This window comes from Novosphingobium sp. 1529 (assembly GCF_040544855.1).
GTDB lineage: Bacteria > Pseudomonadota > Alphaproteobacteria > Sphingomonadales > Sphingomonadaceae > Novosphingobium > Novosphingobium capsulatum.
Genome location: NZ_JBEPKW010000002.1, coordinates 112,150 through 169,493, shown reverse-complemented (window position 1 = coordinate 169,493; position 57,344 = coordinate 112,150). Strand labels below are relative to the sequence as shown.

General features: G+C 65.7%; 49 protein-coding genes (2 of these 49 only partly in view). 25 read left to right on the top strand and 24 right to left on the bottom strand.

All coding sequences use genetic code 11. The annotated features are described in order from the left end of the window. Together ABIC78_RS06115 and ABIC78_RS06110 are read left to right on the top strand one after the other, a co-directional pair. Window positions 1-334: the 3' end of an SDR family NAD(P)-dependent oxidoreductase gene (locus ABIC78_RS06115; protein ID WP_107716038.1), read on the top strand. It extends 398 nt beyond the left edge of the window; only the last 334 of its 732 coding nucleotides appear in the window; the start codon falls outside the window, past its left edge; it ends in the stop codon at window positions 332-334. Window positions 335-481: 147 nt separating this feature from the next. After that, window positions 482-832 (top strand): PilZ domain-containing protein, encoded by a 351-nt coding sequence (locus ABIC78_RS06110; protein WP_022675272.1) that lies wholly within the window; start codon window positions 482-484, stop codon window positions 830-832. A gap of 34 nt (window positions 833-866) precedes the next feature. Here the strand turns inward: ABIC78_RS06110 and ABIC78_RS06105 are convergent, their stop codons facing one another. Continuing rightward, the gene (locus tag ABIC78_RS06105; protein ID WP_354488314.1) at window positions 867-2,234 is read right to left on the bottom strand and encodes a cryptochrome/photolyase family protein; all 1,368 of its coding nucleotides are present in this window, start codon (window positions 2,232-2,234) and stop codon (window positions 867-869) included. Between the two features lie 108 nt (window positions 2,235-2,342). Here ABIC78_RS06105 and ABIC78_RS06100 point away from each other — a divergent pair, with 108 nt between their 5' ends. Both ABIC78_RS06100 and ABIC78_RS06095 read left to right on the top strand, forming a co-directional pair. Then, a complete protein-coding gene (locus ABIC78_RS06100; protein ID WP_354488313.1) occupies window positions 2,343-3,308 on the top strand; it encodes an alpha/beta hydrolase in 966 nt (321 codons plus the stop codon). 17 nt (window positions 3,309-3,325) lie between these two features. Continuing rightward, on the top strand, window positions 3,326-3,814 hold the full coding sequence (locus ABIC78_RS06095) for an RNA pyrophosphohydrolase (RefSeq protein WP_022675269.1): 489 nt from the start codon (window positions 3,326-3,328) through the stop codon (window positions 3,812-3,814). A gap of 133 nt (window positions 3,815-3,947) precedes the next feature. On the opposite strand, the gene ABIC78_RS06090 is transcribed toward ABIC78_RS06095, so the two are convergent. The 4 genes from ABIC78_RS06090 to ABIC78_RS06075 form a co-directional block, all read right to left on the bottom strand. Next, the gene (locus tag ABIC78_RS06090) at window positions 3,948-4,454 is read right to left on the bottom strand and encodes a hypothetical protein (RefSeq protein ID WP_179562977.1); all 507 of its coding nucleotides are present in this window, start codon (window positions 4,452-4,454) and stop codon (window positions 3,948-3,950) included. Window positions 4,455-4,519: 65 nt separating this feature from the next. Then, window positions 4,520-5,701 (bottom strand): RsmB/NOP family class I SAM-dependent RNA methyltransferase, encoded by a 1,182-nt coding sequence (locus tag ABIC78_RS06085; protein ID WP_354488312.1) that lies wholly within the window; start codon window positions 5,699-5,701, stop codon window positions 4,520-4,522. After that, window positions 5,698-7,155 (bottom strand): IMP dehydrogenase, encoded by a 1,458-nt coding sequence (guaB, locus tag ABIC78_RS06080; protein ID WP_028657618.1) that lies wholly within the window; start codon window positions 7,153-7,155, stop codon window positions 5,698-5,700. Before guaB ends, ABIC78_RS06085 begins: the two co-directional genes overlap by 4 nt. A 66-nt stretch (window positions 7,156-7,221) precedes the next feature. Beyond that, a complete protein-coding gene (locus tag ABIC78_RS06075; RefSeq protein ID WP_309804343.1) occupies window positions 7,222-8,802 on the bottom strand; it encodes a M28 family metallopeptidase in 1,581 nt (526 codons plus the stop codon). A gap of 220 nt (window positions 8,803-9,022) precedes the next feature. Between ABIC78_RS06075 and ypfJ the strand changes: the two genes are divergently transcribed. Together ypfJ and ABIC78_RS06065 are read left to right on the top strand one after the other, a co-directional pair. Then, window positions 9,023-9,931 carry a KPN_02809 family neutral zinc metallopeptidase gene (gene ypfJ / locus ABIC78_RS06070; RefSeq protein WP_309804342.1) on the top strand — a complete coding sequence of 303 codons (909 nt, stop codon included), beginning with the start codon at window positions 9,023-9,025 and terminating at the stop codon, window positions 9,929-9,931. Window positions 9,932-9,999: 68 nt separating this feature from the next. Beyond that, complete coding sequence (locus ABIC78_RS06065; RefSeq protein ID WP_309804341.1) at window positions 10,000-10,605, top strand: hypothetical protein; 606 nt, start codon at window positions 10,000-10,002, stop codon at window positions 10,603-10,605. Window positions 10,606-10,668: 63 nt separating this feature from the next. Here ABIC78_RS06065 and ABIC78_RS06060 read toward each other — a convergent pair whose 3' ends face one another. The 4 genes from ABIC78_RS06060 to sdhC all read right to left on the bottom strand — a co-directional run bounded on the left by ABIC78_RS06060 (window position 10,669) and on the right by sdhC (window position 15,598). Continuing rightward, window positions 10,669-12,780, bottom strand: coding sequence for a calcium-binding protein (locus ABIC78_RS06060; RefSeq protein WP_354488309.1), 2,112 nt, complete (start codon window positions 12,778-12,780; stop codon window positions 10,669-10,671). 163 nt (window positions 12,781-12,943) lie between these two features. After that, window positions 12,944-14,749 (bottom strand): succinate dehydrogenase flavoprotein subunit, encoded by a 1,806-nt coding sequence (sdhA, locus tag ABIC78_RS06055; RefSeq protein WP_022675381.1) that lies wholly within the window; start codon window positions 14,747-14,749, stop codon window positions 12,944-12,946. A gap of 3 nt (window positions 14,750-14,752) precedes the next feature. Beyond that, complete coding sequence (gene sdhD / locus ABIC78_RS06050; RefSeq protein ID WP_022675380.1) at window positions 14,753-15,136, bottom strand: succinate dehydrogenase, hydrophobic membrane anchor protein; 384 nt, start codon at window positions 15,134-15,136, stop codon at window positions 14,753-14,755. Window positions 15,137-15,172: 36 nt separating this feature from the next. Beyond that, complete coding sequence (sdhC, locus tag ABIC78_RS06045; RefSeq protein ID WP_022675379.1) at window positions 15,173-15,598, bottom strand: succinate dehydrogenase, cytochrome b556 subunit; 426 nt, start codon at window positions 15,596-15,598, stop codon at window positions 15,173-15,175. Window positions 15,599-15,732: 134 nt separating this feature from the next. On the opposite strand from sdhC, the gene bla reads away from it, so the two are divergent. Next, a complete protein-coding gene (bla, locus tag ABIC78_RS06040; protein WP_354488306.1) occupies window positions 15,733-16,671 on the top strand; it encodes a subclass B3 metallo-beta-lactamase in 939 nt (312 codons plus the stop codon). Next, window positions 16,668-17,624 carry a 50S ribosomal protein L11 methyltransferase gene (locus tag ABIC78_RS06035; protein WP_354488304.1) on the top strand — a complete coding sequence of 319 codons (957 nt, stop codon included), beginning with the start codon at window positions 16,668-16,670 and terminating at the stop codon, window positions 17,622-17,624. Before bla ends, ABIC78_RS06035 begins: the two co-directional genes overlap by 4 nt. Before the next feature lie 126 nt (window positions 17,625-17,750). On the opposite strand, the gene ABIC78_RS06030 is transcribed toward ABIC78_RS06035, so the two are convergent. From ABIC78_RS06030 to recN, 3 genes are all read right to left on the bottom strand, one after another. Then, window positions 17,751-18,377: a LysE family translocator gene (locus ABIC78_RS06030; protein ID WP_171796092.1), complete on the bottom strand. Its 627-nt coding sequence runs from the start codon at window positions 18,375-18,377 to the stop codon at window positions 17,751-17,753. Window positions 18,378-18,383: 6 nt separating this feature from the next. Then, on the bottom strand, window positions 18,384-20,477 hold the full coding sequence (ligA, locus tag ABIC78_RS06025; protein WP_354488301.1) for an NAD-dependent DNA ligase LigA: 2,094 nt from the start codon (window positions 20,475-20,477) through the stop codon (window positions 18,384-18,386). Between the two features lie 134 nt (window positions 20,478-20,611). Then, on the bottom strand, window positions 20,612-22,276 hold the full coding sequence (recN, locus tag ABIC78_RS06020; protein WP_354488299.1) for a DNA repair protein RecN: 1,665 nt from the start codon (window positions 22,274-22,276) through the stop codon (window positions 20,612-20,614). 148 nt (window positions 22,277-22,424) lie between these two features. Here recN and ABIC78_RS06015 point away from each other — a divergent pair, with 148 nt between their 5' ends. The 8 genes from ABIC78_RS06015 (at window position 22,425) to ABIC78_RS05980 (ending at window position 29,576) form a co-directional block, all read left to right on the top strand. Next, on the top strand, window positions 22,425-23,330 hold the full coding sequence (locus ABIC78_RS06015) for a UDP-2,3-diacylglucosamine diphosphatase (RefSeq protein ID WP_354488297.1): 906 nt from the start codon (window positions 22,425-22,427) through the stop codon (window positions 23,328-23,330). Then, entirely contained in the window at window positions 23,330-24,388 is a 1,059-nt protein-coding gene (locus ABIC78_RS06010) for a glycosyltransferase family 4 protein (protein ID WP_354488295.1), read from the top strand. The genes ABIC78_RS06015 and ABIC78_RS06010 overlap by 1 nt, the downstream gene beginning before the upstream one ends. Window positions 24,389-24,486: 98 nt before the next feature. Then, window positions 24,487-25,971, top strand: a complete 1,485-nt coding sequence (gene amyA, locus ABIC78_RS06005) for an alpha-amylase (protein ID WP_354488293.1) — start codon at window positions 24,487-24,489, stop codon at window positions 25,969-25,971. A gap of 135 nt (window positions 25,972-26,106) precedes the next feature. Further along, window positions 26,107-26,403 carry a hypothetical protein gene (locus ABIC78_RS06000; protein ID WP_054131054.1) on the top strand — a complete coding sequence of 99 codons (297 nt, stop codon included), beginning with the start codon at window positions 26,107-26,109 and terminating at the stop codon, window positions 26,401-26,403. 179 nt (window positions 26,404-26,582) lie between these two features. Then, the gene (locus ABIC78_RS05995) at window positions 26,583-27,314 is read left to right on the top strand and encodes a TonB family protein (protein WP_354488291.1); all 732 of its coding nucleotides are present in this window, start codon (window positions 26,583-26,585) and stop codon (window positions 27,312-27,314) included. 453 nt (window positions 27,315-27,767) lie between these two features. Then, a complete protein-coding gene (locus tag ABIC78_RS05990) occupies window positions 27,768-28,682 on the top strand; it encodes a hypothetical protein (RefSeq protein ID WP_354488289.1) in 915 nt (304 codons plus the stop codon). Further along, window positions 28,675-29,007 (top strand): STAS-like domain-containing protein, encoded by a 333-nt coding sequence (locus ABIC78_RS05985; RefSeq protein ID WP_354488287.1) that lies wholly within the window; start codon window positions 28,675-28,677, stop codon window positions 29,005-29,007. Before ABIC78_RS05990 ends, ABIC78_RS05985 begins: the two co-directional genes overlap by 8 nt. 2 nt (window positions 29,008-29,009) lie before the next feature. Continuing rightward, entirely contained in the window at window positions 29,010-29,576 is a 567-nt protein-coding gene (locus ABIC78_RS05980) for a hypothetical protein (RefSeq protein WP_354488286.1), read from the top strand. Between the two features lie 281 nt (window positions 29,577-29,857). Here ABIC78_RS05980 and ABIC78_RS05975 read toward each other — a convergent pair whose 3' ends face one another. The 4 genes from ABIC78_RS05975 to ABIC78_RS05960 form a co-directional block, all read right to left on the bottom strand. Further along, on the bottom strand, window positions 29,858-30,667 hold the full coding sequence (locus ABIC78_RS05975) for an outer membrane protein assembly factor BamD (protein ID WP_022677032.1): 810 nt from the start codon (window positions 30,665-30,667) through the stop codon (window positions 29,858-29,860). Between the two features lie 202 nt (window positions 30,668-30,869). After that, entirely contained in the window at window positions 30,870-31,310 is a 441-nt protein-coding gene (locus ABIC78_RS05970) for an RrF2 family transcriptional regulator (protein WP_022677031.1), read from the bottom strand. Window positions 31,311-31,412: 102 nt separating this feature from the next. Beyond that, on the bottom strand, window positions 31,413-32,954 hold the full coding sequence (locus ABIC78_RS05965; RefSeq protein ID WP_354488283.1) for a carboxylesterase/lipase family protein: 1,542 nt from the start codon (window positions 32,952-32,954) through the stop codon (window positions 31,413-31,415). A 5-nt stretch (window positions 32,955-32,959) separates the two neighbouring features. Continuing rightward, window positions 32,960-35,200 carry a beta-glucosidase family protein gene (locus tag ABIC78_RS05960; protein WP_502915643.1) on the bottom strand — a complete coding sequence of 747 codons (2,241 nt, stop codon included), beginning with the start codon at window positions 35,198-35,200 and terminating at the stop codon, window positions 32,960-32,962. A 131-nt stretch (window positions 35,201-35,331) separates the two neighbouring features. Between ABIC78_RS05960 and ABIC78_RS05955 the strand changes: the two genes are divergently transcribed. Beyond that, window positions 35,332-36,444 (top strand): LacI family DNA-binding transcriptional regulator, encoded by a 1,113-nt coding sequence (locus ABIC78_RS05955; RefSeq protein WP_054131051.1) that lies wholly within the window; start codon window positions 35,332-35,334, stop codon window positions 36,442-36,444. Window positions 36,445-36,466: 22 nt separating this feature from the next. Here the strand turns inward: ABIC78_RS05955 and ABIC78_RS05950 are convergent, their stop codons facing one another. From ABIC78_RS05950 to ABIC78_RS05940, 3 genes are all read right to left on the bottom strand, one after another. Further along, window positions 36,467-39,940, bottom strand: a complete 3,474-nt coding sequence (locus tag ABIC78_RS05950; RefSeq protein ID WP_354488278.1) for a glycosyl hydrolase — start codon at window positions 39,938-39,940, stop codon at window positions 36,467-36,469. Window positions 39,941-40,057: 117 nt separating this feature from the next. After that, window positions 40,058-41,350: an L-rhamnose catabolism isomerase gene (gene rhaI, locus ABIC78_RS05945; RefSeq protein ID WP_354488276.1), complete on the bottom strand. Its 1,293-nt coding sequence runs from the start codon at window positions 41,348-41,350 to the stop codon at window positions 40,058-40,060. A gap of 22 nt (window positions 41,351-41,372) precedes the next feature. After that, window positions 41,373-43,568 (bottom strand): bifunctional rhamnulose-1-phosphate aldolase/short-chain dehydrogenase, encoded by a 2,196-nt coding sequence (locus ABIC78_RS05940; RefSeq protein ID WP_354488274.1) that lies wholly within the window; start codon window positions 43,566-43,568, stop codon window positions 41,373-41,375. Window positions 43,569-43,694: 126 nt separating this feature from the next. Here ABIC78_RS05940 and ABIC78_RS05935 point away from each other — a divergent pair, with 126 nt between their 5' ends. The 3 genes from ABIC78_RS05935 (at window position 43,695) to ABIC78_RS05925 (ending at window position 47,100) form a co-directional block, all read left to right on the top strand. Beyond that, window positions 43,695-45,122: an FGGY-family carbohydrate kinase gene (locus tag ABIC78_RS05935; RefSeq protein ID WP_354488272.1), complete on the top strand. Its 1,428-nt coding sequence runs from the start codon at window positions 43,695-43,697 to the stop codon at window positions 45,120-45,122. Between the two features lie 35 nt (window positions 45,123-45,157). Continuing rightward, window positions 45,158-46,222, top strand: a complete 1,065-nt coding sequence (gene rhaT / locus ABIC78_RS05930) for an L-rhamnose/proton symporter RhaT (protein ID WP_054131048.1) — start codon at window positions 45,158-45,160, stop codon at window positions 46,220-46,222. 89 nt (window positions 46,223-46,311) lie between these two features. Next, the gene (locus ABIC78_RS05925; RefSeq protein WP_354488270.1) at window positions 46,312-47,100 is read left to right on the top strand and encodes a DeoR/GlpR family DNA-binding transcription regulator; all 789 of its coding nucleotides are present in this window, start codon (window positions 46,312-46,314) and stop codon (window positions 47,098-47,100) included. Between the two features lie 7 nt (window positions 47,101-47,107). Here the strand turns inward: ABIC78_RS05925 and ABIC78_RS05920 are convergent, their stop codons facing one another. The 5 genes from ABIC78_RS05920 to ahpC form a co-directional block, all read right to left on the bottom strand. After that, window positions 47,108-47,509 (bottom strand): c-type cytochrome, encoded by a 402-nt coding sequence (locus ABIC78_RS05920; RefSeq protein WP_022677023.1) that lies wholly within the window; start codon window positions 47,507-47,509, stop codon window positions 47,108-47,110. A 101-nt stretch (window positions 47,510-47,610) separates the two neighbouring features. Beyond that, the gene (locus tag ABIC78_RS05915) at window positions 47,611-48,093 is read right to left on the bottom strand and encodes a MarR family winged helix-turn-helix transcriptional regulator (RefSeq protein ID WP_022677022.1); all 483 of its coding nucleotides are present in this window, start codon (window positions 48,091-48,093) and stop codon (window positions 47,611-47,613) included. A 118-nt stretch (window positions 48,094-48,211) separates the two neighbouring features. After that, window positions 48,212-49,684, bottom strand: coding sequence for a helicase HerA domain-containing protein (locus tag ABIC78_RS05910; protein WP_168351156.1), 1,473 nt, complete (start codon window positions 49,682-49,684; stop codon window positions 48,212-48,214). Window positions 49,685-49,861: 177 nt separating this feature from the next. Next, window positions 49,862-51,418 (bottom strand): alkyl hydroperoxide reductase subunit F, encoded by a 1,557-nt coding sequence (gene ahpF / locus ABIC78_RS05905; RefSeq protein WP_354488267.1) that lies wholly within the window; start codon window positions 51,416-51,418, stop codon window positions 49,862-49,864. A 199-nt stretch (window positions 51,419-51,617) separates the two neighbouring features. After that, the gene (gene ahpC / locus ABIC78_RS05900) at window positions 51,618-52,181 is read right to left on the bottom strand and encodes an alkyl hydroperoxide reductase subunit C (protein ID WP_062782590.1); all 564 of its coding nucleotides are present in this window, start codon (window positions 52,179-52,181) and stop codon (window positions 51,618-51,620) included. A 493-nt stretch (window positions 52,182-52,674) separates the two neighbouring features. Between ahpC and ABIC78_RS05895 the strand changes: the two genes are divergently transcribed. The 5 genes from ABIC78_RS05895 to ABIC78_RS05875 form a co-directional block, all read left to right on the top strand. Continuing rightward, window positions 52,675-53,832 carry an HlyD family secretion protein gene (locus ABIC78_RS05895; RefSeq protein WP_084390734.1) on the top strand — a complete coding sequence of 386 codons (1,158 nt, stop codon included), beginning with the start codon at window positions 52,675-52,677 and terminating at the stop codon, window positions 53,830-53,832. Then, window positions 53,832-55,439: an MDR family MFS transporter gene (locus ABIC78_RS05890; RefSeq protein WP_022677017.1), complete on the top strand. Its 1,608-nt coding sequence runs from the start codon at window positions 53,832-53,834 to the stop codon at window positions 55,437-55,439. Before ABIC78_RS05895 ends, ABIC78_RS05890 begins: the two co-directional genes overlap by 1 nt. A 20-nt stretch (window positions 55,440-55,459) precedes the next feature. Continuing rightward, window positions 55,460-56,899 (top strand): efflux transporter outer membrane subunit, encoded by a 1,440-nt coding sequence (locus tag ABIC78_RS05885; RefSeq protein ID WP_354488263.1) that lies wholly within the window; start codon window positions 55,460-55,462, stop codon window positions 56,897-56,899. A gap of 113 nt (window positions 56,900-57,012) precedes the next feature. After that, entirely contained in the window at window positions 57,013-57,282 is a 270-nt protein-coding gene (locus ABIC78_RS05880; RefSeq protein ID WP_062782587.1) for a hypothetical protein, read from the top strand. Then, window positions 57,236-57,344: the 5' end (the start) of a TetR/AcrR family transcriptional regulator gene (locus tag ABIC78_RS05875; protein WP_231627559.1), read on the top strand. The gene runs 611 nt beyond the window's last position; 109 of the gene's 720 nt are visible here — the first part of the coding sequence; it begins with the start codon at window positions 57,236-57,238; the stop codon falls past the right edge of the window. Before ABIC78_RS05880 ends, ABIC78_RS05875 begins: the two co-directional genes overlap by 47 nt.

Below are 57,344 nucleotides of genomic sequence, written 5' to 3'. Positions count from 1 at the left end.
TCCCCTGCTCAAGGGCAGCCAGGATGCGCGCGTGATCGGCCTGACCAGCAGCGTCGGCGCTGCGCCGCGCGCCTATTGGGGTGCCTATGGCGCGACCAAGGCGGCGTTCGACAATCTCCTGGCCAGCTATGCCCAGGAAGTGGCCGCGATCTCGGGCATTCGCGTGGCCATCGTCGATCCGGGTGCCACGCGCACCAAGATGCGCGCCAAGGCCTATCCCGGCGAAAATCCGGCCAGCGTCAAGCCGCCCGAAACGGTGGCTGCGCGCATCGTCGCCCTGGCCAGCGCCGATTTCACCAGCCCGCACCGCGAGCGGGTGGACGAACCCGCCTGAGCTTTCCGCGCGGTTACATGTCACAATCGCATGAAATCTTAGGGTGTCATTGCGCCTGTTAACCTGCTGGTAACGCACTTTCCTCATGCTTCCACAACGGCCGCGTGCTGCGCGGCCTGGAACCACGGCTTCAGCAGGTCAGGGCCAATGCCGACAATCAATTGGCAGCAGGATTACGAAGCAGCCGCCAGCGACGATCGCTGCGCCCCGCGCTCGCGCATGGTCATTCCGGCCAAGTTGCGCCGCAACGGGGCCCGCGCAGCGCAAACCCTGGTGCTTGATCTCTCACTGGCCGGCTTTTCGGCGCTCGCTTCGGTGCGGCTGGCCCAGGGCAGCAAGGTTTACCTCACGCTGCCCGGCCTGGAACCGCGCGAGGCCGAGGTCGTGTGGTGGCATGCCGGCCTGGTCGGCTGTGCCTTTGCCAACCTTTTGACCCAGCGCGAGCATGACGCGCTGCTGCTGCGCTATGGCGGAGAGGCCGACGGCGACGGGCGCTGAGCCGCCCGCCCCCGCCGCTACCGACAATCTCGTCTCAAGCCTGCGCCTTCATCGCGCCATGCGCGGCCAGAGCCCGCGCCCGCGCCTGACCATGATCGATGATCTTGGCCGGATAGCCGCGCGGCGGACGCTGTGGATCATGAATGTCGGCATCGTCGAGATGGCGCAACTCGGGCACCCATTCGCGAATATAGGCCGCCGCATCGAACTTGGCCGATTGCGATAGCGGCGCCATGATCCGCACGAACATGTTGGCGTCCAGGCCGCTACCTGCCACCCACTGCCAATTGGTGGCATTCGCGCCGTAATCGGCATCGACCAGCGTATCCCAGAACCACTGCTCCCCCGCGCGCCAGTCGATCAGCAAGTGCTTGATCAAGAAACTGGCGGCGATCATCCGCACGCGGTTGTGCATCCAGCCGGTGTGCCACAGTTGCCGCATGCCGGCGTCGACAATGGGATAACCGGTGCGCCCCTGCTGCCAGGCGGCGAGTTCTTCGGGTGCGTCGCGCCACGGCAATGCATCGAATGCCGGGCGGCCATTGCGCGTGGCGTAATCGGGGCATTGCAGGATCAGGTTCTGGGCATAGTCGCGCCAACCCAGTTCGCTCAGGAACACGTCCACGCTACCGCCGGCATCGGCCACGGCGTGCCACACCGTGGCGGGAGACACTTCCCCGAAATGGAGATGGGGCGACAGCATCGAGGTGCCCGAACAAGACGGCAGGTTGCGCTGCTCGTCATAGCGACGGGCCCGGCCGATGAATGCCTCGATACGCTGCGCTGCCCCCGCCTCGCCCGGCGTCCAGGTGTCGCGCATGCCCCCCGCCCAATCCGGGGTTTTCGGCAAGAGTTGCCAGTCGGCCAGCGTATCGCTCGCCGGCCAGAATTCGGGCGCAGGCAGTGTTTCCGGCGCAGGCTGGGGCGGCGGCGGCGGCAACTGCTGCAGGCTGGCCCGCCAGAACGGCGTATAGATCTTGTATGGCTGCCCCGCGCCGGTGGTCACCGTGCCAGGCGGCAGCAGGAAATTGCCATGATGCAGGCGCAAGTCCAGCGCCTTCCCCACCGCGCGCTCTGCCAAGCGCCACCACGGCTCGTAATGGTGCAGTGCATGAACCACGCGCGCGCCGGTCTCGCGGCGAATGGCGGCCAGCGCGGCATCGCACTTGCCGCGGCGCAAGATCAGGCGCGATCCCATGGCCTGCAACTGCGCATCGAGCCGTTCCAGGCTGTGATGCAGCCACCAGCGCGATGCGGCGCCCATACGGCGATGCTTGGGGGTCTCGTCATCCAGCACATAGACTGGGATAACCGGGCTGCCGCTTGCGGCGGCGGCAATAAAGGCGGCCTGGTCATGCAGGCGCAAATCCCGGCGCAGCCAGACAATTGTTGGGCTCGTCATGCCTTGCTATGTGCAGGGTAATGGCCCACTTGGCCATGGTTGGCCGCCTGCCCCTTGGTGCAGGTCTGCGCGCTGGGCGCCTATGGTGCCGCAACTGGAGAATGGGCCTTGGCCGAACCGCTCTTTGTCCGTCCTGATGTGCAGGCGTTCCTCGATTACCTGCGCCAGGCTGCTGCCGCCGGTGCCCCCGCGATGCACCAGATGCCGGTGGACCAGGCCCGCGCCGCCTATGTTGCTATGCAGCAACTGGCCGACCTGCCGCCGCGCAATCTGCCCGTGATCCGCGACCTACGGTGCCCGGGGCCAGCCGGCCAAATTGCCTTGCGCCTGTATGACAGCCGCGAAGCCCGCGCCCCGGGGCCAGTGCTGGTGTTCTATCACGGCGGCGGTTTCGTGCTTGGCGGGTTGGACAGCCATCACAACGTCTGCACCGAGATCGCCGCGCAGATGGACTTGCCGCTGGTCTCGGTCGATTACCGGCTCGCCCCCGAACATCCGTTTCCTGCCGCCACCGACGATGCCGAGGCGGCCACGCGCTGGATCGCGCAATCCCCAGCCGAACTGGGCCTGGATGTCACCGGCCTGGTGCCGATCGGCGATTCGGCCGGCGGCAATCTCGCGATCGTGGTTACCCAGGCGCTGGCTGCCGATCCCGCCGCCGTCCCGGTCATCGCCCAGGTGCCGATCTACCCACTGACCGATGCGGTGGATGGCCACGCCTCTTTCCGCGAATTTGCCGAAGGCTTTCTGCTCGATGCGCAGGTGATGCGCTGGTTTGCCGATGCCTATGCCGCGCCGGCCGACAGCATACGCACCTTTCCGCTCAACGGCGGGCATGACCGCATGCCCCCTACGGTGCTAGTGACCGCAGGCCTCGATCCGATTCGCGATAGCGGGCGGGTCTATGGCGCGGCCCTGGCACGCGCCGGATCGCCCCTCGTGTTCACCGAACGCGCGGGAACGATCCACGGCTTTATCCAGGTGCGCAAGGCCATCCCCAGCGCGCAGGCTGATCTGGAAGCAATTCTGGCGGCGCTGCGCGGTGTGCTAGATGCCGGGCGCCCTATTGTTTGAACGAGGACCACCTATCCATGAGTGCGGACCCCTTTGCCGCTCTTCCCTATCGCCCCTGCGTGGGGCTGATGATCGTCAATCCCCAAGGCCGCGTCTTCGTCGGCAAGCGTATCGACAACAAGGAAGGTGACGCCTGGCAGATGCCACAGGGCGGCATCGACGACGGCGAGGAACTGGTCCCCGCCGCGATGCGCGAACTGCACGAGGAAACCGGCCTGACGAGCGAGCACGTCACCGTGCTGGCGCAGAGCCGCGAAGAGCATTTCTATGATCTTCCGCCCGAATTGCTGGGCAAGCTGTGGCGCGGCCAATATCGCGGCCAGCGCCAGGCATGGCTGCTGCTGCGCTTCAACGGCCAAGACAGCGACGTGGTGCTCGACGCCCACGATCCGGCCGAATTCTGCGAATGGAAGTGGGTCGATCCCGAGCAGCTGCCCGATCTGATCGTGCCGTTCAAGCGGCGCGTCTATCGCCAGGTCGTGGAAGAATTCCGCGCGCTGATCTGAATTTTTTTAACGCCATTTCCACCACCCCCAAACCCCCTCCTCTAAATAGGATGGGGCTTAAGCCTCTGCTCCCCCTCCTCTTCAGAGGAGGGGGTCGGGGGGTAGTGCGAAGCCTAACGCATCCCCCGCAAAATCAATTCGCCTGAACCGGGTCCTTCGCCGCAACCGGCTCAGCTGCCGCCACCTGCGGCTTGGGGCCAGCGGCAAGCGCCTTGCTCACCACGGCCGTTTCCGGGCAGGCCTTGCCGCACAGGCCTTCCAGCCGGGTGAGCGTGGCCTTGGCCTTGTCGATGGCGCCCTTTTCGGCAAGCGCCGCACCCTCGCCCGCAATCGCGGCGAGATTGTTGGGCTCGCGGTCCAGCACGTCGCGGTAATAGTGGATCGCCTTGCCCTGAAGCCCGGCCTGGCGCGAGGCATCGCCCAGCGCGACCAAAATGCTGGCATTGGCCGGATCGATGGTCAGCGCCGATTCCAGGCTGTCGGTCGCGGCGTCGATGTCGCCCTTGGCCATGAGCGTGCGCCCTTCCTGAAACAGCACCTGCGCGCGCGGATCGAGAGGTTCGCTGGTGTGGGCCGAGCCCATGCTGCCGGTCACGGCCACAAGCAGGGACAGCGCAAGGGCCGCTGGCGTGTAACGCATCAAGAACTCCTTCAGCCGGGACTGCTCACCGCGGCGATAGACCACCCTCATGGCCGATGGGTCTATCACAGACGAACCAGCCGAGCGAAGAAAAACCCGTCCGTATCGTCATGATACGGAGACAAACGCCAGCCGCCACGATGCGCCCGCCCGGCCGGCATAGCCAGCTGTTCACACGTGAAATCGGGATGGCTGGCCAGGAACGCGTCCAGCCCATCGGCGCCCTCGGCATCGATCAGCGAGCAGGTGATGAACACCAGGCGCCCACCGGGCCGCACCAGCCCGGCCGCCACGTCGAGAACCTGGGCCTGCATCTGCTGATAGCGGGCAATCGCCGACGGGCTCAGCCTCCAGCGCGCCTCAGGATTGCGGCGCCACGTGCCCGTGCCCGAACACGGCGCATCGACCAGAACCGCATCGGCCTGCCCGCGCCAATCGGCCAGCATCTCGGTCTCTTTGCCGGGATTCAGCAGCCGCGTTTCCACCAGCGCACCAGCGCGTTCTGCCCGTGGCGCCAGACGTGACAGGCGGGGGCGATCGATATCGCAGGCCAGCAATCGCCCGGTGTTTGCCATGGCAGCGGCCAGCGCCAGGGTCTTGCCCCCGGCGCCAGCGCACAGGTCCACCACGTTTTCGCCGGGCCGCGCGGCCAGCGCCTCACAGGCGATCTGGCTGCCAGCGTCCTGCACTTCGAACAGGCCCTGGGCAAATTCCGGCCAGGTTTCCGCGGGCGTGCCCATTGGCAGGCGCAGGCCATGCGGCGCCACCACCGGCTCGGCCGCGACCGGCAGCCGCGCCGCCAGGCTATCGCGATCGATTTTCAGGGTATTGGCGCGCAGGTCCAAGGGCGCACGGCCCATCAACGCGGCCTGTTCCGCCTCGCCCAGCCCTGACGCGGCCATCGCCTTGGCCAGCCAGCCCGGCATGGCGCCGGCCAGCGCCACGGGCTCGTCGGCGCAGATCGGCGCCGGGCCATAGGGCGAACCGTCAAAGCGTGCGGCCAGATCGGGATCATCCTGCGCCAGGCGCAGCACGGCAGACCGTCCGCTCACCGGCACTTCGCCACAGGCGCGGATCGCGGCCCAGACCAGCTCGCGAATGGCGCGGCGATCCTTTGACCCGACAAAGCGCCGCTGGCGAAACCATTCCGCCGCCAGCCGATCGGCCGAAGCCCCCTGCCCGCGCGCGGCCGCGATCACGCCATCCAGAATGTCGATCGCGGCCTGGACCCGCGCGGCGGGCGTCACCGCGTGGGGTAGTTCGGCGCCTCACGCGTGATCGTCACGTCGTGGACGTGGCTTTCCTTGAGGCCCGCATTGGTGATGCGCACGAACTTGGCGTTCTTGCGCAGGTGCTCGATCGTGCCGCTGCCGGTATAGCCCATGGCCGCCTTGATGCCGCCGACCAGCTGGTGCACCACGTCCTTGGCCGGGCCCTTGTAGGGCACCTGGCCTTCGATGCCTTCGGGCACCAGCTTCATCGAATCCTTGATGTCCTGCTGGAAATAGCGATCGGCCGAACCGCGCGCCATGGCGCCCACCGAACCCATGCCGCGATAGGCCTTGTAGGCGCGGCCCTGGTAGATGAAGGTTTCGCCCGGCGCTTCCTCGGTGCCGGCCAGCATCGAACCGATCATGATCGAGCTGGCACCGGCGGCAAGCGCCTTGGCCGCATCGCCCGACGTCCGCAGGCCGCCATCGCCGATCACCGGCACGCCAGACTTTTCCGCCTCGGCCGCGCATTCCATGATCGCGGTCAGCTGCGGCACGCCCACGCCGGCAACGATGCGGGTGGTGCAGATCGAGCCCGGCCCGATGCCTACCTTGATGCCATCGGCCCCGGCATCGATCAGCGCGCGCGTGGCCTCTGCGGTGGCAACGTTGCCGGCAATCACCTGCACGTCGTTCGACAGCTTCTTCACCGCTTCCACGGCACGGGCCACGTCGCGGTTGTGGCCATGGGCGGTGTCGATGATCACCACGTCGCATTCCGCTTCCACCAGGGCGGCGGTGCGGGCCATGCCCTTTTCCCCCACGGTCGTGGCAGCGGCCACGCGCAGGCGGCCGGCACTGTCCTTGGTGGCGTTGGGATAGGTCACCGACTTTTCGATGTCCTTCACCGTGATCAGGCCGATGCAGCGATAGGCATCGTCCACCACCAGCAGCTTTTCGATGCGGCGGGCGTGCAGCAGGCGGCGGGCTTCGTCGCCGCTGGTGCCCAGCTTCACCGTAGCCAGGTTTTCGTGCGTCATCAGCTCGCGCACCGGCTGCGCCAGATTAGCGGCAAAGCGCACGTCGCGGTTGGTGAGGATGCCCACCAGCCGGCCGCCGGCTTCCACCACCGGAATGCCGCTGATGCGGTTGGCGCTCATCAGCGCCTGGGCGTCGCCCAGCGTGGCATCAGGCGAAATGGTGATCGGGTTGACCACCATGCCGCTTTCATAGCGCTTCACTGCGCGCACGGCGGCGGCCTGTTCCTCGATCGTCAGGTTGCGGTGCAACACGCCGATCCCGCCAAGCTGGGCCATCACGATGGCCATGTCGGCCTCGGTCACGGTGTCCATGGCCGAAGACAGCACGGGGATGTTGAGAGCGATCGCCTTGGTCAAGCGGGTCCGGGTATCGGCCTGCGAAGGCAGAATGTCTGACTCGGCCGGACGCAACAGAACGTCGTCAAAGGTAAGGCCGAGGGGGATATCCATGTGCGCTGCCACTTCCTGTCCGGGTAGAATCGTGGCGGCCCATGTAATCAAGCCGGGAACAATTGGCTAGGGGGTTCGGGCGCTATTTGTCGGCCCCGGCGCGGGCGCCGTCGCCGGGGGTGTCACGCCCCCTGTGGCATAGCGGCGGGCATCGGCAAATTCGCGCACCAACTCGGTGTTGATCTGCACGTCATCGGCCATGCCGGCATAGTTCACATGGTCCGGCGTATCGGCCGGGGTGTGATAGGCGCCGGTCATGAACCGGTCCAATCGCGCCTCGTCGGCATAGCTGGTGCTGACCATGATCGCGGGCACATCATGCTGCATCAGCACCCAGCTATCCTGCCGGCGCACATAGGCATTGGCCGCCCGGCCATCGACCAGCTTGCGCCGCATCCGCCCCAGCACCCGCGCCACGGTATCATCCAACGGGGTCATCCCCCGCCCCACGATCGCCACCTGCCCGCCCGCCGGCACCAGGCCGGTGCTGTCGACGTTGAACGCCGCCACGATCCGCCCCAGCGGCAGCGGCGGATTTTCGGCAAAGGCCAGGGCGCCAAGCAGGCCCATTTCCTCGCCGGTCGTGGCGAGCACATAGATATCGCGATCGGGCATGCGCTGCGGCATGCCTGCCAAGATCTGCCGCGCCACTTCGGTAATCACCGCCACACCGCTGGCATTGTCCACCGCGCCCGGACAGATCGCCCCGGCCGCCGTGCAGACCCCGAAATGGTCCCAATGCGCCACCAGCAGCACGGCGCCGGCAGCGGGATCGCGCCCGGGAATGCGGCCGATCAGGTTGTGCGTGCGCACGCGGGTTTCGGTGCTGGTCGCTTCCAGACTGGCCGTAGTGCCGATCAGGCGCGGCGTGAAATCGGGCTTTTCTGCCTCGGCCTGGGCAGCGGCCAGCGCCTGGCCAGGCGCGGCGGTGGTTCCGCCCAGCAGGCGATCGGCCATGTCGGGGGTGACAAACGCCTCGATCTCGTTGTCGAGCCGCTCTCCGGCCAGCATCGTGCCAGCCTTGCGACGCCGCGCCGCCACATCATCAAGGGTGCGCGTGCCATCCAGCACCGTGATCACCGCCATGGCCCCGCCGTCCAGCAGGCGGCCCACGGCCTCGCGCCCGGCCTCCACGTCGCCGTGGCGCTCGTCATGGTCACCACGCTTGCCGCCAGCGGCTGCCTTGCTTTCCAGCAAGAGCGCAACACGGCCGGCCAGTTCGGTGCGCGATGGCACCACCCCATGCCCGACAAACAGCACCGGCGCGCTTTCCACCAGGTTGCGCACGCCCGAGGTGACCACGAACACATCATGCTCGTCAGCCGCCAGGCGCCGCCGGCCACGCATGAAGGCCGCGCGCGACAGCACCGGCTCGCGCGCGACCAGTTCGACCGGCGCAAACCACGGGCTGCCCGGCAGGTTGGTGCCCGATTCCAGGCCCATTTCGAACCACTGCCGCACCAGGTAGCGCAAGGTCTGGGTTTCACCCTCGGTGCCGGGGCGGCGGCCGGCAAAGGCCGGGCTGGCCAGCGTCTCGACATGGGCACGCAGGCGCTGTTCCAGGGTCTGGGCAACCGGCGCTGTGGCCGAATGCGCCGCGCCCACCGGCAGCACGGCTGCCAGCGACACCAGGGCCAGTGCCCTCAACAGCCTTGCGCCACGACTCATCTATGTCCCCAAACGCTTCAGCGCAGGCTCATTGCTGACAAAACCCGCCAGGACGCGCAAGTTCCCAAACTGTAAAGCACGGTGAATCGAGCCTGGGCGCGAAATTCCTGGCGCATGACGCGGAACATTGTCGCGCGCCACGGCTTGCCATTTACGCTATAGGCCGTGGCACGTACGGCACACAGACAACAGGCAAGCGATGCGGCTCGACGATTACGACAACAACATCGACGTGGAAGACCAGCGCGGCCGGGGCGGCGGCTTTTCTTTGGGCGGCGGCGGTGGCGGCGGTTTCCCGTTTGGCCTGATCCTTAGCCTGGTCGGCTCACGCTTTGGCATCCTCGGGGTCTTGGTCGTGGTCGGCGCGTCGCTGCTGTTTGGCGGATTGCCCCGCCAGTTGGCCGGTCCCGTGGGCGAAACGCCCTCGCAGCAGGTCGGCCAGCCCGGCGGCGAAACCCTCGCCCAGGCGTGTGACGTCAACGCGTTCAGCCACGAGAGCTGCAATGCGCTGTCCTCGCTCAACAAGACCTGGAAGCCTTTGCTGGCCAGCGAGAACATCGCGTTTCGCGCACCCAAGCTGGTGTTCTATTCCAGCCAGGGATCGTCGGGCTGCGGCGCGGCGCAAAGCGCCATGGGGCCGTTCTATTGCCCCAGTGACCAGGGCATCTACATCGACACCGATTTCTACACCGAGCTGGACAAGAAGCTGGGCGCAGGCGGTGATTTCGCCCGCGTCTATGTCATGGCCCACGAATATGGGCACCATATCCAAAAGCTGGTCGGCACGTCAGACAAGGTAACACAGGCGCAGCGCGCCAATCCCGATGCGGCCAACGCCCTGTCGGTGCGCCTCGAACTCCAGGCCGATTGCTACGCGGGGGTGTGGGCCGCGCAAAATCGTTCCCGGATCGAAACCGGCGATGTCGAGGAAGGCATGCGCGCCGCGCACCAGATCGGCGATGACACGCTGATGAAAGCCGCCGGCCGCACCCCGGTTGAGGCCGCGTTCACCCATGGCAGTTCGCAGCAGCGCATGGCCTGGCTGCGCAAGGGCCTCGACAGCGGTAACCCTGCGCAGTGCAACACCTTTGCGCCGGGCGCGGTGTGATCGGCAGATCGTGTGGAACCTAGGCCGGTTTGCAGCGTAATGCGGGAAACCGGGGAGTCTTACCGATTATGTTCGCACACCGAAATGCCGCCCGCGCCGCCCTGCTCGGCGCGATGCTCCCGCTCGCGCTTGGCAGCCTCGCCGCCCACGCGCAGACTGCCGTGGCTCCCAAAGATGCCAAGGTCGGCGATGTCGTCGCCACGCCGCTCGAAACGGTGAACCTCAAGAAGGAAGATATCCCGCCGATCCTGCAACGCGCCCAAGACACGCCCTACACCCTGGCTGGCATCAAGGGATGCGCGGGGATCACCGCCGAAATCCGCCGGCTCGATGCCGTGCTCGGCGATGACATCGATATCGCCGATTACACCAAGGGCGGCCTCAAGGTGGGCAACACCGCCAAGTCGATCGTCGGCTCGCTGATCCCGTTCGGCGGCATCATCCGCGAAATCTCTGGCGCGAACGAAGCACAGCGCCGTTGGCAGGTGGCCCTGTTCGCCGGCACGGCCCGCCGTTCGTTCCTCAAAGGCGTTGGCCAGTCGCGCGGCTGTCCCTATCCGGCGCGTGGCGCCACTGCGCGTGATGCCAGCGCCGTCGCGGCCAACCGCGCGCGCGAGGCCGCCGCGGCCGATGCGGCCAAGGAACAGGCCAAGCAGGAAAAGCGCAACCGCTGATCCTTCACCCTATCCCCGGCGCCCGCCCGCTGTCATGCGGTGCAGATGCCGGGGCAAGGTCGCTTAGACCAGTATGATATCCGCCAGGTGCAGATCGGGCGCGCCCATCAACACCCCGATGCGCACCGCCTTCTCCGGCCCGTTGCCGTCGACGTCGTAATAGAGGTTTCCGCTGGCCCGGTCATAGATCAGGCTTTGTTCGGCTGTGGTCGCACGCGTTCCATAGCCGAATTCGGCATCGGCAATGGCGCCGGGTGGCTGTGCATAGAAACCTGCGCCAAACGCATCGAGTGACAGGGCAATCTTGTCCTCGCCGCTCACAAAATCGCGGATCACCGTGCGCCCGACGGCCAAGGGGCTGGTGTCGAACACGAAGGTATCGTGCCCCGCCCCGCCGGTCAGGCTGTCTATGCCGCCGCCCCCGCTCAACACGTTGTCGCCCTCGTTCCCCACGATCGTGTTGTTGGCGTTGTTGCCCGCACCATTGATGTTGCCCGCGCCGCTCACCAGCGTGAGCCGTTCCACGTTGGCATCGAGACGATAGCTGATGGTGGAGAAAACCTTGTCGATCCCGGCATCATCGCCGCGTTCCACCACCCTGTCGCCGGCGTCATCGACATAATAGACGTCGTTCCCGGTGCCGCCCTCCATCCGGTCGGCCCCAGCCTGGCCGTACAACGCGTCGTTGCCGGCGCCGCCGAGCAGGTGGTCATCCCCCGCCCCGCCCTTCAAGCGATCATTGCCCGCGCCACCTTCCAGGCGGTTGGCATCCTTGTTACCCAGGATCACGTCATCGAATTGCGAGCCGATGGCGTTTTCGATGCTCTTGATCTGCACCGTGCCCGCCCCGATGGTGTCGATCGGCTTGGTCGTCGCCAGCGTAAGATAGATGCTCTGCTGCGCATCGGCAAAGCTGATGGTGTCGTTCCCCGCGCCGCCCGCAAACGTGTCGTTGCCGCCATGGCCGAGAAACAGATCGTCCTTATCGGTGCCCACCAGCTTGTCGGCCGCCGCCGTGCCGTCCACCGTTTGCCCGTGGTGATCGGTGTAGGTCTGCGAGTGCAAGGTGCCGTTGCCGTCGCGCCACAGCACGGCAAAACCACCATCGGCCTGCGCCACCAGTTGCGCGGCATCCTGGGTTCCCGCCGTGGTTGTGTTGACGACTTGCTCCTGGCCGATTTCGCCGCCGGCATGATCATAGGTGCGCAACGCAATCTCGCTGGCGCCATTCGCGCCGCCCGCCGGGTTGGTGCTGGCCCAGGCGATCGCGAAGCCGCCATTCGCCAGGGCAACCACGTCGGTCGAGCCAACGAAGCGCGGACCATCCTCGCTGACGATCGTATCCGCCTGCACCACGGCACCGCTGCTGTCGAACACCTGCATATGCAGCGCCCCCAGCGACACGAAACCACCACTGGAATGGTTTTCGGCCCAAGTCATGGCAAAGCCACCCGTCGCAAGCGCGACTATCTGCACTTCCACCGCATTGCCATAGCGCGTCGGCAGCGCCAGCAGCGTCGCCGCCTTGATCTCGGTGCCGTCTACAGCGTGGATCGCGTAGGTGTAGCCGACGTTTCCGCTCGACACCCCATTGTCCAGCGCCAGCGTAAGCAGTGAACCATCGGCCAACTGCGTCACGCTGGGCGGCAAATCCCGATCCGAGGAAGAGGCCGTGAAGCGCGCAACGACGCTCATCGTTGCCAGGTCAACGATGTTGACCACCGCCCGCGCCGCATTACCCCCGAAATCAACGTTGCTGACAACGGCCACTTTGCCCTGATCCGCGCCCTTCAGCGCCAGCACCGAGGTGCCAGTGTAGGTGGCCGAGGGGGACGGCGCCGGCACCGTGATCGTCCCGCTGATCGTGCCATCGCGCGGATCGGTGTCCAACAGCGACAGGGTGACAGGGCTACCGGCGCCCTCGGCCTCCTTGACAGTGATCGCATTGCCGTCGGCGAGCGTGAAAACCTCATAGTCGCGCACCGTGGCAGTTACCCCGCTGGCCACGCCATCGGCCGTGAACACAGAATAGATATAGTCACCCAAATTGGGATGCGCGGTGTCCTCGTTCATGACCAGAATGTTGCCGTTGGCCAGGAAGGTCGCAAATGGGGTACGCCTTTGCGCCTGCGTCTGGTCCAGCGTTACTTCCGCTCCATCACGATAATAGGTCATGACATCTCCCATCTCCGCTCCGGCCAACAAGAGCGCGATGGTTCACAACCTATTGCAACGCATGGCTTCCACCCATGGAAACAAGCCCCGGTTCGGATGAACGAAAAAGGCCGGGGTCTTGCCAACCCCGGCCTTTACTTGGTTTCTTGCCGTCAGGCGCGGATCAATAGACGCGCGCCTTGGGCTTGATGTACTGCACGTCGTCGGTGAGCGTGTATTCGTGCACCGGGCGGTAATCGAGCTTGATATCGCCGCTCTTGCCGCCCCAGCCGTCGAACCAGCCCACGGTGTGCTTCATCCAGGTGGCGTCGTCGCGGTTGGGGAAATCCTCGTGCGCATGGGCGCCGCGGCTTTCCTTGCGGTTGTAGGCCGAATGCATTGTCACGGAAGCCTGGCTGATCAGGTTGTCCAGCTCCAGCGTTTCCACCAGGTCCGAGTTCCAGATCAGCGAGCGGTCCGACACGCCGATATCCTGCATCGAGGCATAGATTTCGGCCAGCTTGTGCTTGCCTTCGGCCATCAGCTCGTCGGTGCGGAACACCGCCGCGTGCTGGCTCATCGCGCGCTGCATCTCGGTGCGGATCTTGGCCGTGGGCGAACCGCCCTTGGCATTGCGGAAGTGATCCAGGCGCGAAAGCGCCAGGTCCGCGCTGTCCTTGGGCAGCGACTGGTGCGCCGTGCCCGGCTTGATCAGTTCCTTGAGACGCAGGCCGGTGGCGCGGCCGAACACGACAAGGTCGATCAGCGAGTTGGAGCCCAGGCGGTTGGCGCCGTGCACCGAAACGCAGGCCGCTTCGCCCACGGCGAACAGGCCCGGCACCACGGTTTCGGGATTGCCATCGGCACCGATGGTCATCACTTCGCCGTGGTAGTTGGTGGGAATGCCGCCCATGTTGTAGTGCACCGTCGGCACCACCGGCAGCGGCTGGCGCGTCAGGTCGACGCCGGCAAAGATCTTGCCGCTTTCGGTGATCCCGGGCAGGCGCTCGGCCAGCACCTTGGCATCAATGTGATCAAGGTGCAGGTAGATGTGGTCCTTGTGCGGGCCCACACCACGGCCTTCGCGGATTTCCAGCGCCATGGAGCGCGACACCACGTCGCGGCTCGCCAGATCCTTGGCCGAAGGGGCATAGCGTTCCATGAAACGCTCGCCTTCGGAGTTGGTGAGATAGCCACCTTCCCCGCGCGCGCCTTCGGTGATCAGCACGCCCGCACCATAGATGCCAGTCGGGTGGAACTGCACGAATTCCATGTCCTGCAGCGGCAGGCCAGCGCGCAGCACCATGCCGCCACCGTCGCCGGTGCAGGTGTGGGCCGACGTCGCGGTGAAATAGCAGCGGCCATAGCCGCCGGTGGCCAGCACCACGGCGTGGCCACGGAAGCGGTGGATCGAGCCATCGTCCATGCACAGCGCGATCACGCCACGGCATTCGCCGTTTTCCATGATCAGGTCGATGGCGAAGTATTCGATGAAGAAGTCGGCATCATACTTCAGGCTCTGCTGATAGAGCGCGTGAAGCATGGCGTGGCCGGTGCGGTCGGCGGCGGCGCAGGTGCGCTGCACCGGCGGGCCTTCGCCCATGTTCTGCATGTGGCCGCCGAACGGGCGCTGATAGATCGTGCCATCGGCGTTGCGGCTGAACGGCACGCCAGCGTGCTCCAGTTCGTAAACCGCAGCCGGGGCTTCACGCACCATGTATTCGATCGCGTCCTGGTCGCCCAGCCAGTCAGACCCCTTGACGGTGTCGTACATGTGCCAGGTCCAGTGATCGGGCGTGTTGTTCTGCAGCGAAGCCGCGATACCACCCTGCGCCGCCACGGTGTGCGAGCGGGTGGGGAACACCTTGGTGATGCACGCGGTGCGCAGACCGGCCTGGGCCGAACCCATCGTGGCGCGCAGGCCCGAACCGCCCGCGCCGACAACGACGGTGTCATAGGTATGATCGATGATCTTGTAGGCAGCAGACATGGCTTACGCGGCCCCCAGTGCGATGCGGATGATCGAGACGATGCCGAACACGGCAGCGGCGGCGGGCACGAAGTTGATCAGCATCCAGGATGCGACCTTTCCGCCTTCCTCGTGAATATAGTCTTCGAGCATGACCTGCACGCCCAAGCGCGCGTGGTACAGCGTGTTGAGCACCAGCAGCACCAGCATGGTGGCCGACAACGGCTTCGCCGCCCAGCCATGCACGGTGACGTAATCGTGCGCGGGCAGCAGCGCCAGGCTGATGCCGAGGAAGGGGATGACGATCAGGTTGCCCACCGCCGTAAGGCGCTGGGCCAGCCAGTGGTGCGTGCCGGCGTGGCTGGAGCCCAGCCCGCGCACGCGACCGATCGAAGTTCCGTTACCCATGGTACCTCCGAGAAATCAGGTAAGGCGTGCCGGCGCTTAGCGCAGCAGCACGAAGCCCCAGAACAGAGCCGTAAGACCGACAGAAGCGATCATGGTGAAGACCGACCAACGGGCATTGACCGAAAGTTCGTAGCCCACGCCGATATCGAGCACGAGGTGACGGATGCCGGTGGCGGCATGCTGGAAGAACGCCCACGACAGGCCGACCAGCACGATCTTGCCGAGGATCGCGGTAATGGCGGAAAGGCCGCCATCGGCGCCGGTCCACACATAGGTCATGAACGTTGCATAGGCTTCAGGACCGCTGGCGATCGAACCCAGCCACCACAGCAACAGCGACAGGCCGACAAAGGCCAGGCCATTGCCCGTAACACGGTGGAGGATCGAGACCAGCATGGCCGGACCCCAGCGCCAGATCTGGAGGTGCGGCGAAAGTGGCCGGTTGCTGTGCGCCAGCGCCATGGAACTTCCCCTTATTATCGCAAAGGCGACCGGGATGAGGTTTCCGGTCGGGACGAGTCGCTATTAGTCGAAAAGCCCCGGGGTGCAAGCCGCCGAAAGGGCCAAGCCGAATTCGTATGTTGTCATGCGGCAAGATGACGCGCAAACCACAGGCGATGCGCACCATTCCTATCTTCGCAGCCGCGCTCGCCGGGCTTGTTGCCATGGCCGCGCCAGCGCTTGCCCGATCGCAGCCGTCGCACATTCCGGCGCGGCCCACCCTCGCCCAGGCCTGCCACAACCGCGATGGCTGGGCCGATCCCGCGCCGCCGCAACGGATCTTTGCCAATACCTGGTACGTCGGCACCTGCGGCATCAGCGCGGTGCTTGTCACTTCGCCGCAGGGACATATCCTGATCGACGCGGGCGTGGCGGAGGCCGCCGACAGTGTCGCGCGCAACATCGTTGCCGCCGGTTTTCGCCTGCATGACGTGCGCTGGATCGTGCTCAGCCACGAACATTCCGATCACGCTGGCGGCCTGGCTGCGCTAAAGCGGATGACCGGCGCACGCCTGGCGGCCATGCCCGCCGCCGCGCGCGTGCTCACCACCGGTCAGGTTCCGGCAGACGATCCCCAGTCCGCCTGGCTCAAGCCGTTCCCGGCCGTTGCCGTCGATCGCGTGCTGCATGATGGCGAAACGCTGGTGGCCGGGCCGCTGCGCCTTGTCGCCCATGCCACGCCAGGCCACGCCCCCGGCTCCACCAGCTGGACCTGGACCAGCTGCCAGGGCCGCGATTGCCGCACCATGGCCTATGTCGACAGCGTCACCGCGATGGCCGCGCCGGGTTGGCGCTTTGCCGATCATCCCGCCTATGTCGCGGCGTTTCGCGCCTCGCTCGATCGCATTGCCGCCCTGCCCTGCACCGTGCTGATCACGCCTCATCCCGGCGCCAGCGACCTGTTCGAGCGCCTTGCGCATGGGGCGCCCCGGCCGGTGCCGGGTGCCTGCCGCACCTATGCCGCCAATGGCCGCGCCCGGCTTGACGAGACGCTTGCCAAGGAGGCCGCGCCGCCGCAAAGACCCGCGCCATGAGCTGGAAAATCACCATCCTTGCGCCGCGCCCCATCGTCCAGGCCGCGCTGATCGCCCACGAAGACGTGTTCGACTGGGACGCCGACATCGTGATCGCCGGCAGCGAGATTGCCGAGGACAAGCCCGACGATTGGCAGCTGGAAGCCTGGCTGGCCGACGAACCGGGCGAAGACGAACGCGCCGCGATTGCCGCGCTGTTTGCCGACGGCGCGCCGCCGATGGTGATCGAACAGCTGCCCGAGGAAGACTGGGTCACGCTCAGCCAGCACGGGGTAGAGCCGATCCACGAAGGGCCGTTCCACGTCCACACCCCGGAATATCCGGCAGTGGACACGCCGGGCATCCGCAATTTCCTCATCCCCACCAGCCAGGCCTTTGGCACCGGCCAGCATGCCACCACCGCAGGATGCCTGGCCATGTTGTCGCATATGAAGGGCAATGGCGCCGTCGTGCGCAACCTCGCCGATATCGGCACCGGCACGGGCCTGCTTGCTTTTGCTGGCCTGCATCTGTGGCCCGGCGCGCGCGCCATCGCCAGCGACATCGATGCGGTATGTGGCCCAGTCGTGGCGACCAATGCCGATGCCAACGGCGTGCCGCTGGGCGATGGGCCGGGCAAGCTGGCCATGGTCATCGCGCCGGGCATGGACCACCCGCTGCTGCGCCTATCGGCGCCCTATGACCTGCTGATTGCCAATATCCTGGCGGGTCCGCTGATCGAATTGGCGCCGGAATTTGCCGCGGCGGTCAAGCCAGGCGGTCATATTCTCCTCGCCGGCTTACTCGCCACGCAGGAAAAAGCCGTGCGTGCTGCCTATGCCCGCGCCGGCCTACGCCTCGCGGCGCGCCAAGTGCGCGGCGACTGGTCGATCCTGTGGCTGCGCCGCCGCGCCACCGCGCGCATTCATGCCACCACGCCCGGCGCCCTGCCGGCGTGGTCGCAGAAGTGGTAGGACAGCGCACGACGTCCACCACCCCGCCCCCCTCTAAAGAGGATGAGGCTATAAAATCAGCAGCTTAACTCCCCCTCCTCTTCAGAGGAGGGGGGCGGGGGGTGGTGCGAAACCAAGCGCAAACGCCTAAACCCGGCTGCCCACCATCGCCACACCAAACGCCACAAAGATCGCGCCGGTCACCCGGTTGAACACCTTGCGCGGCGATGGCTTTTCCAGCCAGCGCGCCACCGATCGCCCGCCCAGCGCATAGAGCAGGTACGAGGTCATCTCGATCACGCCAAAGGTTGCCACCATGACGGCAAACTGCGCCGCCTTGGGCCGGGCAGGATCGATGAACTGCGGCAGGAATGCCCCGGCAAACAGCAGCGCCTTGGGATTGCTGATACCGATCAGAAATCCCGTGCGAAACAGGCCGAGCGGCGATGGCAGAGCCACGGGCCCGTCGCCCACCATGTCCACCGGAGATTCCTTGGCGGTCCAGGATTTGTAGCCAAGATAGAGCAGATAAGCCGCGCCGACGATCTTGAGCGCGGTAAACACCTGCGGCATCGCCACCAGAACCGCTGACAGCCCCGCGGCCGACAGGCTGAGCAACGTGAGCACCGCGAGGAAGCACCCGCTCATTGCCAGCATCGCCCGGCCAAAGCCCAGCGTCACGCTGCGCGTCATCACGTGCAGCATGTTGGGGCCAGGCGAGATCGAAATGAAAAAGACGGTGACGACAAACAGCCACCAGGTGTGAAGGGCCATGATCGCCTATCCCGCTGCCTTGAAGATTTCCGCCCAGGCGGCTTCGTCGATCACCTCAATGCCCAGTTCGGCTGCCTTTTTCAGCTTGCTGCCCGCACCCGGCCCCGCAACGACCAGGTCCGTCTTGGGCGAAACGCTGCCAGCGGCCCGCGCGCCCAGCGCCTCGGCCTGGGCCTTGGCCTCGTCGCGGCTCATGGTTTCCAGCTTGCCGGTGAACACTACCGTCTTGCCGGCAACCGCGCTGGCGCGGGTTTCGACGATGAAATCGGGCGGGCTCACTTCACCCAGCAGATCGTCCCACACGGCGATGTTGTGCGGCTCGTGGAAGAAATCGCCCAGCGCTTCCACCACCACCGGGCCAACGCCGTCGATGCCCAGCAGTTCGGCCTTGGCCTCTTCATCCCCGCCATGGGCGCGTTCAGCCACGGCGCGCAAGGCCGGCAGCGTGACGAAGCGCTTCAACAGGTCGCGCGCGGTGACCGCGCCAACGTGGCGAATGCCCAGCCCGAACAGCAGGCGCGCGGCATCGGGCTGGCGCTTGGCCTCGATCGCGGCGAGCAGATTGTCGACCGACTTGTCCTTCCAGCCTTCACGGCCGACGATTTCGTCACGCCGCTTGCGCAGGCGGAAGATATCGGCCGGGCTTTCGAGCCAGCCGAGCGCAAAGAACTCGGCGATAGTCTTTTCGCCCAGGCCCTCGATATCGAGCGCGGCGCGGCTGACAAAATGCTTGAGCCTTTCGGTTCGCTGCGCCGGGCAGACCAGCCCGCCGGTGCAGCGTACATCCACCTCGCCCTCTTCGGCCACCGCCTCGCTGCCGCATTCCGGGCAGTGATCAGGAAAGACATAGGCCGGGCGGTCTTCTTCACGCGTCAGGTTTTCAACCACTTGCGGGATGACATCGCCAGCCCGTTGCAAGACCACGCGATCGCCCACGCGCACACCCAGCCGGCCGATCTCATCACGGTTGTGAAGCGTGACGTTGGTGACGGTCACACCGCCCACCAGCACCGGGCGCAGGCGGCCCACTGGCGTCAGCTTGCCAGTACGGCCCACCTGGATATCGATCGCTTCTACCGTCGTTTCGGCGCGCTCGGCAGGAAACTTGTGCGCCATGCCCCAGCGCGGCGCCTTGGCGACAAAGCCCAGCCGGCGCTGCCATTCCAGGCTATCAACCTTGTACACCACGCCATCGATATCATACGGTAAATCAACGCGTTGCGCCTGAATGCTGCGATAATGCGCCAGCATCTGCGCGGTATCATCGCAACGCGTCAGCAGGGGGGACACTGGCACGCCCCACGCCGCGATCTGCTGCATCATCGCCCACTGCGTTTCGGCCGGCACGGCGCTGGCCGCCCCCCAGCCATGCGCCAGAAACCGCAAGGGCCGCGCGGCCGTCACGCTCGCGTCCTTCTGGCGCAGCGATCCGGCGGCGGCGTTGCGCGGGTTGGCAAAGACCTTGTCGCCCTTTTCCTCCTGCGCGGCATTGAGCGCGAGGAAATCGGCCTTGGCCATATAGACCTCACCGCGGATTTCGAACACGGCCGGCGGTTCGACACCGGAATCGCTACGAAGTTCCTGCGGTATGTCCTTGATATGGGCTACATTGGCAGTCACATCCTCGCCCACCTGGCCATCACCACGGGTCGCCGCGCGCACCAGGCGGCCATCTTCATAGCGCAGCGAGCATGACAGGCCGTCGATCTTGTCTTCCGCCGTCATCACCACCGGTGCATCGGCCGGCAGCGCCAGGAAGCGGCGCACGCGCGCGACGAATTCCTCGACCTCCTCGTCGGTGAAGGCATTGTCGAGGCTCATCATGCGAACCTCGTGCGTCACCTTGCGCAGGGGAGAGGCCGAAACCTCGTGACCCACGGCGCGCGAGGGGCTGTCAGCGCGGATCAGATGCGGAAACGCTGTTTCCAGTTCGGCATTGCGCCGCACCAGCGCATCATACTCGGCATCGGAAATTTCCGGGGCGTCTTCGGCGTGATAGCGCCGGTTGTGATAGGCGATCTGGCGCGCCAGCCGCATCAGTTCGTTGGCGGCAGCCGCCTCGCCCATTGCTGCCGGATCGATGCCTGCCGGATCACTCATTATACGCCACTTTCACCAAACAATTGCACCAGTCACCGGCGCGATACGCCATCACGGCAATTCGTAAAGCGCTATCGCCGGTCCGGGCAAGGCATAGCTGTGGAGGAACCGCCTGCCCACCCGGGCAAAAGGGTTCAAGCCTGTTCGAGCAGGCGGCTGGCCTGCGCGCGCGCCTCGGCGGTCACTTCCGCGCCAGAGAGCATCCGCGCGATTTCCTCCTGGCGGCCGGCCGCGTCCAGCTTGCTCACCGAGGTGCGCGTCACCGTGCCCTCACTCGACTTGGCGATCAGATAATGCGCGTCACCCCGCGCCGCCACTTGCGGGCTATGCGTCACGGCCAGCAACTGCCCACCGTGCGCCAGGCGCGCCAGGCGCTCGCCAATGGCACTGGCCACAGCGCCGCCTACGCCGCGATCGATCTCGTCGAAGATCACGGTCGCTGCCCCGCCCTGTTCGGCCAGCGCCACCTTCAGCGCCAGGATAAAGCGCGACAATTCACCGCCCGAAGCGATCTTGCCCAGCGGCGCAAAATCGCTGCCGGGGTTGGTGGAGATGAGGAACTCCACCGCGTCCATGCCCTGGCCGCTCCAGCGATCCTCGGGCAGGCGCACCACGGCGGTGTGAAAGCGTGCCGCATCCAAGCGCAGCGGCGCCAGTTCGGCGGCCACCGCCTTGTCCAGCTTGCGGGCGGCCTCGGCCCGCTGGACCGACAGCGCCTCTGCCTTGGCGCGATAGTCCAGGCCCGCTTCCATCGCCACGCGCGCCAGGCCTGCGATCTGCGCCTCGCCACCCTCGATCGATTGCAACGCGGCCTGCAATGCCTCGCGCCGGGCGGGCAGGTCGTCCACCGTGCAGCCATGCTTGCGCGCAGCGGCGCGCAGATCGAACAGCCGCGTTTCGATCCGGTCGAGCAGCGCGGGATCGTGCGCCAAGGCCTCGGCGGCGGCCGAGAGCTTGTCTTCCGCCTCGCCCGCCTCGATCACCGCGCGGTCCAGCGCTTCCAGCGCCTCGGCCAAAAGCGGATGCTCTGCCGCGATCCGGTCGAGCCGCCGCGCCGCGCCGCGCAACTGCACCAGGGGCGCGTCCGATCCGCTCCACAGGTGCTGCAATTCGTTGAGATCGCCCGAGAGTCGCTCCCCCTTCTGCATCTCGGCACGCTGCAGGGCGAGTTCTTCCTCCTCGCCCGCCACCGGCTTCAACGCGTCAAGTTCGGCCAGGTGCGCCTCGATCAGGTCCTGCTCGGCCGCCGCGCTCGCCACGCGCGCGCGCGCCTGCGCCAGGGCCTGTTCGGCCGCGCGCCAGCTATCCCATGCGCGCGCCACCTCGGCCGCGTCGGCGCGGGCATAGCGATCGAGCAAGGCCCGGTGGCCACGCGCATTGACCAGCCCGCGATCGTCGTGCTGCCCATGCAGTTCCACCAGAAACCGCGCCAGTTCGCGCAGCAGCGCCACGCCCACCGGCTGGTCATTGATATAGGCACGGCTGCCGCCATCGGCGCGCAACCGGCGGCGGACCAGCAGCGGCTCGCCCGTCTCCCAATCGATCGCCGCTTCGGCCAGGATCGCTTCCACGCCATCGGGCCGCCGCGCGAATTCGAATGTGGCGGTCACGCTCGCCACGTCTTCTCCGGCACGAACCAGGCCGCTGTCGGCGCGGTCCCCCAGCACCAGGCCCAGCGAATCCAGCAGGATCGATTTGCCCGCACCGGTTTCGCCGGTCAGAACGCCCAAACCGCCCGGAAACACGAGGTCCAGCGCCTCGATCAGGACGACATTGCGGATGGAAAGCCCGGTCAGCATCGCTTTCCTTCCTAGCGGGTTGCACGTCCGGCGTCACCCTCCATTTGTTCCCCTCTTGTTTCACAACCATGACACGGTGTCGCCAGCGCGCAATGTGACGGTGCCATGAGATTCGCAAGACAACGGCAGCATATGAAGGGACTGGGTCATGGACCGCCCAAGCGACCGCAACTTTGCCCCCGTCAGCGAATGGCTCAAGGGCGCGCCCGATTGGCTCGACTTGCCCGAACCGCGCGGCTTCCGCCCCAAGCGGCGGGTACGCACGGTGTGGATTTCCGATCTTCATCTCGGCACGCGCGGCTGCAATGCCGAAATGCTGCTCGATTTCCTGGCCTCGATCGAGTGCGAAACGCTCTATCTGGTGGGCGACATCGTCGATGGCTGGCGCCTGTCGCGTGGGTGGTACTGGCCCGATGCGCACAATGAAGTGGTCCGCCGCGTGCTGAAGATGGCGCATCGCGGCACCCGCGTGGTGCTGATCGCCGGCAACCATGACGAGATGCTGCGCCCCTATGCCGGGATGACCTTTGGCGGCGTGGAACTGGCGCTCGACACCATTCACCGCACCGCCGATGGACGGCGCCTGCTGATCACCCATGGCGACGGGTTTGATGGCGTGGTGCTCTATGCCCGCTGGCTCGCGTTCCTGGGCGATGCCGCCTATGCCGTGCTGCTGCGCGCCAATCGCTGGGTCAACCTGGTGCGGCGCCAGTTCAAGCTGCCGTACTGGTCGCTCTCGGCCTATATGAAAAAGCGCGTGAAGAACGCGGTGCAGTTCATCTGCGACTTTGAAGAGGCCGTCGCCCACGCCGCGCGCGACATGGGCGTGGACGGGGTGGTGTGCGGCCACATCCACTGCGCCGAAATCCGCCAGATCGGCGATGTCACCTATTACAACGATGGCGACTGGGTGGAAAGCTGCACCGCCCTGGTCGAGGATTTCACCGGCGCGATGAGCATCGTCGACTGGGTAGAGGAACAGCGCAAGCAGGCGCCGTTCATGCCCGCCGCCGTGCCCGGCCTGCCCAGCCCGGCCGAAACGGAAACTGCCTGATGCGCATTGCGCTCGCTACCGATGCCTGGACGCCGCAAGTCAACGGCGTGGTGCGTACGCTGACCACCACGGTTGCGCACCTGCGCGCGCGGGGCCACGTGGTGGAACTGCTCACCCCCCAGCAGTTCCGCACGTGTGCCCTGCCCGGCTATGGCGAGATCCGCCTGGCCATGGCGCCGCGCTTTGGCACGCGGCGCGCCTTGCGCGATTTTGCGCCCGATATCGTGCATATCGCCACCGAAGGGCCGATCGGCTGGGCCGCGCGCAGTTGGTGCAAATCGGTGGGCGTGCCGTTTACCAGCGCATTTCACACGCGCTTTCCCGATTACGCCGCGATGCGCACGGGGTTGAGCCCTGATGTGTTCTGGCCGGTGATGCGCCGCTTTCACGCGCAAAGCGCGGCGGTGCTGGTATCTACACCCAGCCTGGCGCGCGAGCTGGCCGGGCACGGGATCGTGCAGACCCGGCTGTGGTCGCGCGGCATCGATGCCGGGCTGTTCCATCCCGGCCACGCCCCGCTGCCCCAGCTTGCCGCGCTGCCCGGACCGGTGCTGCTCTATGTCGGCCGCGTGGCCGTGGAAAAGAACCTTGGCGCGTTTCTCGATTGCGCAGTGCCCGGCAGCAAGGTGGTGGTGGGCGACGGACCAGACTTGGCCATGCTCAAAAGCCGCTACCCCCAGGCGCATTTCACCGGCGCGCTTTCGGGCGCCGCGCTGGCCCAGGCCTATCGCGCCGCCGATTGCTTCGTCTTTCCCAGCCGTACCGACACGTTTGGCCTGGTGATGATCGAAGCGATGGCCTGCGGCGTGCCGGTAGCTGCCTTCCCGGTGGCCGGCCCGCGCGACGTGATCGGCGTGGATGGCCGCGGCGCGCAGGGCAACCTGCCCCACCCGGTGGGCGCCTGCCACGAAGACCTCGCCACCGCGATTGCCCAGGCACTGGCCTGCCGCCGGGCCGATGCCGCTGCCTATGGCGCCAGCTATTCCTGGGAAGCGGCCACCGACCAGTTCGAAACCGCGCTAGCCAGCGCCGTGGAGCGGATCGCCTGCGCCGCCTGAGGCACGATCATCGCCAAGTGCGACTTGCCCGATGATGCACTGCAACCAATCCCGCGCTGGGGCATTTGCCGGGAAGCTTTCTCCCATCGGAGCTTCCCATGTCGCAGCGCACCCTGATTCAGATGTTCCATTGGTATCTTCCCGAAGGCGCGCTGTGGGACGATACCGCCCGCGCCGCGCCGGGCCTGGCCGAGATGGGCGTGACCGATGTGTGGCTGCCCCCCGCCTACAAGGGCGCCAGCGGCACCAGCTCGGTAGGCTACGATACCTACGACCTGTTCGATCTGGGCGAGTTTGACCAGAAGGGCACCGTGCCCACCAAATACGGCACCCGCGCCGCGCTGGAAGCAGCCTGCGCCGCCCTGCGCGAGCATGGCCTGCGCGTGATCCACGATGTGGTGTTCGATCACAAGATGGGCGCGGACGAGACCGAACGCGTCAGCGTACGTCGCACCAATCCCGACGATCGCACGCAGATCGAGGACGAGGCGTTCGACGCCACCACCCACACCCGCTTCACCTTTCCCGGTCGCGCTGGTGCGCACTCGCGCTTCATATGGGACCACAAGTGCTTCAGCGGGGTGGACCGCATCGAAGACCCGCAGGAGGACGGCGTGTTTCGCCTCGTCAACCAGTATGGCGATGGCGAATGGAACGAAGAGGTGGACGAGGAACTCGGCAACTTCGATTTCCTGATGGGTGCCGATGTCGAATTCCGCAATCGCGCGGTCTACGAGGAGCTCAAGTTCTGGGGTCGCTGGCTGGCAGACCAGGTGGCGGTCGATGGTTTCCGCCTGGATGCGGCCAAGCACATTCCCGCCTGGTTCTTCCGCGATTGGGTGGGCCATTGCCGCGAAGCCATCAGCCCCGATCTGTTCGTTGTGGCCGAATACTGGCAACCCGATCTGGCCGCGCTGCACACCTATCTCGATCGCGTCGACCACCAGTTGTCACTGTTCGATGCCGCGCTCGTCCACCATTTCTCCGACGCATCGCACGCCGGCGCCGATTACGATCTGCGCACGATCTTTGACGGCACCCTGGTGCAAAGCCTGCCCGAACACGCCGTTACCCTGGTTGCCAACCACGATACCCAGCCGCTTCAGGCGCTCGAGGCGCCGGTGGAAGACTGGTTCAAGCCGCTGGCCTATGCCCTGATCCTGCTGCGCGAAGGCGGCGTGCCCTGCCTGTTCCATCCCGATCTATACGGCGCCAGCTATGCCGATACCGGCGGCGACGGGGAGAACTACGACATTACCCTTGCCCCGGTTGCCTGCCTTGCCCGGCTGACCCAGGCGCGCCAGCGCTTTGCCCATGGCGCCCAGACCGACCTGTTAGACAGCCCCACCTGCATCGGCTTCATCCGCCATGGCACCGCGGATGCCCCGGGCTGCGTGGTGATCCTCAGCAATGGCGAACCCGCCACGCTCACGGCAGAGCTTGGCCCCGATCACGCCGGCGCCACGTTCGTCGATTGGTTGGGCCACGCCCAGGGCGAATGCGTGGCGGATGACCAGGGGGCGCTGGCCGTGCGGTGCGAGGGCGGCAGTGTCAGCGTATGGGTGCGCCAGGACGCTGCCTGAACCAGCGCTTTACACGCTATTACAAAGGCTTGCGATCATTACAGAGATTTCATCGCCTGTGGCGTGAACCAACTGCCACTTCGGTCGTTACCCCTGGCATTATTGCTGGATTGTAACAACGGGAAGGACACAATCATGCGCTCATTCAACCGCAAGCTCGCGCTGGCCCCCGCGATTGTCGCGGCGTTCGGCCTCACCGCGATCGACGCGACGCCGGCGTTTGCCCGCCACCACTATTCGTCGCGGGCGCACTATCGCTGGTGCCGTCACTCCAGCGGCACGACCGGCCTGGTGGCCGGTGGCGCCGGTGGCGCGCTGCTCGGCCATGCCCTGATCGGCGGCCCGGTGGGCATCGTCGCAGGTGCCGTGGGTGGCGCCCTGGGTGGCCGCGCGATCGACCGCACGCTCACCGCCAAGAAGCGCTGCCGCTAACCGATCTGGGGCTGCGTGGCCTAGGGTGTGTGGGGATTCAGGTCAGGGTGGAGCGAGAATGGCTGATTTTCGCGACCCGGAGCGCAGCGTACTTTCGGTACGTGAGCACCGGAAGCGCGAAAAGCGGCCGTTCGCAGCCCGCCATGGGCTGAATCCCCACACACCCTAGCGTGCCAACCATGGCCTTTTCCGCCACTCAGCCCCGATCATCCCGGCTCGTTTCTGCCGGCATCGCCGCCGGCATCGAAGTGGGCCTCGCCATTGCCCTATGGCTCGGCCTCGCCCAGCCGGCGGGCCTGCGCCAGGCAACCCGCGACTGGCTGACGGCAGTCCGGCTCGCCCCGCCGCCATCGCCCGCGCCACCACCACCCAGTCATCATCATCGGCCCAGCGGCAAGTCCGCCCCCCCTGCCCTGCGCGCCAAGGCAGCGCCGGTCTATGCCCCGCTGGTCATCCACGCCCCACCGCCACCGATCCCCGTCGCCCCGCAAGTGGCGCTCGGCACGCAAAGCCACAACGGCGCCGCGCCCACGCCCGGCCCCGGCAGCGGCGCTGGCGGCAGCGGCAATGGCACCGGCTCAGGCGCCAGCGGAAACGGTGACGGCGCCGGCGGCAGCGATCCGGAATGGACCGGCGGCAAGATCAAATCATCAGACTATCCCCTCGCGGCGCGTGAAGCGCACGCCCAGGGCACCACCTCCGTCACCATTGCGGTAACCCCACAAGGCCGCCCCAGCGCCTGCCACATCACGCAATCGAGCCACAACGCCGCGCTCGACACGACCACCTGCGCCCTCGTCCTGCAACGCTTCCGCTTCCGCCCGGCGCGTGATGCCGCCGGGCATGCCGTGGCGGGAGAGGTGGATTATGATCAGGAGTGGACGATGGGGATGATGACGGATGGTGGGTGAGTTGGGGACAGGTTGCGGCACATTTCCGGCAAAGTCGACAGGCAACATACAGCGCTGAATATATTCTAGGAAACGGGCCGTCACGATGCTAACTACTTCCACCACATCAGATACCGACGCCAGCGCAGCCAACCACCTTGAAGGGTAAAGCGGCTTTCACGGAGAACGCGTTTGACCGTGGACGGCAGCCTTAGCGCAAGGTATGCGCCCGTTCCTATTTACGGGAGGGGGCCTTTGCGGAAACTCACAACGAAGCAAAAACTTCGGCATATGCGTAGAGCACGCCGTCAGCTTCGGCTTCACTCAATCCGATTTCCCGGAAAACTCAGCGCACTACGACGTGCAGCGAAAGAGCGGTTCGACGCAGCGAAGCGCTTACTGCCACCATCACGAGTGATCTACGATGAGCGCCCTGGGTGCTGCGTCTTGCAGCCACCCGCGCACCTTGATCTTATGGAAAACTACGAAGAAACGCTCGCATTCCTTATGGAAATACGGGGCCGCTCCAGCACGCAACCGGTGGTTCATCCTGAAACTGGAGCAAAGCTGATACATTTCACAGATTTTGGCGCCTTGAAGACGATATCACCCGGCGCGGGCCTCGTGCTCGCTGCGGAACTCGACCGGCGCCGATTGGTAACCGGCATCAAGCCTCGCTCTTTGGACGCGGAGTGGGATCCTGCCGTGCGATCCTACTTCCAGCAGGCTGGGCTATTCGAATTGCTTGGAATCGAGCCTCAAATCATTGACGATGAAAATGAAAGCGGCCCCTTGCAAGCCGTGCGTTTTGTCCGCGGACGTTCGGTAAAAGGTGAAATCGGGGCGAAATTGAGAGATAGGGTGGAGGCGCTGTGCGGCAAGAAAATCGGGCCGCGCACGACTGTCTATGAAGCCATCTCCGAAGCCATTGCAAACACAAGGCACGCGTATCCTCGGCACATTGGAATCTGGCCCACCAAAGCCACCGGGCAGTGGTGGGCTGCCGGAACGTGGAATAGCGATTCAAACATCGTATCACTCCAGTTGTATGATCAGGGGGTTGGCATTCCTGCAACGCTTCCCAGATCTGAGCATTGGTCGGACGTGTTGAGCAAACTTGGTGGAGGTAGACTTCATCCTGAGCGAGATGCGCACCGGCTGATAACCGCAGCGTTAGAAGTAGGTCGAACTTCAACCGGCGAGAAAGGCCGAGGCCAAGGCTTAGCAGAAATGACCGCATGGATTGATAAATTAGGCAATGGCTTTCTGAGGATAACCAGCGAACGAGGAAGCGTTTCCTACAACGCTGGCGGTGTGGTATCAGGGGTAACGCGCAAGGCCCCGTTCTTTGGGACGTTGATTGAATGGGAGATTGGGCTGCGTGACTGACGTAAAAACGATCACAATCGCTAAAGACTTTTCGCCTTTTCCTGCGGGCAGAAGGCGAAACGATGGCCCATTTACGGGCGAAGCATTTCGAGAAGACGTGCTACGCCCGCTTTTAGCTCGCGGTGATCGCGTCGTGCTCGACATCGACGGTGTCGAGGGTCTTCCGTCCTCGTTTCTTGAAGAGGTTTTTGGTGGCATCGTTCGCCGAGGTATCGATCTGACGACGCTAAGAAGACTCGTCGAATTTCGCCATTCGGATCCAGAACTCGATGCCTATCCTTTCCTGGCTTGGCGCTTTGCTGAAGCCGCATCCGGGCAAAACTAAACTTGTCTTCATTTTTGTCAGCTTGGTTTACGCCGGCGCTGGTCAGCTTCATCGTCTCGCTCTGGGTGAATCGGCGCTCGGAAGCTAGGCGCGCTCGTCGCGACAACATAACAAAACTGTTTGAGGTTACGCGCGAAGACATCCGACGGGCTGTCGAAGCCGCGATCGATTATTTCGCCACTGAGCCATCAAACCGGAAAGCGCTTCAGGAGGCAAAGGTCCTTCTCGGAGAAAGAGAACTACGGGCAGCTATGCCTGTAATTTTAGACTCACATCAAGAATTGGAACACGAGAGTCGCAATGAGGCTCGAAGGCGCTTCCAGGACTTGCTTGCCGAACTAACAGGAGGAAACTTCCAAGAGGCAGCAGGTGAAATCGACCGAGAGCACATTCGCCGCCTAGCGCATGCCGGAGCAGGGCTGCGTTCTGCGCTCGCCAAAATGAGGGATGCTGAATTGCGCATCCTGTTTGAAGCAGACCCTGTAATTATACGGGGAAAGCAATGGATTGGAAAGTTAACTTTAGGCGTGGGGTTTCTATTTCTAACCGCTGATAGTCCGTTCAATTGAAATAAAATTCACCCTTTGGGTGAATCTATTCCATCGTATTGATAAATACGTAGCAAGGCCCAATTATGGGTAGGTCATTTGAATAGCTGATGACTACGCCCCCACCCCTCACTGATAGTGCAACGTATTCTCGCCCCCTCATTCGCCTTCGTCATCTTCGCCAGCTTCCGAAGACTCGCGCGAACATACCGCTCATAGTGCCGGGCCGCCATCACCGCCGCCACAACGAAAAAGGGCGCCCCGCAGGCGCCCTTCCCCAACCTTGCAATCAGCGCAGCCGATCACACCGCGCTGATATCGTCGCCCTTGGCGTTCATCAGCTTGAAGGCGCGCTTGTACCATTCGCTGCCGGGATAGTTGGCGCCCAGCACGGCGGCGGTCTTCTGGGCTTCGTCGCGGATGCCCAGGGCCAGGTAGCATTCGACCAGGCGGAACAGTGCCTCGGGCGTGTGGCTGGTGGTCTGGTACTTGTCGATCACCACGCGGAAGCGCAGCGTGCCGGCCAGCCACTTGCCGCTCTTTTCGTAAAAGCGGCCCACTTCCATTTCCTTGCCGGCCAGGTGGTCGTTCACCAGGTCGAGCTTGAGGCGGGCGTCGGTGGCATAGTCGGTGTTGGGATAGCGGCGGATCACTTCGGTCAGCGCGGTCAGCGCCTGCTGGGTGATCTTCTGGTCACGCGTGACGTCGCTGATCTGCTCGTAATAGCACAGCGCCACCAGGTAATAGGCATAGGGCGCGTCCTTGTTGCCGGGGTGGATCGACAGGAAGCGCTGCGCGGTCTGCACCGACTTGGCATAGTCGCGCGCCACGTAATAGCTGAACGCACCCATCAGCTGCGCGCGGCGGGCCCAGGGCGAATAGGGGTGCTGGCGCTCCACTTCGTCGAACAGCGCGGCGGCCTGCTTGGCGTCGCCCTTGTCCAGCCGGTCCTTGGCCGTCATGTAGAGCGTGTCCACGTCGCGGGCGACATAGGCCACGTCCTTCTTGGCCTTGCCCCCGCCCGCGCACCCTGCGGTCAGGCCCATGGCAACAGTGGCGGCGGCAAGAACGGCGATGCGCAGCGGGCTGCGGCCAGAAGCAGGAAGGGTCATGCGCCGTCCTATAGCCAGCGGCTTGGCACTCGCCAAGCGAAGGTTGCGCGGCCCCCGCAAAAGTTGCGGTTGATTGCATTTTTCCGGGAATGCCCCGATCGTTCGTCATCCTGGGCTAGACCCGGAATCCGCTTTTTTCTGAGCAGGCAGGTCGGCAGCGGGACCCCGGATCACGTCCGGGGTGACGAGAAGCGGGGAAGGATTAGACCGCGGTCTCTTCGAACGGGGGCACCAGCGTGATCGCGTCGGCCAGGGTGACCTTGTCGAGCATGTCGGCCATTTCATCGCGCAGGCGGATCATCAGCCCGCGCAGGCGGCAATCGGCCTCGGGCAGGCAGTTGGCGCAGTGTTCGTGGGCGTTGCGGCTGGCGCAGGGCACCAGGGCCAGGCTGCCGCGCGTCAGGCGGATGATGTCGCCATAGCGGATGTCCACCGGGGGCAGCGCCAGTTCATAGCCGCCGTCGCGACCGCGCTGCGAAACCACCACGCCTTCGCGGGCCATTTCCGACAGGATCACGGTCAGGAACTTGCGCGGGATGTTCTGCGCCTCGGCAATCGCGTCAAGCCGCACTGGGCCTTGTCCAAACGTGTCGGACAGATGCTGCAGGGCACGGATCGTATAACGCGTTTTTTGCGAGAGCATGGGAAATACAAAAAGCCGGTTGCGTGCGAATGTCAACGCCAACGCTTGAATATCCCGGTGCAATGCGGCGATTGCCCGCGGCATTGCACCGGGATCGGTATCTTATGACTTGATCCGCTGCTCCACGAAATCGATCCGCGCGCGATAGGGATCTTCCACCTGCGTGGCGCCTGCTGCAGTGATCAGGTGCACGGTCGTGTCGGTGGGCGTCACCTTGGGCCAGGGCGCCAGGCCGGGCAGGCCATCGGGGCGCCCGGTCTTGGCAAACGCCACCCACATCTTGTGCGTCAGATCGGCCACGGGCTGTTCGGCGGCGATGGCCTTGGGCGTGGTGCGCCCGGCCAGGCTGTCAAACACATAGGGCAGTTCCGAGGCATGCGGCGCGCCGCCCATCTTTTCGAGCGGCTCGGGATGGGCATAGGCAAAGCGATAGAGATAGACCGGCTGACGCGCGGCCAGCGCGCGCGCGATGGTGCGCGCCGGCTCGATGAACATGCGGTCGGCACTGGTCATCGTGCCCACAATCAGGCCGGTGGCCGTGCCCTGGGGATCATAGAGCGCGCGCGCTTTGTCGGCATCGGCGCCATAGGTGGCAAAGATAGCGGCCTTGTCGGTCGTCATCGGGAAACCATCGGCCGAATTGGCGCCGATCATCACCGGCACGGGCGCATCGATGCCAGCGGCGGCGGCATCGTTGGACGCGCCCACGATCGTTTGCCCATCCACCATCGGCCCGGAATAGCCGGTCTGCGCCATGGTCATCATGCTGAGGTTGCCGGTCACCTTTGCCTCGGGCAGCGCGCGCAGCGCGGCGGCATCGAGGCCGGGGGCAAAATCGGCGCCGATCTTGGCCGCACGGGCCATCGTCGGCATCGGCAAGGTGCCATCGCGCCCACCGCCGGATTCGATGATCGCGCGGGCAAACAGTCCGCGCGCCAGCGGCGATTGCAGCAGCATGTGCATGCTCATCCCGCCGGCACTTTCGCCAAACACGGTAACGTTGGCCGGATCGCCACCGAATGCGGCGACATTGGCCTGCACCCACTTGAGCGCGGCGATCTGGTCGAGGAAGCCGAAGTTGCCGCCCAGCCCTTCATCCTTGAGCGCGGGATGGGCGAAGAAGCCGAAGCGGCCGAGCCGGTAGTTGAGGCTGACCAGGACCACGCCATCGCGGGCAAAGGCCGCGCCGGAATAGACCGCCGGCGACGTGCCGCCGTTGACGAAGCCGCCACCGTGCACCCAAACCATCACCGGCAGCCGGGCATTGGCGGCCGCACCCGCCGGCTTCCACACGTTGAGATAGAGGCAGTCCTCGGCCGGCTGGGTGCGGATCGGCGCGGCATCGGGCGGGAACGGCGCCTGCGCGCAATCGTGGCCATAGTGCGTGGCATCGCGCGGCGCACTCCATGCCGCAGCCGGCTGTGGCGCGCGCCAACGCAAGTCACCGACCGGCGGCGCGGCATAGGGAATGCCCTTGAAACTGGCGACGGTGCCTTCCACCGCCCCCACCAGGGTGCCCTGGGCCACCGTCACGGTTGGCGCGGCAGGCGCCGCTGGCGCAGCCTTGGCAAGCGCAGCGCCCGGCAGCGACAGCGCGCCAGCAAGCATCAATCCTGACAGCATCAGCGTTTTGCGAAAGGTCATGATCTTCAATCCTTCCAGTTGCGCGCCGCCAGGCGCACCGTCACCACCTGCCCCAGCGTCTGCGCATCGCTGCCCAGCGCAAAGCCATAGTTGCCCGCCGGCAGCGTCCAGCCGCCACTGCCCTTGCCATCATCCCGCCAATCGGCGAGCAGGCGCTGGTCGATCGCCACGCTGACAGTCTTGCTTTCGCCCGGCTCCAGATGCACGCGGGTAAAGCCGACGAGGCGGCGCTTGGCCGTGCCGGCACGATCGACCAGATAGACCTGGCCGACATCATCGCCCGCCACCTTGCCGGTGTTGCGCAGGGTAAAGCGTGCGGTCTTGCCATCCACGCTCAGCCCATCCTGGGCAAAGCTGGTGTAGCTCAGGCCATAGCCGAACGGGAACAGTGGCTTGGCCCCGGTGCGGGCAAACCAGCGATAGCCCACATCCGCACCCTCAATATTGTAGTCGGCCTTGAGCGTGGTGGTCGGCGTGGGCGGGTTGCCCATGAAATCAGGATCGAGCGTATCGCTGCCATCGAGCTTGGGCCGGGGCAGTTGCGCCACGCTGGCGGGGAACGTGACCGGCAGGCGCCCGCCGGGGTTGGCCTCGCCGAACAGCACCTTGGCGATCGCCTCGCCCCCGCGCGCGCCGGGATACCACGCTTCGAGCACGGCCGCGGTCTTGTCCAGCCACGGCATCGCCACCGGGCCACCGGTTTCCAGCACCACGATCGTGCGCGGATTGGCCGCTGCCACCGCCGCGATCAGCGCATCCTGGCCATCGGGCAAGGACAGATCGGGCTGATCGAGCCCTTCGGTGCGCCATTCGGTGGCGAACACGATCGCCACGTCAGACCGGCGCGCCGCCTCTACCGCATCGGCAATATAGCGCCCGTCACGGAAATGGATGGCCGCCTGCGGCACCCGCGCCTTGATCGCATCGAGCGGGCTGGAGCGGTGGAACTGCTGCTGCATGATCCCGGCAAACATGCCGCCCGCCAGCACCGGGCGCGACACGACTGGGCCACCATCGCCCTGAACCTGGCTCGATCCGCCGCCCGACAGCACGCCGCCATCGGCATAGCCGCCGATCACCGCCACGCTCTTGGCATCACGCAGCAGCGGCAGGGCGTTGTTCTGGTTGCGCAGCAGGACCATGCCGGCAATCGCCGTCTGTTCGGCAACGGCCGCATGCGCCGCCGCATCCCACTGGCCGCCCGGGGTTACCGGGTTCTTGTCGACGCCCGTGGCATATATCGCGGTCAGCACGCGGCGGTTCATATCAGCCAAGCGCGCGGCCCACGCCTTGTCGGTCGCCGCCTTTTCCGCCAGCTTGCTGCCGAAATAGACCGCCTTGTCGAGCTGTTCGCCCGATTGCTGATCGAGCCCGGCCATCGCTGCATCGAGCCCAGGCACCGCGCCCCAGTCAGACATGACAAAGCCCTTGTAGCCCCAATCGCGCTTGAGCACGGTGTTGAGCAGCCAGCTGTTGTCGCACGCGCGATCACCGTTGACGCGGTTATAGGCGCACATGACAGAGCCGGGCTGGCCCTGTTCGATGCCGATCTGGAAAGCCAGCAGATCGCTTTCGCGCGCCGCGGAATTGCCGATCTGGATGTCCACGAACTGGCGCCCGGTTTCCTGGCCATTGAGCGCGAAGTGCTTGATCGTGGAAATAATGTTGTTGGACTGGATGCCACGGATCGCCGCGCCCACCAGCACGCCCGAGAGCAGCGGGTCTTCCGAGAGATATTCGAACGTGCGCCCATTGCGCGGATCGCGCGTCAGATTGACGCCGCCCGCCAGCAGCACGTTGAAGCCGCTGGCGCGCGCTTCGGCGCCGATCATCGCACCGCCCGCCTGCATCACCGCCGGATCCCAACTCGCCGCCTGGGCAATGCCCGATGGCAGCGCTGTCGCGCCCCGCTTGCGCGCACCCGAAACCCAGGCCACACCCAGGCTTGCGTCGGTTTCCTTGAGCGCCGGCACACCCAGGCGCGGCAACCCGGCGATGTAACCGGCGCCTGGCACCGCGTCAGCCGGGATCGGCGGGGCACCGGGAAACAACTGGATGGCCATGATGCCGTGGGTCAACGTGGTGCGCTCGTCCGGCTGCATTGCCTTGACGGTCTGATCGGCCCGTGCCTGCGCCGCGGTCATGTCGACCAGCGCGCTGCTTGGCGCCTGCGCCTGGGCCGAACCCTGCGCCAGCCCTGCTCCGACCGCAGCCAGCGCCACGGCCGAAAGAAATCTCCTGCCCATCTTCATGCACCCTTCCCGTTGATGGCTACAGCGCCACCTGCTTGTTCCGCGTTATCGTGCCGCCGCTTGTCAGCGTTGTCAATTACCTGTTCAGGTTGGCTTGCCGGACAATTGCGTTCATAGCTTGGCCCATGCCCGATCCCGCGCAAAGCCACCGCCCCTCTGCAACCGCCAGTAGCGCCGACGACGACAACGATGCGGCACCCACCACAGCCGGCCGCGCGACGGGTAACATCACGATGAACGATGTGGCGCGGCATGCCGGGGTGTCGCTCAAGAGCGTGTCGCGTGTGATCAACCGCGAGCCGCATGTATCTGATACGCTGCGTATCAAGGTGGAAAAGGCGATTGCCGATCTGGACTATGTCCCCGATCTGGCGGCGCGCTCCCTGGCCGGGGCGCGCTCGTTCATCATCAGCGTGCTGTTCGACAATCCCAGCCCCAACTACACGATGAAAATCCAGGCCGGCGCCTATCAGGCCTGTGTCGACAACCAGTATCACCTGCGCATCGACCGTATCGATTCGGCCCGTCCCGATGCCGAGATCGTGGCTGATCTTGCCGCATTGCTGCGCAACGGACGCTGCGATGGCTTTGTGTTGACCCCGCCGCTGGCCGATCTGCCAGTGGTGCTCGATTTCCTGCGCGAACAGGGCGTGCGCCATGTGCGCGTCGCACCGGAAAAGCCCAGCCTGGAGGCGCCGGGCATCGGCATGGACGATACGGCCGCCGGGGCGGCCGTGGCGCAGATGCTGTGGCAAGCCGGGCATCGCCGCTTTGGCGTGCTGACCGGGCCGCCCAACCATGGCGCCGCCGCGCGCCGCCGCCTTGGCTTTCTTGCCGCCCTGGCCGACCTCGGCCACACCGGCCCGGTGGTGGAAGCCAACGGCGGGTTTTCGTTTGAAGGCGGCATCAGCGCCGGGGCCGATCTGCTGGCACACACCCCGCGCCCCACCGCCATCTTTGCCACCAACGACGATTCGGCGGCCGGCGCGCTGGTTGCCTGTTCGCGGGCCGGCCTTGCCGTGCCGCGCGATGTGTCGATCTGCGGGTTTGACGATAGCTGGGTGGCGCGGTCGGTCTGGCCCTACCTCACCACGGTTTACCAGCCGATCCAGGAAATGAGCTATGCCGCCGCCAGCCTGCTGATGGACCGCGAGGGTGATGCGGCGCCCGCGCTGCGCCTGCTGCCCTATCACCTGGTGGAGCGGGACTCGATCGCCCCGCCCCTGCCCGAGGCCTGAAACGGGGTTCAGTGCCCCCGCGTCAGTGGGTAGTGCCCAGCACCACCGGCCCCACCAGGCCCGATGGGCGCAGCGGCGCATCGGCATTGTAGGTCGGGATCGCCGTCCAGGTTACCTTCGTGGCGCCGGGCTGGGCATCGCCGATCAGGCGGTTGACCCAGCTGTTGGCGACACGCACGGCGATCGTGTTGTTGCCGTTGTGCACCGCGCTGCCCACGTCAAAGCGATAGGGCGCATGCCATTGCGTGCCCAGCGTCTGGCCGTTGACCGTGACCTCGGCAATGTCGTGCACCTCCCCCAGATCGAGCCACAGTGCCTGGCCCTTCTTCCAGCCCTTGGGCAGGCGGAACGTGCGGGCATAGGTGGCCATGCCCGAGAAATAGCGCACCCCAGCGTCGGCATTCTGGTCGAGCCGCGCCAGCGTGGGCATAGCCAGCGTCACCGGCGCGCCGCGCCCGGCCTGGAACGCCACCGTCCAGCCGGTGCCGGGCTTGCCGGCCAGGGGCCCCAGCGGCACATCATGGCTGGCGCGTACCTCGCCATGGGTGGCGGTGGTCGCCTTGCGGAACACGACGAACACCGATTCCTCTGCAGCCAGGGTCAACGGCACGATGGTTTCGCCATTCTCGCTGCGCCACGAAACCGGCTCTACCTTGCCGCTGTCGGCATGCCACAATTCGGGCTGCTTGCCGGTCACACGGAAATGCGCCTCGAACGTCTCGTTACGGTCAAGCCGGTTGACCAGGAACCACGCGTCGCCATCGGTCAACTGGCGATGGACGAACGGCACTTGCGCGTCACTCGCGCCGACCAAGCGGAAATCGGGCGCCACGCCCAGCCGCGCCAGCCCCGCGTCCACGTCAGCCAGCGCGATCACCCGGCCCTTGCCCACCATGGCATCGCCGCTGCCGGGCCACAGCCGCGCCACCAGCTGCTGCCACTGCGCCGCGTTGGCAGGTTGCGCATCATCGAGCGCCGGCGATCCCTGCGGCGCCAGGCCAATCACGCTGGCCCCGCCATCGACCAGTTCGGCCAGCCGGCGCAGGGTCTTGAGCGTCATCATCCGCGATGAGCCACCCAGGTAGACCGCGCGATAGCGTGCCCCACCCTGGCTGACGAGTTCGTTGCCCTGGTTGAGCAGCACCCCGCCCAGCGCATCGGCATTGACGAAGTCATAGGCGTTGGCCTTGGGCGCATCGGCCACCGGCGCCTTGCCATAGAGGCCGGTCAGCGGCGCTTCCTCGCCATAGAAATAGGCGACATCGGCCACGTTGCGCCCCTGCTGCAACAGTAGCGAATTGCGCGCCATGTAATCCACCCAGGGCCGGGCCATTTCCGCCCAGCTTTCGTGGCGGTTGAAGAACTGGCCAAAGATCATCAGCGAAAGGCCTGGCACCTTGTCATCGGTGGGCTGATGGACCGAGGTGTGCACCACCGGGCGGTTGATCCCGCTGACGAATTCCAGGTCGATGATGCGGCGCAAGTCCTTGGGTGTATAGGCCCAGGGCGCCAGTGCCGAGGTCATGGATTCGGCCGCCACCAGGTTCTGGCCATAGACATGCGCAACAGAAGCCGCGCCCTTCATGTCGGCCAGATAGCTGGGGTTGGGGCCAGCCTGGCGCGAAAAGGTCCACAGCGCGGCCATCGGCACATCGGCCCGGGCGCGCATCGCCATGTCGTCGCCCAGCATCGGGCGATTGTCCTCCAGCGCCTCGCCATAGACCTTGAGGCCGTTTTCGTGCGCCACCTGGGCCACCATGCCATAGTGTTCCGAGGCGAGCAGATCCGCCAGGGTGCGGCGCCAGTCGTAAAGAAAGCGATCGGCATCGGCGCGGCTGCCGATCAATACGCCGGCCAGCGTCGGCAGCCAGGGCGTTGGGTCATAGCCGCGCAGGCGCTTGAACTGGTCGATCATCTTGGGCGTCCAGTTGGCTGCGCCCACCTCGATGGAATCGGTCAACAGCGCGGTAACCCCGCGCCGCCCGATCAGGTCTGCCCCGGCGGCATCGCGATACATTCCCAGATAATGCGTCAGATAGCGCCGCACTGCCGCGCCATCGAACTTGTCCACTTCCAGCCCGGTGGCCTCGGGCGCGGCCGGGTGGTTGGTCGTGCCCAGCAGGCTGGTGCCAAAGCGCAGAATGCGCCAGGCGCTGCCGGCCGGCGGTGTCCAATCGAGCGTGCCATCGGGGCGCAGCTTGCCGGTCAGGTTCACCACCTTGGCCGCATCGGTCCCAGTGGCGGCAGCATCGGGCGTGCCCAGCGCGTAATAGTCCTGCTCCACGGCAAAGCCGGCCTTGGCCTCGAACCGGTCAACCCGCGGCTGGGCATAGAGGCGGAAGTGGCGCAGATCGAACGGCGCGGTGGCGCCAGCGGACATCATCTTCATGAAGCCCACGTCGGTGGCGGCACCCGGCGCCGGATCGCCCAGGTTCGAGCCCTTGAACGGCAGCGGCGCCAGGACCACGCGGAACTGGCTGGCGGTAACCGGGGCAAAGCTCACCGAGGTTGGCGCATTCGACACCGGAATATCGGCCACCTTGGTCCAGGTCGTGCCGTCGCTGCTCGCTTCCAGGCGCGGCGCCACCACGGCACCAGCAAACATCGCCTTGGCCCCGGCCATGAACAGGCTGACACCCCGCACGGTCTGCGGCCGGGCAAACCGCGCCAGCAAGATCGACGGCTGCTCGGCACTGCCATGGGCGACCATCTGCCGCTTGGCAAAGCTGTCGCCGGTCAGTGCTGCGGCATCGAGCGACTTGCCATCCGGGCCAGTGATGGCCGGCACAGGCAAATCAACCTGGCCAGCATCCACCGGCACCGCCAGCACGGCCACGTCGGCATAGAATTCGTGCGCCTGTTCCGGGCCTTCCTTGGTCAGCGCCGCCAGCGGGTCGTTCAGCTCCATATCCTGGAACGTGCCGGTCACGCGCGGCGGCGCTGGCAGCGGCGCGGTCAGCGCGGCGCCACCGGGCACCACGGTTTCGCTCCACACCACTTTCTTGAGCGCATCGGCCGGCTGCACCCACGGGCCGCCTGTTTCCGACCAGCCGGGCGAGGAGGCAATGGCCAGTTCAAGCCCGCGCGCGTCGGCGGTATAGGCGGCAAAGCGGAACGCGTCCTTCCATTCCGGCGACATGAACACCAGGCGATGATCGACCACCTGCGGCGTCATCAACCCGGCATCGAACGCCTGGAGGCCGCCGATGCCCATGCGGCTCATCCAGTCAATGTCCTTGGCGATGCCATCCTTGGTGACATTGCCGTTCATCCAGTGCCACCACACGCGCGGCCGGGCCGAGGCGGGCGGATCGCGGAACTGCAGATCGAGCGGCACGGCCGTGCCGGCATGCACCGCCGCCACGCCCGGCACTGGCGGCGCCGGATCGGGTGCCGCCATGGCCACGCTGCCGCTGCCAATGCCAGCACCCACGCCGGCAAGTGCGCTGGCCAGCAGCAGGGCGGTGCGGATGCGGCAAAGCGCCGGCTCGATCATGCAATTCTCTCCTGGGAAATCAGTTTTCGGTTTTGGCCATTTGGCTCGTCAGGGCAAGGGGTTGGCGCGCTTCGCCCCCTGCCCCGGTCGTGCCCCGCCATCATGCACGGCGCTGCGTCAGACGATGCCGGCGCCCAGCCCCACCGCCTTGCGCTCCTGCGCCTTGCGCGCGCGATACTGGCTCAGGCGATAGGCTTCCAACACGTCGATCGCCCCGCCAGCGGCCACACGCGCCTTGGCCAGGATCGGCGCCACGTCGATCGAATAGGCGCGGCGCAGCGCCTGAAACGCCATCATCGTGTCGTTGCTCTCTTGCGCCGCATGCAGTGCATCGCGATCGACCAGCAAAGCCTTGGCAAAGCAGCCGGTGATCGCTTCGGCCGAAGACAGCATGGATTCGATCGGATCGGTCACGTTGTGCGATTGATCAATCATATAGCTCGGATTGAAACCGTCGCGCGGGTTCAGCTCGGCCTCGACCAGTTCGTTGAACACCAGGAACAGCTGGTGCGGGTTGATCGATCCGGAATCGAGATCATCGTCGCCATACTTGCTGTCGTTGAAGTGGAAGCCGCCCAGCTTGCCGAAGCGGTGCAGCCGCGCCACGATCTGCTCGATGTTCACGTTGGGGGCATGGTGGCCCAGGTCGACCAAGCACTTGGCCTTGGGGCCCAGTTCCTGCGCCGCCAGGATCGAGCTGCCCCAATCGGAAATCACCGTGGAATAGAATGCCGGCTCGAACATCTTGTGTTCCAGCAGCATGCGCCAATCATCGGGCAGCGCGGCATAGACTTGCGAAGCGGCATCGAGATAGCGATCCAGGCTGCGGGCAAAGTCCTGCTGGCCGGGGAAGTTGGTGCCATCGCCCACCCACACCGTCAGGTCGGTTGAGCCGAGCTGCTTGCCGATCTCGATGCATTCGATGTTGTGTTCCACCGCCTGCTGGCGGGTGGCGGCATCCTGGGCCGACAGCGAGCCGTTGGCATACGTGTGCGCCTGGCCCGGCTGATCCTGGAACGTGTTGGAATTGACCGCGTCCCAGCCCAGGCCCAGCGCAGCGGCTTCTTCACGCAGCGCGGCAAAGTCGCTGACCTTGTCCCACGGAAAATGCGGCGAAACGCGCGGCGTCACCCGCGAAAGCTGGTTGATGACGGCGCAATCCTCCAGCTTTTCGTGGATGTTGGTCGGCTCTCCGGGGATGGGGAACTTGGCAAAGCGCGTGCCGCCGCGGCCCGCGCCCCAGCTGGGCACCGCCACCGAAAAGCTGGCAACGCGGCCCAGCACGGCGTCGATATCGATGCCGGTGCGGGCCAGCTTGCGTCCCAGCGCGGTATAGTCTTCGTCCAGCGCATCGGCGTGGCGGGCGTTGGCTTCGGCGATCAGATCGGCCGACAGCGGCAGGTGTGTCATTGTCTTGTTCTCTCCCGAATGCTCAGCGCGTGAAAGCCTGAACGTTGCCGGCGTCCACGTTGATCATGTTGCCGGTCGACTTGGCCGATGCTTCCGAACCCAGCCAATAGGCCGCCTCGGCGATGTCTTCGGGCAGCACGTCGCGCTTGAGCATCGAGCGGTTGCGATAGTGCGCTTCCAGTTCCTCGCCGGCGTCGATCTTGTTCGAGGCCGCGCGTTCCTTGCGCCAGTCGCCGTCCCAGATCTTGCTGCCCTTGATCACCGCATCAGGGTTCACGACGTTGACGCGAATGCCTTCGGGCGCGCCTTCCAGGGCAAGACAGCGGGCCAAGTGGTTGGCCGCAGCCTTGGCGCTGGCATAGGCAGAAGCCCCGGCGGCGGCGGCCACCGCGTTCTTCGACCCGATGAACACGACCGAAGTGCCGCCCTGTTCCTTCATCCGCTTGAGCAAGCCCCAGGCGTGCTTGGCGGTAAGGAAATAGCCCTGGGCAAGCACGTCGAAGTTGCGGTCCCACAGCTCCAGCGTCGTCTGCTCGATCGGTGCGGACGAAGCAATGCCGGCGTTGGCGACGAGGATATCGAGCCCGCCGAACTCGCGCGCGGCATAGGCGAAGGCCGCCTGCACCTGCGCTTCATCGGTCACGTCGCAAGCCACGGCGCGAACCACGTCTTTGCCAAACTGCTTGGCAAAGCCGGCGCGCACGTCCTCGGCAGCGGTGGCATCCCGGTCAGCCAGGACAACGCAGGCGCCTTCGCGCAGGAAGCGGGCGGCGGTCGCCGCACCAATGCCACCGGCGCCGCCGGTAACCAGCGCGATCTTGCCGACCATCGGCTTGGGCGCCGGCATGCGCTGCAGCTTGGCTTCTTCGAGCAGCCAGTATTCGATGTCGAACGCTTCCTGCTCGTCGAGCGCGATATATTCGCCGATCGCTTCGGCCCCGCGCATCACGTTGATGGCATTGCCATAGAATTCACCGGCCAGGCGCGCGGTGGTCTTGTCGGTGGCAAAGGTGATGCGGCCGACGCCGGGCACGAGCACGACGACCGGGTTGGAATCGCGCATCGCCGGGCTGTTGGCACGCTTGCAGCGTTCGTAATAGGCCGCATACATGGCGCGGTAATCGGCGATCTTTCCGGCCAGATAGGCATCATCCTGAAGACGCGCCGGGTCGAGCGTCAGCGGCGCGATCTTGGTGCGCAGGAAGTGATCAGGGCACGAGGTGCCGAGCGCAGCAAGGCGTTCGAACTGAACCGACCCGGCAAATTCCAGCGCCTCGGCATCGTCGGACCAGTGACCAAGCTTGCGGCGCGCACCGGTCATGAAACCGCGCAGGCGGGGCATGAGGTCGGCCGCGATGGCCGCGCGATCCGGGTTCGGTGCCACCTTCTGGCCGCCAAACGCCGGCTTGCCCGCCAGCTTGGCGTTGAGATAGTCGGCGGCATCGGCAATCAACTGCACGGTGTGTTCGTAACAGGCCTTGGCACTGTCGGCCCAGCAGATGATGCCATGCCCGGCCAGCATCACGCCTTCGACCTGCGGATTGGCCTGCACATAATCGCGCAGCATGACGCCCAGGGTATAGCCGGGGCGCTTCCACGGCAGCCAGCCGATCTTGCCGCCCCAGATTTCCTGCGTCGCCGCTTCGCCGCCCGAAGAGGCTGCCAGCGCGATGATCGCATCGGGGTGCACGTGGTCGACATGGGCAAACGGCAGCAGCGAGTGCAGCGGCGTATCGATGCTGGCCGCGCGCCCATTCAGGTTGAACGTGCAATGCGGCAGATAGCCGACCATCTTGTCGTCATCGTCCGGCCCGGCATAGTGCGCTTCCAGGCCCAGCAGCTTGTCCTGATAAAGCGTGGCAAAGCCATCGAGCTTCATCGAGCCGATGTCACCGCCCGACCCCTTGACCCACAGCACCTCGACCGCAGCGCCGCTCAACGGATCGGTTTCGGTGAGCTTGGCCGAGGTGTTGCCCCCGCCAAAATTGGTCACCGTCAGATCGGAACCCAGCAGGTTGGAGCGATAGAGCAGCAGCTCTGCCGGCGACAGCGTGGCGGCGTGGGCATCGTCCCAGCGGCTGGTCGGCACGGCAAAAGGAATGGCGGCGTCTGCGGCAACAAGCGTTTCGACGGTCATGGCATCCTGCGTGGATTGGGCCATCGAGTCGCTGCCCGATTGGCCGGTGAACGTGGGGCGGCACAACCAGGATGATTGCATCGCGTCGCAGGGCTGCTAACATTTTTGGTGGAATTGATCAAGAATGATTGATATTGATCATTTCCACACAAGGCGCCGGCGGCGGAGATTCTCCCATCGCGCGCGACCAAACGGAGAGCGAGTGGCTTGGCACGCGGCAGCATCATCGTCATCGATCTGGGCAAGACGCTCAGCAAGGTCAGCCTGTGGCGCCCGGATGGCACGCTGCTTGACCGCAAGGTGCGGCCCAATGCCCCGATCGAGATCGACGGGCTGCGCCGGCTCGATGCGCAAGGTATCGGCGACTGGCTGATCGGCGCCTTGCGCGAATTTGCCGCCGTCCCGCTCGATGCGCCGATCGACACGATCGTGCCAGTGGGACACGGCGCGGGCGTGGTTGGCGTGGCACAGGGCGCGTTGGCGTTTCCCCCGCTCGATTACGAACAGCCGATCCCCGACGATGTGATGGCCGCCTATCGAGCGCAGCGCGATGCCTTTGCCATCACCGGCTCCCCCGCCCTGCCCGATGGCCTCAACCTGGGCAGCCAGTTGTTCTGGCTCGAACAGCTCTATCCCGCCGCCTTTGCTGCCGGTGGCCCCACCCGCGCCACGCTGATGCCATGGGCGCAATATTGGGCGTGGTTCCTGACCGGTACGGCCACGAGCGAAGTGTCGAGCCTGGGCTGCCATTCCGATGTTTGGAGCCCCGCCCAAGGCACGTTAGCGCCCATGGCGGCGCGGCGCGGCTGGGCCGATCAGTTTGCCCCGGTGGTGCCCGCATCGGCGCAAGTCGGCTTGCTCTCTCCGCGCCTGGCACGCGCGACCGGGCTGCCTGCCACCACGCGGGTGCTTGCCGGGCTGCACGATTCCAATGCCGCGCTGATGGCCGCGCGCGGCTTTGACCAGTTGGCCGGACAGGATGCCACGATCCTGTCCACCGGCACCTGGTTCATCGCCATGCGCCTGGCGCGCGGGGCATTTGATCTTGCCGCCCTGCCCGAAGCGCGCGATTGCCTGGTCAATGTCGACGTGTTTGGCCAACCCGTGCCCTCTGCCCGGTTCATGGGGGGGCGCGAGATCGAAAGCCTGATCGAGATCGACACGCGCCGGGTCGATATCAAACCCGATCAGCCCGCGCTGCTCGCCGCCGTGCCCGATATCCTGCGCGACGGCACGATGATCCTGCCCACGCTGTGCCGTGGCTTTGGCCCGCTGCCCCATGGCACGTTTGGCTGGATCGGCCAGCCGCGCGACTGGTACGGCCGCCGCGCTGCCGCGTGCCTCTATGCTGCACTGGTTGCCGATATCTCGCTCGGCCTGATCGGCGCCAGGGGCCACCTTCTGGTCGAAGGCCGCTTTGCCGAGGCAGAGGTATTCGTCCGCGCGCTGGCGGCACTGCGCCCAGACCTGGCGGTCTATACCGCCAATGCCCACAACGACGTGTCGTTCGGCGCGCTGCGCCTGATCGATCCCACGCTCAAGCCACAGGGTGAACTGGTCCCGGTCGCGCCGCTGGAAGGCGATATCGCCGCCTATCGCGCCGCCTGGCACGCCGCCATTTCCCAACCGGCCTGACACCACGATAAGAAACACGAGAGGAAGCAACGACGATGGGCGGAAATCCGGCACTGGGCGTGCTGTTTCACTGGCTGGGGGGCTTTTCCTCGGCCAGTTTCTATGTGCCGTACAAGCGGATCAGCCGCTGGTCGTGGGAGGTGTTCTGGCTGGCGGGCGGGCTGTTCTCGTGGGCGATCGCGCCTTGGCTGTTTGCCTCGCTGCGCACGCATGATCTGCTTGGCGTGCTCGCCGCCGCGCCGCGCCAGACTTTGCTGTGGTGTTGGTTCTGGGGCGCGATGTGGGGCTTTGGCGGGCTGACCTTTGGCCTCACCATGCGCTATCTCGGCCTCTCGCTGGGCATGGCCGTGGCGCTGGGCCTCACCACCGTGATCGGCACGATGGGCCCGCCGATCTTCCATGGCACGCTGGGCGATATTGCCGCCACCACCAGCGGCAAGCTCACGTTGCTGGGCATTGCCATCACGCTTGTCGGCATCATCGTCGTTGCCCGCGCCGGCAGCGCCAAGCAGCGTGACCTGGGCGGCACCGCCAGCGTGGGCGTGGCAGAGTTCAACCTCAGGAAAGGCATCCTGATCGCGATCTTTTCCGGCGTCATGTCAGGCTGCTTTGCTTGGGGCCTCGATGCCGGGCAGCCGATCCGCGATCTGACCCTGGCCGCTGGCACCGATCCGCTCAGCCAGGGGCTGCCAGTGCTGTGTGTCGTGCTTGCCGGCGGGCTAACCACCAACCTGGTCTGGTGCCTGATCCTTATCGCGCGCAACCGGAGCGCCGGGCAGTTCCTGGGCGCGGCCAATGACGGCACCGGGCGCGCACCGCTGCTGCGCAACTATGCCCTCGCCGCGCTGGGCGGCACGCTGTGGTATGGCCAGTTCTTCTTCTACACCATGGGCGAAAGCCAGATGGGCAAGTACGGCTTCTCGTCGTGGACGCTGCACATGGCCTCGATCATCCTGTTTTCCACGCTATGGGGCTTTGCCCTCAAGGAATGGAGCGGCACGAGTGCGCGCACCCGCACCATCGTGTGGAGCGGCATCGCCCTGCTGGTCGGCGCCACCGTGGTGATCGGCGCGGGCAACATGCTGCAGGCCGCTGCCTGACGCAGCCCATGCGCGAAGATGATGGCTTTTGAGCGCGCAGGCGGGCATAAGCCAGCGCTTGCCGGAATGAAAAGGGACGAGCCAGGGCCATGCATGCAGCGGAACGCGAACGGTTGATCGTCGAAGCGATCGGCCCCACGGGTTTCGTGAGCTATCGCGACCTCGAGGCGATGCTTGATGCCTCTCCCGCCACGATCCGGCGTGATCTGTCGCGCCTGGAAAGCGAGGGGCGCATCGTGCGCGTGCATGGCGGCGCGCGTCTGGCTGATGGCGCCGAGGCGCCTGCCCGCCCGGTCGGCTTTCACCTGTCGGGCACGCCGTTCGAACAGGCCATTACGGAAAACCTTGCGGCCAAGCAGGCGATCGGCCGGGCAGCCGCAGCGCTATGCCAGCCCGGCGAAGGCATCATGCTCGATGGCGGCACCACCACCTTGCAGATGTGCCCGCATCTGGCCGGGCTCGATCTCCAGGTGCTGACCAATTCGCTCTATATCGTCAATGCGCTGCTGCCGCAGGCTGGCACGCGCATCCTGGTGCCATCGGGCGCGGTGTTTCGCGAACAGAACATCATCCTGGCCGCGGCGGGCGAGGAATCCATGCCACGCTTTCATGCGCCCAAGCTGTTCATGGGCGCAGCGTCGGTGGGCGCAGCCGGGGTGATGCAGGCCGATGTCGTGCTGGTGGCGGCAGAGCGCCGCCTGATCGACCGCGCCGAACAGGTGATCCTGCTGGTCGACAGCAGCAAGTTCACCACCCGTTCGGGCACGATCGTGTGCGGGCTGGACGAGGTCGACACCCTCATCACCGACGCCGGCATCCCCGCTGCTGCCGCCGCCGCGATCCGCGACGCCGGCGTGCAACTGGTGATTGCCGAATAGACCGGTGTTACTTGGTCGCCTGTTGCAGATAGGCGATCACGTCGGCGCGGTCTTTCGCATCGGGCAGACCGGCAAAGGCCATCTTGGTGCCCTTCACATAGGTGGTCGGGCTCTTGAGATAGGTGTCGAGCGTATCGGGCGTCCACGTCACGCCGCTGCTCTTCATCGCATCGGAATAGGCGTAGCCCGGCAGCGAGCCAGCCTTGCGCCCGATCACGCCCTTGAGCGAGGGGCCAAGCCGCGTCGCCCCGGTGTTGAGATCGTGGCACGCCAGGCAGCGCGCCGCCACGGTGCGGCCATGCGCGGGATCACCGCCTTCGGCCGCCGCGGCCGGTGCCACCGTTCCGGCAACCCCGATTGCCAGCCCCAAGGCGCCCAGCGCCACAACAGAAAAACGAGCAAGCTTCATCACGGTCTCCCGGGCGGGCCGCATTCCGGCCCGCGTGATTTCAGACCATGTCACACGCTGGCTGACAAGGTGCTGAACGGGCCGTGGCGCACAGGCCGCCGTCACCCCTCCTTGGAAGGGGCGGAAAGATAGACTTTCATCAGGATGCGGAACAGTTCGGACCGCTCGCGCACGGTCAGGCATGCGGTCAATTCGTCTTCATGCGCCACGATCACGCGCCGCGCCTCGGCCAGGGTGATCAAGCCGCTTTCGGTGACCCACAGCCCACCAGCGCGGCGATCGAGCTTCGACGGCTCGTTGACGAGATAGCCGTTGCGCATCAGCTGGCGCACGAACTGGTGCACGGTCGGGCGCTCGATCTTGAAAAAGCGCGAAAGGTCGGTCTGCTTCACGCCGGGATTGGCGTTGACCAGCCACAGGATCGCCACCTGCTTGGGCGTGACGCTGAGCGGTTCAAGCTGGCGTTCCAGCCGCGAGACGAACAGCGTGTTCGTTGTGCCGATGTGCAGGCCCAGGACCGAATCCAGCCCATCCAGCGCCAGTTCGGGCGTAACTGATTGACGGGTAAGAACTTCGGACGCCAAAGCGCAACCTTTCAAGACACACTGCGGCACAGAATGTTACCGCATCAAGTCCATTAGGCATACGAACCGTTTTTGCGCAAATGTTTTGCGGCGCAACAGCGCCGAAGCCCACCAAAGGTCAGGCTTCGACCGGTGCCGTCGTCATGCCCAGACCGGGAATACCGATGGACCGGCGCCCGCCATAATCGGTGCGCACCACGATCAGCCCGCTCTTTTCGAGGTGATCGAGCAGGCGGCGGATGCGCCCCGGGCTGCGCGTGCCATAGATTTCGGCCATCCGGTCGTCATCGGGGCATGGCAGCCCTTCCACCGCCGCCACCGCCAGTACCAGGAACGGCGCCACCAGATCGTCGGCCACGCCTTCGGCCAGCTTGAGTGCGGCCTGCCAGCGCGGCTCGCGATCATCGGGAATGCCGGCCACGGCCATGGCAAAGCGGCGGCGGAACGCGGCCAGGTCGATGCCCACTTGGCCAAGCCGCTGCATGCGGCAGCGCACGGTGAAATCCTGATAGAGCTGCGCCGCAGGCTGGAACGTGCAATCCGGCTCCGCCGCCATTTCCGCCAGGATCGCGGCAATATCGGCAGCGGTTTCCTCGGCGGCAAACAGGCTGGGCTCGACCGGTGGTTCCACCTGCTCGGCGGCGGGCACGCTGCTTTCGATCTGCTCCAGCAGCTCGCCGCTTTCGGGTGCGGTTTCTTCCGGTTCTGGCGGCGTGGGCAGCGGATCGAACATCAGCGGCTCTGCCATCAGCAGCGCCTCCATCTCCTCGCCGGCAGCATTGGGCATCGGCATCAGGCCATGCACCACGTTGCGCGCGCGCGTTTCCACGTCGGCGATCTTCACCCCCACCGGGCGGCGGCAGATCGCCGGGCCCAGCGCCAGGAAATGGCCGCGCTCCAAGTCGCGGATCTGTTCGGCCTGGCGCCGCTCCATGCCGAGGAGATCGGCGGCGCGGGCCATGTCGATATCGAGGAAAGTGCGCCCCATCAGGAAGTTGGATGCTTCGGCCGCCACGTTCTTGGCCAGCTTGGCCAGGCGCTGCGTGGCGATGATCCCCGCCAGCCCGCGCTTGCGGCCACGGCACATCAGGTTGGTCATCGCCGCCAGCGAGAGGCGGCGCACATCGTCGGCCACATCACCGGCGGCGGCAGGCGCAAACATCTGCGCCTCGTCCACCACCACCAGCGCGGGATACCACTGGTCGCGCGGGGCATCGAACAGGGTGTTCATGAACACGGCGGCGCAGCGCATCTGCGCTTCCAGCTCCAGCCCGTCGAGCGCCAGGATAACCGAAGCGCGATGCTGGCGGATGCGTGCGGCCAGCTTGACGATCTCGGTGCCGTCATAGGCCGATCCATCGACCACGACATGGCCAAACGGTTCGGCCAGGCTGACGAAATCGCCTTCCGGGTCGATCACCACCTGCTGCACCACGCTGGCGCTCTGCTCCAGGATCCGGCGCAGCAGGTGCGACTTGCCCGAGCCGCTGTTGCCCTGCACCAGAAGGCGCGTGGCCAGCAGTTCCTCAACATCGATGCGGACGGAGGCGCCCGACCGGTCGTCGGCGCCGATGACGATGGTTGCGCTCACGCCTCGCTCTTAGCGCGCAGGGCCGTGGCGGCAAGGGGATTGGGGGAAAAGGTTGTCGAAAGCGGGGTGGCAAAGGAACACGCCCTCCCCCAACCCCTCCCGCCTGCGGGAGGGGCTTCTGGGTCTCCCCCTCCCGCAGGCGGGAGAGGGTCGGAGGGAGGGAATGTTATCTGACCCTTAGTGTCGGATCAGATAGTCAAACGCCGCCAGCGAGGCCTTGGCGCCCTCGCCCATGGCGATGACGATCTGCTTGAACGGCACGGTGGTGCAGTCACCCGCAGCAAACACGCCGTCGAGGCTGGTGGCATTGTAGGCGTCCACCTCGATCTCGCCACGGTTGGTCATGGCGATGCTGCCGCCCAGCCATTCGGTGTTGGGCACCAGGCCGATCTGCACGAAGATACCTTCCAGTTCGACGGTGTGTTCCTCGCCAGTTTCGCGGTGCTTGTAGACCAGCGCCGTCACCTTGTTACCATCGCCCAGCACCTGCGTGGTCATGGCCGAGGTGATGATCGTCACGTTGGGCAGGCTGCGCAGCTTGGTCTGCAGCACCGCATCGGCGCGCAGCTGGCTGTCGAACTCGATCAGCGTGACATGGCGCACGATGCCGGCAAGGTCGATCGCGGCTTCCACGCCCGAATTGCCGCCGCCAATCACGGCGGTGCGCTTGCCCTTGAACAGCGGACCATCGCAGTGCGGGCAATAGGCGACGCCCTTGTTGCGATATTCGTCCTCGCCGGGCACGCCCATCTGGCGCCAGCGGGCACCGGTCGACAAGATCACGGTCTTGGCCTTGACGCTGGCGCCGCTCGCCAGTTCGATGTGGTGCAACCCATCGCCATTGGCCGGCTTGAGCTTCACGGCAGCCTGCACGTTCATGACGTCAACGTCATAGTCCTTCACGTGCTGCTCCAACTGGGCAACCAGCTTGGGCCCTTCGGTGTGCGGCACCGAAATGAAGTTCTCGATGCCCATGGTATCGAGCACCTGGCCACCAAAGCGTTCGGCCACCACGCCGGTGCGGATGCCCTTGCGCGCGGCATAGATCGCCGCTGCCGCGCCGGCCGGGCCACCGCCGACCACCAGCACGTCGAACGGATCCTTGGCGGCGATCTTTTCCGCCGCGCGGGCTACCGATCCGGTGTCGAGCTTGGCCACGATCTGCGCCAGGTCCATGCGGCCCTGGCCGAACTGTTCGCCGTTCAGGTAAACGGTCGGCACGGCCATGACCTTGCGGCGCTCCACCTCGTCCTGGAACAGCGCGCCATCGATCGCCACATGCGTGATATCAGGGTTGAGCGCGGCCATGATGTTGAGCGCCTGCACCACGTCGGGGCAGTTCTGGCACGAGAGCGAGAAGAACGTCTCGAAATGCAGCGGCCCATCGAGGTTGCGCACGGCGTCAAGCAGTTCGGCCTCTTCCTTGGGCGGGTGACCACCCACGTGCAGCAGCGCCAGGATCAGCGAGGTAAATTCGTGGCCCAGCGGCAGGCCGGCGAACACCGCCTGCGCGCGCCCTTCATCCGCGCGGATGGCAAAGCTCGGGCGGCGGGCATCCTGCCCGTCGAGGCGCACCGAAACCTTGTCGCTCAGCGCGGCGATTTCCTCGACCAGGCTGCGGGTATCGGCAGACTTGGCGCTATCGTCCAGGCTCGCGACCAGTTCGATCGGGCGGCGCAGGTTGCCAAGCAGGCCCTTGAGCTGGGCAGTGGTGGGGGCGTCAAGAATAGGCATGGCGTGTTTCTCTCAGGCAGGAGGGTGCGTGCCGCGTGGGGCCATGGACGGCCTCACGCCTGGGATGGGCGGAGCGGGCAGACATTTGGGGGCTTTCCCGGCCGATGAAGGCGCCGGCGCCGCGTGGGCGCGCGCAAGGGGCCGGGGTGCCCGGGTCCGGGGCGGGCGCGCTGGCCCACCCCGGTTCAGGCAGCAAGAATCAGATCTTGCCGACGAGATCGATCGAGGGAGCAAGCGTTTCGGCGCCTTCTTCCCACTTGGCCGGGCAGACCTGGCCGGGGTTTTCGCGCCAGTACTTGGCAGCCTTGATCTTGCGCAGCAGTTCGGTGGCATTGCGGCCCACGCCTTCGGGGGTGATTTCGACCAGCTGGATCACGCCATCGGGATCGACCACGAAGGTGCCGCGGTCGGCCAGGCCAACGCCTTCGCGCAGGATGCCGAAGTTGTTGGAGATGGTGTGGTTCTGGTCGCCCAGCATGTAGTAGTTGATCTTGCCGATGGCCGGCGAGCTGTCGTGCCAGGCCTTGTGGCTGAAGTGGGTGTCGGTCGACACCGAATAGACTTCCACGCCCAGGCTCTTGAGCTCTTCATACTTGTCGGCAAGGTCTTCCAGCTCGGTCGGGCACACGAAGGTGAAGTCGGCCGGGTAGAAGAAGAACACGGCCCACTTGCCCAGGACGTCAGCATCGCTGACATCGACGAACTTGCCCTGGAGATAGGCAGTGGCCTGGAACGGCTTGAGCTTGGTTCCGACGATCGACATGGTTCGACTTCCTTGTGGTTGGTCGTGGCTGAAATGAATGCTGGCAAGAGGGGCAAGACACGCCACAGCGCATCAGCGCCCCTCGTTGCAGGGCAGCAATTAGGCATGGGCGCCGGCGATTGCCAATGATCAATTCCGCCCAGATTGATTGATCCTTTCGATAAGAGGCCGCCAGCGCTCATCACATCCATGCGTCGTGCCCCGACATGCCCTTTGGACAGCGCCGGCGCAGGGAACCAATTGCGCAGCTGCGAATTGCAGCGCGTGCAAGCCTTGGTTCCCGCCCGCCTGAAAACCCACGCCTGGGCGCTGGCAGCACACGACTTGCCGTAAAAAATCTTTCAAAGCCAACATGTTGACGTTTTAGGTTGCAATTTTCGCAAGCTCGCTTCGAAAACTTTCACTTGCAGCCCAAGGCACCGCTCGCCAATTGCGCCAATATTGAACTAAACTGTCTCGTTCCATTTTTGCCGATCTGACAGGAAGCCCTCCGATGCCCGCCCCCGACACCGCTGCCGCAACCCCGTCCACCGAACCTGCTGAAGAGACCGCGCCCGCGACCAGCGGCCGCAAGAAGCTGATCGGCCGCATCGCGCTGGGCGTGGCGGCGGTGGGCCTGGTCTATGGCATTTATGCCTTCATCGATTATCGCAACAATGGCCAGTACATCCAGTCGACCGACGATGCCTATGTGAAGGCCGATGGCGTGACCGTCAGTTCCAAGCTGGCCGGCTATGTGCGGCAGATCGGCGTGGCCGATAACCAGCAGGTTCCTGCCGGCGCTTTCCTGGTGCAGATCGACCCAACCGATTACAGCGCCAAGCTGAACCAGGCCGATGCCCAGGTCAGCGTGGCCCGCGCCGCCGAGCAGGCGACCTCTGCCGGCATCGCCGAAGCGCAGGCCAGCCTCAACCAGGCCAAGGCCGCCCTCGCGGCCTCGCAGCGCGACCTGGCGTACTACAGCAGCGAAGTGGCGCGCTATGCCCCGCTCGCCGCCAGTGGTGCCGAACCGCGTACCCAGCTCGACCAGCTGACCAGCGCGCGCGACAAGGCCGCGGCCGATGTGCGCGCCAAGCAGGCCATGGTCCAGGCCGCCGCCAGCAAGATCGCCACGACCAAGGCCCAGGTGCAGCAGGCCAGCGCGCAGATCGCCTCTGCCGAAGCCAGCCGCCAGGCCGCTCGCAACGATGTCGGCACCACGCGCATCGTCGCGCCGATCGCCGGCAAGGTCGGCTCCTCGGCCGTGCGCCTTGGCCAATTCGTGCAGCCCGGCCAGCGCCTGCTGACCATCGTGCCGACCCAGGCGATCTATGTGGAAGCCAATTTCAAGGAAACCCAGATCGGCCTGATGCGCCCCGGCCAGCCGGTGACGATGCATGTCGACGCGCTGCCTGACGTCGATTTCCACGGCGTGGTGGATTCGATCACGCCGGGCACGGGGGCGAACTTCTCGCTGATCCCGCCGCAGAACGCGACCGGCAACTTCACCAAGATCGTCCAGCGCGTGCCCGTGCGCATCCGCATCAACGCGGGCGAGGAATCGCGCAAGGTGCTGGTCCCTGGCCTGTCGCTGACGGTCAAGGTTGATACCCGCGCCGCCAAGGGCGCCATCAAGGCGATCCGCGCCGAGCAGGACCAGGGAGCCAAGTAATGGCCGCCGCAACCCTTCCGGCCGAGGCCGGCAACGGGGGTGGCGCGGCAAAGCCAGCGGCTGGTTCCAGCTCTGGCAATGCCGATCTGACCGCCTGGCTGGCCGTGGTGGCCGGGGCCATCGGCGCGCTGATGGCCACGCTCGACATCTCGATCGTCAATTCGGCCCTACCCACCATCCAGGGCGAAATCGGCGCGTCTTCCACCGAAGGCACGTGGATCGCCACCAGCTATCTGGTGGCAGAGATCATCATCATCCCGCTCACCGCCTGGCTGGAACGCGTGTTCGGGCTCAAGCGGTTCCTGCTGATCGCCTCGGTGCTGTTCACCGGCTTTTCCATCGTGTGCGGCCTGTCCACCACGCTGACCATGATGATCGTGGGACGCGTCGGCCAGGGTTTCACCGGCGGGGCAATGATTCCCACCGGGATGACCATCATCGCCACGCGCCTGCCGCGCCACCAGCAACCGGTAGGCACCGCGCTGTTCGGTTCCACGCTGATCCTGGGGCCGGTCATGGGCCCACTGGCCGGCGGCTGGCTGACCGAGAATTTCTCGTGGCACTATGCCTTCTTCATCAACATTCCGATCTGCATCATCCTGATGGTGTTCCTCACGGTTGGCCTGTCCAACACCAAGATGCGCCTTGATGAGTTGCTCAACGCCGATTGGCTGGGCATTCTTGGCCTGGCACTGGGCCTGGGCGGATTGACCGTGGTGCTGGAGGAAGGCAACCGCGAACAGTGGTTTCAATCCACGCTGATCTGGCAACTGACCGGGGTGACCATCGTTGGGTTCATCCTCATCTCGATCGGGCAGCTCTTTGCCAAACGGCCAGTGATCAAGCTCGCACTGTTGCGCAACCGCGCTTTTGCCGCGGTCTTCGTGCTGGGTCTGCTGATCGGTTCGGTGCTCTATGGCACGGCCTATGTCATCCCGCAGTTCCTGGCCGCGATCGCTGGCTACAATGCCTATCAATCAGGGCAGATCGTGTTCCTGTCGGGCATTCCTGCCGCGATGATGATGCCGCTGTTCCCTCTGCTCGTGAAGCGGTTCGACCTGCGCTACGTGGTCTTGACCGGGATGCTGATCATGGCCGGGTCGTGCTGGCTCGATACCACGCTGACAGTCAACTCCGATGGGTCCGACTTTGTCGTGTCGCAGCTGATGCGCGGATTGGGCCAGGCCCTGTCGATGCTGTTCCTCAACCAGGCAGCCATTGCCAGCGTCAAGCCCGACGAAGCCGGTGACGCATCGGGCCTGTTCAACGCGGCGCGCAACCTCGGTGGCTCGATCGCGCTGGCCCTGCTGGCCACCCTGCAGGAACGGCGCGAGGAATTCCACCGCTGGTCAATCCACGAAACCCTGCCGGCCAACAGCCCCAGCGTGCAGGATTGGGTATCGAGCCAGGCTGCCTCGTTTGGTGGCGGGCCCGACGGCCTTTCTGCCGCGCTGCAATCGATCGACGGCATGGTGCTCAAGCAGGCGCTGGTCATGGCCTATACCGATGAGTTCATCGCGCTGATGGTCGGCATTGCTGTCGTCCTGCCGCTCGTTTTCCTTCTCCGGCCCCTGCCCAAGGGCCATCACAACATGGCGATGCACTGATGCAACATTCTTCACGCCCCATGGCTTTCCGCCCCCTGGCCATCGCCCTGCTCGCGTCCGCCGCCCTTGCCGGGTGCACCACGGTTGGCCCCAAGTATGCTGGCGCGCCCGATGCTGCGCCGGGCGCCGCGGCTCGCAGCGCGTTCCTGCGGGGCGACGCTGCCACCACCACCGCCACGGCGCCCTCCGCGCGTTGGTGGGATGCGCTCAATGACCCGGTGCTGGGCAGCCTGATCGACAAGGGCCTGGCCAATTCGCCCAATATCGCGGCGGCCAATGCCCGCATCGCCCAGGCGCGCGCTGGCCTTGCCGCCAACAAGACCGCGCTGATCCCCACGCTCAATGTTTCCGGCGCGGTGCCCTATATCAACGTGCCCTCCAACATCCTGGGTGGCAACGATACCGGCCGCACCGACACCACGATCTACAACGTGGGCTTTGACTCGAGCTGGGAACTGGATCTGTTCGGCGGCACCCGCAGCAAGATCACCGCTGCCGGCGCCCGTGCCGAAGCGGCCGAGGCCGGCGCGGATGATGCCCGCGTGACGCTGTCGGCCGAAATCGCCCGCGCCTATGTGTCGCTGCGCGCCAAGCAGGCCGTGCTGACCCTGCTCGATCAGCAGGCGGCGATTGATGCCCAGCTGGTCAACCTGGCGCAGCAACGGCTGCAAGGCGGCACCGCGCCCGAGCAGCCGCTGGCCCAGGCCCGTGGCCAGGCTTCGCAAACCGAGGGGGACCGCGCCAAGACGCGGGCCGATATCACCGTGCTGATCGATCAGCTGGCCGTGCTGACCGGGCAGGAACCCGGCGCGCTCGATGCCACGCTGACCACGCCGGCGCCGCTGCCGTTGCCGCCGGCCAGCGTGGCCGTGGGCGATCCCGCCAGCCTGCTGCGTAATCGCCCCGATATCCGCATGGCCGAGCGCCAGCTGGCCGCCGCCAATGCCGACATCGGCGCACAGATCGCAGCTGGCCTGCCCAAGATCAGCTTCATGGGCCTGCTGGGCTTGGGTGGCACCAGCATCGGCGATGTGGTCGATCCGTCCAAGATCATCGGCCTGGCCCTGCCGCAGATCCGCTGGAGCCTGTTCGACGGTGGGCGCAACAAGGCACAGGTGGCCAGCAAGCGCCAGGCCTATGCCGAGCAGGAAGCCAATTATCGCAACACCGTGCTGACCGCGCTGCAGGATGCCGAAGGCTCCCTCACCCGCTTTGGCAGCCAGCGCCAGGTCTATGGCAAGGCGCTGGATAGCCAGGCGCAAGCCGCGCGGGCGCAAGCCCTGCAGCAACAGCGGGCCGATGCCGGCACCGTGGCCCGCAGCGACGCCTTGAGCGCGCAACGCCAGCAGGTGCAGGCAGCCCAAGCCACTGCAGCGGCCGCTGCAGAGCTGACCACCGATTTCATCGCCGTGGAAAAGGCGCTTGGCCTGGGGTGGCAGGCACCGGCCCAGGACCGCTGAAATGAGCCAGATCCGTTCCGTTTATAGCGCTTTGCGAACGCCCGAATCTGTGTCAATTTTCCTTCACAAGACGCCGCAAAGGCGTGAGCCACTCGGACAGAGGGTTGGGAAGGATGGATTGGTTTTCGGATATCGGCCGCCGCGTCTGGCTGGCCTATCAGGAAGGGCTGGAAATGACCTGCCCCGCACATCGCGAATGCGTAAAGCGGCCGGGACAGATTGCGGCACGCGACAGTGCATCGGCCTTGCCCGGAACGGCAGCGGAATTTTCGGCGTCGTACACCTTCGTCGCGCAGATCGATGCGGCGACGGCCTCGGGCAACGGGAGTGCGGCCGATGACTCTGCCGCCGCATTCCAGCACGGATCAACCGCCCGCCACTGACGCACCGGCCACCGACGGCATGGCATCGCCCGCCGCGCCGCGGCGGGGGCGCCCCTCGGTGG

What these genes read in the sequence shown, in the direction of transcription:
- ahpF (WP_354488267.1), bottom strand. Translation starts at nt 51,418, where the DNA reads ATGCCTATTCTTGACGCCCCCACCACTGCCCAGCTCAAGGGCCTGCTT.
- ABIC78_RS05925 (WP_354488270.1), top strand. Translation starts at nt 46,312, where the DNA reads ATGCATGCAGCGGAACGCGAACGGTTGATCGTCGAAGCGATCGGCCCC.
- ABIC78_RS05940 (WP_354488274.1), bottom strand. Translation starts at nt 43,568, where the DNA reads ATGCAATCATCCTGGTTGTGCCGCCCCACGTTCACCGGCCAATCGGGC.
- ABIC78_RS05970 (WP_022677031.1), bottom strand. Translation starts at nt 31,310, where the DNA reads ATGCTCTCGCAAAAAACGCGTTATACGATCCGTGCCCTGCAGCATCTG.
- ypfJ (WP_309804342.1), top strand. Translation starts at nt 9,023, where the DNA reads ATGCGGCTCGACGATTACGACAACAACATCGACGTGGAAGACCAGCGC.
- sdhD (WP_022675380.1), bottom strand. Translation starts at nt 15,136, where the DNA reads ATGGGTAACGGAACTTCGATCGGTCGCGTGCGCGGGCTGGGCTCCAGC.
- ABIC78_RS05880 (WP_062782587.1), top strand. Translation starts at nt 57,013, where the DNA reads ATGGATTGGTTTTCGGATATCGGCCGCCGCGTCTGGCTGGCCTATCAG.
- ABIC78_RS05995 (WP_354488291.1), top strand. Translation starts at nt 26,583, where the DNA reads ATGGCCTTTTCCGCCACTCAGCCCCGATCATCCCGGCTCGTTTCTGCC.
- ABIC78_RS05895 (WP_084390734.1), top strand. Translation starts at nt 52,675, where the DNA reads ATGCCCGCCCCCGACACCGCTGCCGCAACCCCGTCCACCGAACCTGCT.
- ABIC78_RS05960 (WP_502915643.1), bottom strand. Translation starts at nt 35,200, where the DNA reads ATGGGCAGGAGATTTCTTTCGGCCGTGGCGCTGGCTGCGGTCGGAGCA.
- ABIC78_RS06010 (WP_354488295.1), top strand. Translation starts at nt 23,330, where the DNA reads ATGCGCATTGCGCTCGCTACCGATGCCTGGACGCCGCAAGTCAACGGC.
- ABIC78_RS06065 (WP_309804341.1), top strand. Translation starts at nt 10,000, where the DNA reads ATGTTCGCACACCGAAATGCCGCCCGCGCCGCCCTGCTCGGCGCGATG.
- ABIC78_RS06105 (WP_354488314.1), bottom strand. Translation starts at nt 2,234, where the DNA reads ATGACGAGCCCAACAATTGTCTGGCTGCGCCGGGATTTGCGCCTGCAT.
- ABIC78_RS05890 (WP_022677017.1), top strand. Translation starts at nt 53,832, where the DNA reads ATGGCCGCCGCAACCCTTCCGGCCGAGGCCGGCAACGGGGGTGGCGCG.
- ahpC (WP_062782590.1), bottom strand. Translation starts at nt 52,181, where the DNA reads ATGTCGATCGTCGGAACCAAGCTCAAGCCGTTCCAGGCCACTGCCTAT.
- sdhA (WP_022675381.1), bottom strand. Translation starts at nt 14,749, where the DNA reads ATGTCTGCTGCCTACAAGATCATCGATCATACCTATGACACCGTCGTT.
- ABIC78_RS06035 (WP_354488304.1), top strand. Translation starts at nt 16,668, where the DNA reads ATGAGCTGGAAAATCACCATCCTTGCGCCGCGCCCCATCGTCCAGGCC.
- ABIC78_RS05975 (WP_022677032.1), bottom strand. Translation starts at nt 30,667, where the DNA reads ATGACCCTTCCTGCTTCTGGCCGCAGCCCGCTGCGCATCGCCGTTCTT.
- recN (WP_354488299.1), bottom strand. Translation starts at nt 22,276, where the DNA reads ATGCTGACCGGGCTTTCCATCCGCAATGTCGTCCTGATCGAGGCGCTG.
- ABIC78_RS06090 (WP_179562977.1), bottom strand. Translation starts at nt 4,454, where the DNA reads ATGCGTTACACGCCAGCGGCCCTTGCGCTGTCCCTGCTTGTGGCCGTG.
- ABIC78_RS05965 (WP_354488283.1), bottom strand. Translation starts at nt 32,954, where the DNA reads ATGACCTTTCGCAAAACGCTGATGCTGTCAGGATTGATGCTTGCTGGC.
- ABIC78_RS06060 (WP_354488309.1), bottom strand. Translation starts at nt 12,780, where the DNA reads ATGACCTATTATCGTGATGGAGCGGAAGTAACGCTGGACCAGACGCAG.
- amyA (WP_354488293.1), top strand. Translation starts at nt 24,487, where the DNA reads ATGTCGCAGCGCACCCTGATTCAGATGTTCCATTGGTATCTTCCCGAA.
- guaB (WP_028657618.1), bottom strand. Translation starts at nt 7,155, where the DNA reads ATGGATATCCCCCTCGGCCTTACCTTTGACGACGTTCTGTTGCGTCCG.
- ABIC78_RS06000 (WP_054131054.1), top strand. Translation starts at nt 26,107, where the DNA reads ATGCGCTCATTCAACCGCAAGCTCGCGCTGGCCCCCGCGATTGTCGCG.
- ABIC78_RS05990 (WP_354488289.1), top strand. Translation starts at nt 27,768, where the DNA reads ATGGAAAACTACGAAGAAACGCTCGCATTCCTTATGGAAATACGGGGC.
- ABIC78_RS05950 (WP_354488278.1), bottom strand. Translation starts at nt 39,940, where the DNA reads ATGATCGAGCCGGCGCTTTGCCGCATCCGCACCGCCCTGCTGCTGGCC.
- ligA (WP_354488301.1), bottom strand. Translation starts at nt 20,477, where the DNA reads ATGAGTGATCCGGCAGGCATCGATCCGGCAGCAATGGGCGAGGCGGCT.
- ABIC78_RS06110 (WP_022675272.1), top strand. Translation starts at nt 482, where the DNA reads ATGCCGACAATCAATTGGCAGCAGGATTACGAAGCAGCCGCCAGCGAC.
- ABIC78_RS06030 (WP_171796092.1), bottom strand. Translation starts at nt 18,377, where the DNA reads ATGGCCCTTCACACCTGGTGGCTGTTTGTCGTCACCGTCTTTTTCATT.
- sdhC (WP_022675379.1), bottom strand. Translation starts at nt 15,598, where the DNA reads ATGGCGCTGGCGCACAGCAACCGGCCACTTTCGCCGCACCTCCAGATC.
- ABIC78_RS05955 (WP_054131051.1), top strand. Translation starts at nt 35,332, where the DNA reads ATGCCCGATCCCGCGCAAAGCCACCGCCCCTCTGCAACCGCCAGTAGC.
- ABIC78_RS05920 (WP_022677023.1), bottom strand. Translation starts at nt 47,509, where the DNA reads ATGAAGCTTGCTCGTTTTTCTGTTGTGGCGCTGGGCGCCTTGGGGCTG.
- rhaT (WP_054131048.1), top strand. Translation starts at nt 45,158, where the DNA reads ATGGGCGGAAATCCGGCACTGGGCGTGCTGTTTCACTGGCTGGGGGGC.
- ABIC78_RS06095 (WP_022675269.1), top strand. Translation starts at nt 3,326, where the DNA reads ATGAGTGCGGACCCCTTTGCCGCTCTTCCCTATCGCCCCTGCGTGGGG.
- bla (WP_354488306.1), top strand. Translation starts at nt 15,733, where the DNA reads ATGACGCGCAAACCACAGGCGATGCGCACCATTCCTATCTTCGCAGCC.
- ABIC78_RS05885 (WP_354488263.1), top strand. Translation starts at nt 55,460, where the DNA reads ATGGCTTTCCGCCCCCTGGCCATCGCCCTGCTCGCGTCCGCCGCCCTT.
- rhaI (WP_354488276.1), bottom strand. Translation starts at nt 41,350, where the DNA reads ATGACACACCTGCCGCTGTCGGCCGATCTGATCGCCGAAGCCAACGCC.
- ABIC78_RS06015 (WP_354488297.1), top strand. Translation starts at nt 22,425, where the DNA reads ATGGACCGCCCAAGCGACCGCAACTTTGCCCCCGTCAGCGAATGGCTC.